This window comes from Mycobacterium sp. NPDC050041, from assembly GCF_049541695.1.
Classification (GTDB): Bacteria; Actinomycetota; Actinomycetes; order Mycobacteriales; family Mycobacteriaceae; genus Mycobacterium.
Window position 1 is genome coordinate 1 of record NZ_JBMVDG010000007.1, and the last position, 55286, is coordinate 55286.

Annotated in this window: 56 protein-coding genes and 1 pseudogene (1 of these 57 running past the window's edge); 25 read left to right on the forward strand and 32 right to left on the reverse strand. The window is 68.0% G+C overall.

Annotation, left to right across the window (positions count from 1 at the left end; translation table 11 throughout):
• Nucleotides 1–184: 184 nt before the first annotated feature.
• Both ACPCHZ_RS20455 and glpX read right to left on the reverse strand, forming a co-directional pair.
• The gene (locus ACPCHZ_RS20455) at nt 185–1591 is read right to left on the reverse strand and encodes a class II fumarate hydratase (RefSeq protein WP_364974540.1); all 1407 of its coding nucleotides are present in this window, start codon (nt 1589–1591) and stop codon (nt 185–187) included.
• Between the two features lie 32 nt (nt 1592–1623).
• Nucleotides 1624–2652 (reverse strand): class II fructose-bisphosphatase, encoded by a 1029-nt coding sequence (gene glpX, locus ACPCHZ_RS20460; protein WP_364974537.1) that lies wholly within the window; start codon nt 2650–2652, stop codon nt 1624–1626.
• A 54-nt stretch (nt 2653–2706) separates the two neighbouring features.
• On the opposite strand from glpX, the gene ACPCHZ_RS20465 reads away from it, so the two are divergent.
• Nucleotides 2707–3339: a DUF4245 domain-containing protein gene (locus ACPCHZ_RS20465; RefSeq protein ID WP_423486418.1), complete on the forward strand. Its 633-nt coding sequence runs from the start codon at nt 2707–2709 to the stop codon at nt 3337–3339.
• Nucleotides 3340–3352: 13 nt separating this feature from the next.
• Entirely contained in the window at nt 3353–4186 is an 834-nt protein-coding gene (locus tag ACPCHZ_RS20470) for a dienelactone hydrolase family protein (protein ID WP_423486419.1), read from the forward strand.
• Here ACPCHZ_RS20470 and ACPCHZ_RS20475 read toward each other — a convergent pair.
• Complete coding sequence (locus ACPCHZ_RS20475; protein ID WP_423486420.1) at nt 4161–5387, reverse strand: AI-2E family transporter; 1227 nt, start codon at nt 5385–5387, stop codon at nt 4161–4163. The two genes, ACPCHZ_RS20470 and ACPCHZ_RS20475, sit on opposite strands and share 26 nt — an antisense overlap.
• A complete protein-coding gene (locus tag ACPCHZ_RS20480; RefSeq protein WP_423486421.1) occupies nt 5387–6154 on the reverse strand; it encodes an SDR family NAD(P)-dependent oxidoreductase in 768 nt (255 codons plus the stop codon). The genes ACPCHZ_RS20475 and ACPCHZ_RS20480 overlap by 1 nt, the downstream gene beginning before the upstream one ends.
• Before the next feature lie 386 nt (nt 6155–6540).
• On the opposite strand from ACPCHZ_RS20480, the gene ACPCHZ_RS20485 reads away from it, so the two are divergent.
• A complete protein-coding gene (locus ACPCHZ_RS20485) occupies nt 6541–6801 on the forward strand; it encodes a hypothetical protein (protein ID WP_423486422.1) in 261 nt (86 codons plus the stop codon).
• Nucleotides 6802–6803: 2 nt separating this feature from the next.
• Here ACPCHZ_RS20485 and ACPCHZ_RS20490 read toward each other — a convergent pair whose 3' ends face one another.
• The 8 genes from ACPCHZ_RS20490 to ACPCHZ_RS20525 form a co-directional block, all read right to left on the reverse strand.
• Complete coding sequence (locus ACPCHZ_RS20490; RefSeq protein ID WP_423486423.1) at nt 6804–7682, reverse strand: formylglycine-generating enzyme family protein; 879 nt, start codon at nt 7680–7682, stop codon at nt 6804–6806.
• Nucleotides 7675–8619 (reverse strand): HAD family hydrolase, encoded by a 945-nt coding sequence (locus tag ACPCHZ_RS20495; protein WP_423486424.1) that lies wholly within the window; start codon nt 8617–8619, stop codon nt 7675–7677. The genes ACPCHZ_RS20490 and ACPCHZ_RS20495 overlap by 8 nt, the downstream gene beginning before the upstream one ends.
• Complete coding sequence (locus tag ACPCHZ_RS20500; protein ID WP_423486425.1) at nt 8619–10163, reverse strand: arylsulfatase; 1545 nt, start codon at nt 10161–10163, stop codon at nt 8619–8621. Before ACPCHZ_RS20500 ends, ACPCHZ_RS20495 begins: the two co-directional genes overlap by 1 nt.
• Nucleotides 10164–10167: 4 nt before the next feature.
• On the reverse strand, nt 10168–11718 hold the full coding sequence (locus ACPCHZ_RS20505; RefSeq protein WP_423486426.1) for an arylsulfatase: 1551 nt from the start codon (nt 11716–11718) through the stop codon (nt 10168–10170).
• 201 nt (nt 11719–11919) lie between these two features.
• A complete protein-coding gene (locus ACPCHZ_RS20510) occupies nt 11920–13005 on the reverse strand; it encodes a 3-beta-hydroxysteroid dehydrogenase (protein WP_423486427.1) in 1086 nt (361 codons plus the stop codon).
• 61 nt (nt 13006–13066) lie between these two features.
• Nucleotides 13067–13279: an exodeoxyribonuclease VII small subunit gene (locus ACPCHZ_RS20515; protein ID WP_264012761.1), complete on the reverse strand. Its 213-nt coding sequence runs from the start codon at nt 13277–13279 to the stop codon at nt 13067–13069.
• A 2-nt stretch (nt 13280–13281) separates the two neighbouring features.
• A complete protein-coding gene (xseA, locus tag ACPCHZ_RS20520; RefSeq protein WP_423486428.1) occupies nt 13282–14502 on the reverse strand; it encodes an exodeoxyribonuclease VII large subunit in 1221 nt (406 codons plus the stop codon).
• Nucleotides 14499–15056, reverse strand: a complete 558-nt coding sequence (locus tag ACPCHZ_RS20525; protein WP_423486429.1) for a lipid droplet-associated protein — start codon at nt 15054–15056, stop codon at nt 14499–14501. The genes xseA and ACPCHZ_RS20525 overlap by 4 nt, the downstream gene beginning before the upstream one ends.
• Nucleotides 15057–15121: 65 nt before the next feature.
• Between ACPCHZ_RS20525 and ACPCHZ_RS20530 the strand changes: the two genes are divergently transcribed.
• Complete coding sequence (locus ACPCHZ_RS20530) at nt 15122–16123, forward strand: 4-hydroxy-3-methylbut-2-enyl diphosphate reductase (RefSeq protein WP_364974499.1); 1002 nt, start codon at nt 15122–15124, stop codon at nt 16121–16123.
• A gap of 2 nt (nt 16124–16125) precedes the next feature.
• On the opposite strand, the gene ACPCHZ_RS20535 is transcribed toward ACPCHZ_RS20530, so the two are convergent.
• A complete protein-coding gene (locus tag ACPCHZ_RS20535; protein ID WP_423486430.1) occupies nt 16126–17229 on the reverse strand; it encodes a DUF6542 domain-containing protein in 1104 nt (367 codons plus the stop codon).
• Nucleotides 17230–17313: 84 nt separating this feature from the next.
• Between ACPCHZ_RS20535 and ychF the strand changes: the two genes are divergently transcribed.
• A complete protein-coding gene (gene ychF / locus ACPCHZ_RS20540) occupies nt 17314–18387 on the forward strand; it encodes a redox-regulated ATPase YchF (protein WP_423486431.1) in 1074 nt (357 codons plus the stop codon).
• Between the two features lie 38 nt (nt 18388–18425).
• On the opposite strand, the gene ACPCHZ_RS20545 is transcribed toward ychF, so the two are convergent.
• Together ACPCHZ_RS20545 and ACPCHZ_RS20550 are read right to left on the reverse strand one after the other, a co-directional pair.
• A complete protein-coding gene (locus ACPCHZ_RS20545; RefSeq protein WP_423486669.1) occupies nt 18426–18953 on the reverse strand; it encodes a tandem-95 repeat protein in 528 nt (175 codons plus the stop codon).
• Between the two features lie 12 nt (nt 18954–18965).
• Nucleotides 18966–22679 carry an Ig-like domain-containing protein gene (locus tag ACPCHZ_RS20550; protein ID WP_423486432.1) on the reverse strand — a complete coding sequence of 1238 codons (3714 nt, stop codon included), beginning with the start codon at nt 22677–22679 and terminating at the stop codon, nt 18966–18968.
• Between the two features lie 215 nt (nt 22680–22894).
• On the opposite strand from ACPCHZ_RS20550, the pseudogene ACPCHZ_RS20555 reads away from it, so the two are divergent.
• Nucleotides 22895–23266: pseudogene (locus tag ACPCHZ_RS20555) on the forward strand (DUF933 domain-containing protein); the annotation flags it as partial.
• Here ACPCHZ_RS20555 and ACPCHZ_RS20560 read toward each other — a convergent pair.
• From ACPCHZ_RS20560 to ACPCHZ_RS20570, 3 genes are read right to left on the reverse strand one after another with little or no spacing between them, the layout of a single operon-like run.
• A complete protein-coding gene (locus ACPCHZ_RS20560; protein ID WP_423486433.1) occupies nt 23260–23577 on the reverse strand; it encodes a nitrile hydratase accessory protein in 318 nt (105 codons plus the stop codon). The pseudogene ACPCHZ_RS20555 and the gene ACPCHZ_RS20560 sit on opposite strands and share 7 nt — an antisense overlap.
• Nucleotides 23564–24160, reverse strand: a complete 597-nt coding sequence (gene nthA, locus ACPCHZ_RS20565; protein ID WP_423486434.1) for a nitrile hydratase subunit alpha — start codon at nt 24158–24160, stop codon at nt 23564–23566. The genes ACPCHZ_RS20560 and nthA overlap by 14 nt, the downstream gene beginning before the upstream one ends.
• Complete coding sequence (locus ACPCHZ_RS20570; RefSeq protein WP_423486435.1) at nt 24157–24828, reverse strand: SH3-like domain-containing protein; 672 nt, start codon at nt 24826–24828, stop codon at nt 24157–24159. The genes nthA and ACPCHZ_RS20570 overlap by 4 nt, the downstream gene beginning before the upstream one ends.
• A gap of 207 nt (nt 24829–25035) precedes the next feature.
• Between ACPCHZ_RS20570 and ACPCHZ_RS20575 the strand changes: the two genes are divergently transcribed.
• Both ACPCHZ_RS20575 and ACPCHZ_RS20580 read left to right on the forward strand, forming a co-directional pair.
• On the forward strand, nt 25036–25797 hold the full coding sequence (locus tag ACPCHZ_RS20575) for a hypothetical protein (protein WP_423486436.1): 762 nt from the start codon (nt 25036–25038) through the stop codon (nt 25795–25797).
• 212 nt (nt 25798–26009) lie between these two features.
• The gene (locus tag ACPCHZ_RS20580) at nt 26010–26522 is read left to right on the forward strand and encodes an ester cyclase (RefSeq protein ID WP_423486437.1); all 513 of its coding nucleotides are present in this window, start codon (nt 26010–26012) and stop codon (nt 26520–26522) included.
• Between the two features lie 22 nt (nt 26523–26544).
• Here ACPCHZ_RS20580 and ACPCHZ_RS20585 read toward each other — a convergent pair whose 3' ends face one another.
• From ACPCHZ_RS20585 to ACPCHZ_RS20595, 3 genes are all read right to left on the reverse strand, one after another.
• Complete coding sequence (locus ACPCHZ_RS20585) at nt 26545–27003, reverse strand: SRPBCC family protein (RefSeq protein WP_423486438.1); 459 nt, start codon at nt 27001–27003, stop codon at nt 26545–26547.
• A gap of 56 nt (nt 27004–27059) precedes the next feature.
• Nucleotides 27060–27881 (reverse strand): hypothetical protein, encoded by an 822-nt coding sequence (locus tag ACPCHZ_RS20590; RefSeq protein ID WP_423486439.1) that lies wholly within the window; start codon nt 27879–27881, stop codon nt 27060–27062.
• A gap of 280 nt (nt 27882–28161) precedes the next feature.
• Entirely contained in the window at nt 28162–28545 is a 384-nt protein-coding gene (locus tag ACPCHZ_RS20595) for an HNH endonuclease (RefSeq protein WP_423486440.1), read from the reverse strand.
• 138 nt (nt 28546–28683) lie between these two features.
• On the opposite strand from ACPCHZ_RS20595, the gene ACPCHZ_RS20600 reads away from it, so the two are divergent.
• Both ACPCHZ_RS20600 and ACPCHZ_RS20605 read left to right on the forward strand, forming a co-directional pair.
• The gene (locus ACPCHZ_RS20600) at nt 28684–29937 is read left to right on the forward strand and encodes a serine hydrolase domain-containing protein (RefSeq protein ID WP_423486441.1); all 1254 of its coding nucleotides are present in this window, start codon (nt 28684–28686) and stop codon (nt 29935–29937) included.
• Between the two features lie 57 nt (nt 29938–29994).
• Nucleotides 29995–31047: a DUF2993 domain-containing protein gene (locus ACPCHZ_RS20605; RefSeq protein WP_423486442.1), complete on the forward strand. Its 1053-nt coding sequence runs from the start codon at nt 29995–29997 to the stop codon at nt 31045–31047.
• A 7-nt stretch (nt 31048–31054) separates the two neighbouring features.
• Here ACPCHZ_RS20605 and ACPCHZ_RS20610 read toward each other — a convergent pair whose 3' ends face one another.
• Nucleotides 31055–31777 carry a cutinase family protein gene (locus ACPCHZ_RS20610; RefSeq protein ID WP_423486670.1) on the reverse strand — a complete coding sequence of 241 codons (723 nt, stop codon included), beginning with the start codon at nt 31775–31777 and terminating at the stop codon, nt 31055–31057.
• A 206-nt stretch (nt 31778–31983) separates the two neighbouring features.
• On the opposite strand from ACPCHZ_RS20610, the gene ACPCHZ_RS20615 reads away from it, so the two are divergent.
• Entirely contained in the window at nt 31984–32157 is a 174-nt protein-coding gene (locus tag ACPCHZ_RS20615) for a CsbD family protein (protein WP_264011331.1), read from the forward strand.
• Between the two features lie 96 nt (nt 32158–32253).
• Here the strand turns inward: ACPCHZ_RS20615 and ACPCHZ_RS20620 are convergent, their stop codons facing one another.
• Nucleotides 32254–32937 carry a guanylate cyclase gene (locus ACPCHZ_RS20620; RefSeq protein ID WP_423486671.1) on the reverse strand — a complete coding sequence of 228 codons (684 nt, stop codon included), beginning with the start codon at nt 32935–32937 and terminating at the stop codon, nt 32254–32256.
• A gap of 42 nt (nt 32938–32979) precedes the next feature.
• Here ACPCHZ_RS20620 and ACPCHZ_RS20625 point away from each other — a divergent pair, with 42 nt between their 5' ends.
• Nucleotides 32980–33138, forward strand: a complete 159-nt coding sequence (locus ACPCHZ_RS20625) for a hypothetical protein (protein WP_269892401.1) — start codon at nt 32980–32982, stop codon at nt 33136–33138.
• On the opposite strand, the gene ACPCHZ_RS20630 is transcribed toward ACPCHZ_RS20625, so the two are convergent.
• Genes ACPCHZ_RS20630 through ACPCHZ_RS20640 form a run of 3 tightly spaced genes read right to left on the reverse strand, consistent with a single transcriptional unit; the run spans nt 33135 to nt 34783 of the window.
• On the reverse strand, nt 33135–33926 hold the full coding sequence (locus ACPCHZ_RS20630) for an adenylate/guanylate cyclase domain-containing protein (RefSeq protein ID WP_423486443.1): 792 nt from the start codon (nt 33924–33926) through the stop codon (nt 33135–33137). The two genes, ACPCHZ_RS20625 and ACPCHZ_RS20630, sit on opposite strands and share 4 nt — an antisense overlap.
• 10 nt (nt 33927–33936) lie before the next feature.
• The gene (locus ACPCHZ_RS20635; RefSeq protein ID WP_423486444.1) at nt 33937–34311 is read right to left on the reverse strand and encodes a limonene-1,2-epoxide hydrolase family protein; all 375 of its coding nucleotides are present in this window, start codon (nt 34309–34311) and stop codon (nt 33937–33939) included.
• A gap of 40 nt (nt 34312–34351) precedes the next feature.
• Nucleotides 34352–34783, reverse strand: coding sequence for a hypothetical protein (locus ACPCHZ_RS20640; RefSeq protein WP_423486445.1), 432 nt, complete (start codon nt 34781–34783; stop codon nt 34352–34354).
• A 119-nt stretch (nt 34784–34902) separates the two neighbouring features.
• Here ACPCHZ_RS20640 and ACPCHZ_RS20645 point away from each other — a divergent pair, with 119 nt between their 5' ends.
• Nucleotides 34903–36438 (forward strand): DUF222 domain-containing protein, encoded by a 1536-nt coding sequence (locus ACPCHZ_RS20645; RefSeq protein ID WP_423486446.1) that lies wholly within the window; start codon nt 34903–34905, stop codon nt 36436–36438.
• Nucleotides 36439–36447: 9 nt separating this feature from the next.
• On the opposite strand, the gene ACPCHZ_RS20650 is transcribed toward ACPCHZ_RS20645, so the two are convergent.
• Both ACPCHZ_RS20650 and ACPCHZ_RS20655 read right to left on the reverse strand, forming a co-directional pair.
• Nucleotides 36448–39390: an aminotransferase gene (locus ACPCHZ_RS20650; protein WP_423486447.1), complete on the reverse strand. Its 2943-nt coding sequence runs from the start codon at nt 39388–39390 to the stop codon at nt 36448–36450.
• Nucleotides 39387–40256, reverse strand: coding sequence for an alpha/beta fold hydrolase (locus ACPCHZ_RS20655; RefSeq protein WP_423486448.1), 870 nt, complete (start codon nt 40254–40256; stop codon nt 39387–39389). Before ACPCHZ_RS20655 ends, ACPCHZ_RS20650 begins: the two co-directional genes overlap by 4 nt.
• Before the next feature lie 85 nt (nt 40257–40341).
• Between ACPCHZ_RS20655 and ACPCHZ_RS20660 the strand changes: the two genes are divergently transcribed.
• The 5 genes from ACPCHZ_RS20660 to ACPCHZ_RS20680 all read left to right on the forward strand — a co-directional run bounded on the left by ACPCHZ_RS20660 (nt 40342) and on the right by ACPCHZ_RS20680 (nt 44358).
• Entirely contained in the window at nt 40342–40815 is a 474-nt protein-coding gene (locus tag ACPCHZ_RS20660; RefSeq protein ID WP_423486449.1) for a VOC family protein, read from the forward strand.
• Nucleotides 40816–40897: 82 nt separating this feature from the next.
• Nucleotides 40898–41524: an Mce protein gene (locus ACPCHZ_RS20665; RefSeq protein ID WP_423486450.1), complete on the forward strand. Its 627-nt coding sequence runs from the start codon at nt 40898–40900 to the stop codon at nt 41522–41524.
• A complete protein-coding gene (locus ACPCHZ_RS20670; protein ID WP_423486451.1) occupies nt 41521–42192 on the forward strand; it encodes a hypothetical protein in 672 nt (223 codons plus the stop codon). Before ACPCHZ_RS20665 ends, ACPCHZ_RS20670 begins: the two co-directional genes overlap by 4 nt.
• A 4-nt stretch (nt 42193–42196) precedes the next feature.
• Nucleotides 42197–43102 carry an alpha/beta fold hydrolase gene (locus ACPCHZ_RS20675; RefSeq protein WP_423486452.1) on the forward strand — a complete coding sequence of 302 codons (906 nt, stop codon included), beginning with the start codon at nt 42197–42199 and terminating at the stop codon, nt 43100–43102.
• 2 nt (nt 43103–43104) lie between these two features.
• Nucleotides 43105–44358: a WS/DGAT domain-containing protein gene (locus tag ACPCHZ_RS20680; RefSeq protein WP_423486453.1), complete on the forward strand. Its 1254-nt coding sequence runs from the start codon at nt 43105–43107 to the stop codon at nt 44356–44358.
• Here ACPCHZ_RS20680 and ACPCHZ_RS20685 read toward each other — a convergent pair.
• Nucleotides 44325–44954, reverse strand: a complete 630-nt coding sequence (locus ACPCHZ_RS20685) for a TetR/AcrR family transcriptional regulator (RefSeq protein WP_423486454.1) — start codon at nt 44952–44954, stop codon at nt 44325–44327. The genes ACPCHZ_RS20680 and ACPCHZ_RS20685 overlap by 34 nt on opposite strands.
• 24 nt (nt 44955–44978) lie before the next feature.
• On the opposite strand from ACPCHZ_RS20685, the gene ACPCHZ_RS20690 reads away from it, so the two are divergent.
• From ACPCHZ_RS20690 to ACPCHZ_RS20700, 3 genes are all read left to right on the forward strand, one after another.
• Nucleotides 44979–45743: an SDR family NAD(P)-dependent oxidoreductase gene (locus tag ACPCHZ_RS20690; protein WP_423486455.1), complete on the forward strand. Its 765-nt coding sequence runs from the start codon at nt 44979–44981 to the stop codon at nt 45741–45743.
• A gap of 22 nt (nt 45744–45765) precedes the next feature.
• Nucleotides 45766–46287, forward strand: coding sequence for a DoxX family protein (locus ACPCHZ_RS20695; protein ID WP_423486456.1), 522 nt, complete (start codon nt 45766–45768; stop codon nt 46285–46287).
• A gap of 69 nt (nt 46288–46356) precedes the next feature.
• The gene (locus ACPCHZ_RS20700) at nt 46357–48099 is read left to right on the forward strand and encodes a DUF3556 domain-containing protein (RefSeq protein ID WP_423486457.1); all 1743 of its coding nucleotides are present in this window, start codon (nt 46357–46359) and stop codon (nt 48097–48099) included.
• Nucleotides 48100–48110: 11 nt separating this feature from the next.
• On the opposite strand, the gene ACPCHZ_RS20705 is transcribed toward ACPCHZ_RS20700, so the two are convergent.
• Complete coding sequence (locus ACPCHZ_RS20705) at nt 48111–48902, reverse strand: FadR/GntR family transcriptional regulator (protein ID WP_423486458.1); 792 nt, start codon at nt 48900–48902, stop codon at nt 48111–48113.
• A gap of 200 nt (nt 48903–49102) precedes the next feature.
• Between ACPCHZ_RS20705 and ACPCHZ_RS20710 the strand changes: the two genes are divergently transcribed.
• Genes ACPCHZ_RS20710 through ACPCHZ_RS20720 form a run of 3 tightly spaced genes read left to right on the forward strand, consistent with a single transcriptional unit; the run spans nt 49103 to nt 52204 of the window.
• Complete coding sequence (locus ACPCHZ_RS20710; RefSeq protein ID WP_423486459.1) at nt 49103–50248, forward strand: thiolase family protein; 1146 nt, start codon at nt 49103–49105, stop codon at nt 50246–50248.
• On the forward strand, nt 50245–51051 hold the full coding sequence (locus ACPCHZ_RS20715) for a crotonase/enoyl-CoA hydratase family protein (RefSeq protein WP_423486460.1): 807 nt from the start codon (nt 50245–50247) through the stop codon (nt 51049–51051). The genes ACPCHZ_RS20710 and ACPCHZ_RS20715 overlap by 4 nt, the downstream gene beginning before the upstream one ends.
• Nucleotides 51052–51061: 10 nt before the next feature.
• Nucleotides 51062–52204, forward strand: coding sequence for an acyl-CoA dehydrogenase family protein (locus ACPCHZ_RS20720; protein ID WP_423486461.1), 1143 nt, complete (start codon nt 51062–51064; stop codon nt 52202–52204).
• 68 nt (nt 52205–52272) lie between these two features.
• Here the strand turns inward: ACPCHZ_RS20720 and ACPCHZ_RS20725 are convergent, their stop codons facing one another.
• Nucleotides 52273–52998 carry a fasciclin domain-containing protein gene (locus ACPCHZ_RS20725; protein WP_423486462.1) on the reverse strand — a complete coding sequence of 242 codons (726 nt, stop codon included), beginning with the start codon at nt 52996–52998 and terminating at the stop codon, nt 52273–52275.
• Between the two features lie 175 nt (nt 52999–53173).
• A complete protein-coding gene (locus tag ACPCHZ_RS20730) occupies nt 53174–54484 on the reverse strand; it encodes an MFS transporter (protein WP_423486672.1) in 1311 nt (436 codons plus the stop codon).
• Nucleotides 54485–54523: 39 nt separating this feature from the next.
• Here ACPCHZ_RS20730 and ACPCHZ_RS20735 point away from each other — a divergent pair, with 39 nt between their 5' ends.
• Nucleotides 54524–55286, forward strand: the 5' portion of a protein-coding gene (locus ACPCHZ_RS20735) for a GlxA family transcriptional regulator (protein WP_423486463.1). 200 nt of this gene lie beyond the right edge of the window; 763 of the gene's 963 nt are visible here — the first part of the coding sequence; it begins with the start codon at nt 54524–54526; the stop codon falls past the right edge of the window.

Here is a 55286-nt window from a genome sequence, read left to right on the forward strand (position 1 = left end):
CACTCCCCGCCTTCAAACACCAAACGCACCAAACCGAAACCAACACACCGGTATACGAAGGGGCGGCCGCAACGACGGTTGCGGCCGCCGCTTCATCCTGCCCACTTGACAAACTGATCCCCATATCAGCGATTTCGGCGCGGAAACGTTCGCTCGGCGAACGTGAGCGCGCCGAAATCACACGTCAGTCGCCGTCCTTGACCTTCGCCATCGCGAGCACGTCGAGGCGCTTGTCGAGCTCCTCGATCGACAGCTTGTCGCCGATCAGGCCGCGGTCGATGACCGTCTGGCGGATCGTCTTCTTCTCCTTGAGCGCTTCCTTGGCGACCTTGGCCGCCTCCTCGTAGCCGATCGCAGAGTTCAGCGGCGTCACGATCGACGGCGACGACTCGGCCTGCTCGCGGATGTGGTCCTCGTTGGCGACCAGGCCGTCGACGCACCGCTCAGCGAACAGCCGCGACACGTTGGTCAGCAGCTTGAAAGACTCCAGCAGGTTGCGGGCCATCATCGGGATGTAGACGTTGAGCTCGAACGCGCCGGACAGCCCGCCGACGGCGATGGCCGCGTCATTGCCGATGACCTGCGCGGCGACCTGCGTGACCGCCTCCGGCAGAACAGGATTGACCTTGCCGGGCATGATCGAGCTGCCCGGCTGCAGGTCGGGCAGCTGGATCTCGCCGAGCCCGGTCAGCGGCCCTGAGCCCATCCAGCGGATGTCGTTGGCGATCTTGGTCAGTGACACCGCGATGGTCTTCAACGCGCCGGACGCCTCGACCAGCCCGTCGCGTGCCGCCTGCGCCTCGAAAGAGTCCTTGGCCGTGGTCAGTTCGGCCACGCCGGTCTGGTTCACCAGCACCTCGACGACCTTGGCGCCGAACCCGTCGGGGGCGTTGAGTCCGGTGCCGACGGCGGTGCCGCCGATCGCCAGCTCGCCCAGCCGGGGCAGCGTCGCCTTCACACGTTCGATGCCGGCCTCGATCTGGCGGGCATAGCCGCCGAACTCCTGGCCGAGCGTCACCGGCACCGCGTCCATCAGGTGCGTGCGGCCCGACTTGACCGCGGTGCGCCACTGCCGCGCCTTGCCGGCCAGCGACTCGTGCAGCACCTCCAGCGCCGGAATCAGGTGCCGCACAGCAGCTTCCGTCGCCGCGATGTGTGTGGCGGTCGGGAAGGTGTCGTTCGACGACTGTGACATGTTGACGTGGTCGTTCGGGTGCACCGTGACGCCGTTCTGCGCGGCGATGCTGGCGATCACCTCGTTGGTGTTCATGTTGGAGCTGGTGCCCGACCCGGTCTGGAAGACGTCGATCGGGAACTGGTCGTCGTGGCGGCCGTCGGCGATCTCACCGGCCGCGGCGATGATCGCGTCGGCCTTCTCCGGGTCGAGCAGCCCGAGATCCTTGTTCACCTGAGCGCAGGCGCCTTTGAGCAGTCCCAGTGCCCGGATCTGGGTGCGCTCCAGGCCGCGGCCCGAGATCGGGAAGTTCTCCACCGCGCGCTGGGTCTGCGCACGCCAGAGCGCGTCGATCGGCACCCGGACCTCGCCCATGGTGTCGTGCTCGATGCGGTACTCGACGTCTTTGTCGGCCATTGTGTGATGTGTCCCTTGGGTTGTCGGAGTTCTTACGGCAGGGGATAGGCGGCGTTGCTGTCACCGGTGAAGTCGACAGCGGAGTACTCGTTGAGCTTGGACAGCCGGTGATACGCATCGATCATGCGGACGGTGCCGGACTTGCTGCGCATCACGATCGACTGGGTGGTGCAGCCGCCGCCGGAGTACCGCACACCCTGCAGCAGGTCGCCGTCGGTGACGCCGGTGGCGCAGAAGAAGACGTTCTCCCCGGACACCAGATCCTCGGTCTTCAGGACGCGGTCGACGTCGTGTCCGGCGTCGATGGCCTTCTGGCGCTCCGCGTCGTCCGTCGGCGCCAACTGGGCGTGGATGGCGCCGCCCATACAGCGGATCGCCGCCGCGGTGATGATGCCCTCGGGCGTGCCGCCGATGCCGGCCAGCATGTCGGTGCCGGAGCCGGGCCGGCACGCCGAGATCGCGCCCGCGACGTCGCCGTCGGAGATCAGCCGGATGCGGGCGCCCGCGGCGCGGACGTCGGCGATGAGCTGTTCGTGGCGCGGCCGGTCCAGGATGCACACCGTGACGTCGCGCACCGACAGCCCCTTGACCTTGGCCACCGAGCGGACGTTCTCGCCGATCGGCGCGGTGATGTCGATGGCGTCGACGGCGTCGGGGCCGACGGCGATCTTGTTCATGTAGAAGACGGCGGAGGGGTCGAACATCGCGCCTCGCTCGGCCACCGCGAGCACCGAGATCGCGTTCGGCATGCCCTTGCTCATCAGGGTGGTGCCGTCCACCGGGTCGACGGCGAAGTCGCAGTCCGGGCCGTCGCCGTTGCCGACCTCTTCGCCGTTGTAGAGCATCGGCGCGTTGTCCTTCTCACCCTCGCCGATGACGACGACACCGCGCATGGACACCGAGTTGACCAGCTCACGCATCGCGTCGACGGCCGCGCCGTCGCCGCCCTCCTTGTCGCCGCGGCCCACCCAGCGGCCCGCCGCCATGGCGCCGGCCTCGGTGACGCGGACGAGTTCGAGGGCGAGGTTGCGGTCGGGGGCCTCACGGCGGCGATCGGGCATGCGGTGATTGTCCCAGAAGCGGATGGGCCGGTGGGAGCTGGGATACTGGCAACTATGACGCAGCCGCAGCCCGCTCCCAGAGAGCCGAAGTCACGGCTGCTCCACGACGGCCGGGACATGTTCTGGTCGATCGGGCCGCTGGTGCTGGCGTGCGTCGTGCTGGCCGGTGTGCTGGGCATGTGCTCGTTCGCACCGGCCGGTCCCGGGGAGGGCCGGGTGCCGAACTTCGACGCTCCCGCCGCGCTGCGCGCCGACGCCGACGCACTGCGCATCCCGGTGCGGGTGCCGGCGCTGCCGGAGGGCTGGCGGGCCAATTCCGGTGGACGCGAGGGCATCGACGGCGGCCGCACCGATCCCGCGACCGGCCAGGCGGTGCGCGCGGTGGCGACGCGGGTCGGCTATCTGGCGCCCAACGGGATGTACCTGAGCCTGACGCAGAGCAATGCCGACGAGGACGCGCTGGTCGGCTCGATCAATCCGGACGCCTACCCGACGGGCAGCCAGGACGTCGCGGGCCGGGCGTGGGTGGTTTACGAGGGAGGCGAGGACGCGGAGCCGGTGTGGACCACGAGGCTCGACGGCGCGGGCGGCCCGGCTCAGATCGCGATCACCGGCGCCGGTGGTACAGACGAGTACCGTACGCTGGCGCAGGCCACCCAGAGTCAGCGGCCGCTGACCGTCCCCTAGCCTAGGAGCTGCGATGACCTCGCCGGAGTCGAATGTCCCCGCCGGAGCGGCTCCGGAAGCCGATCTGACCGGATGGACCCGCGAGCCGTTCACCGCAGCCGGCTACACCCACGACGTGTACCGCAGGGGTGAGGGGCCCGGTGTGGTGCTCATCCCCGAGATGCCCGGCCTGCACCCCGGCGTGCTCGCGCTCGGTAACCACCTCGTCGACAACGGCTTCACCGTCGCCGCACCGTCACTCTTCGGCACGCCGGGGCAGCCCGCCCTCGGACCGGGCGCGGTGCCGGTGCTGCTCAAGGGCTGTGTGTCCAAGGAGTTCGCGGCGTTCGCGACCAACGCCGACCGGCCGGTGGCCCACTACCTGCGCGCGCTGGCCCGCGACCTCAACGGCCGCACGCCCGGCCCCGGTGTCGGCGTGATCGGGCAGTGCTTCACCGGCGGCTTCGCGCTCGCCGCCGCCGTCGACGACAGCGTGCTGGCGCCGGTGCTCAGCCAGCCCTCGGTGCCGATACCCCTGACCGGCAAGCACAAGCGCGATCCGGGGCTCTCGGAGCGCGAACTGCGGATCGTCAAACAGCGCGCCGACGAGGACGGGCTGTGCGCGCTGGCGTTGCGGTTCAGCAAGGACCCGCTGGCTCCGGGTGAGCGGTTCCGCACTCTCAAGGACCGGCTGGGCGACGCGTTCGAGGTGATCGAGATCGACGCCGGGAAGGGCAACGAGCACGGCTTCGGCGTGATGTCGCACTCGGTGCTGACCCGCGAGGTCCGCGAGGTCGATGGGCATCCGGCCTACGAGGCGCGCAAGCGGGTGGTCGAGTTCCTCACCCGGCGTCTGGTTTCGCAGTAGCCGGTTCCGCGGCCTCGTCCGGGTCGTCGTGCTCCGGCTCGGCGGCGGGCGCCTGCCTGCGCGCGCGGGTGAGGAGCCGGCGCAACCGACCCGGTTTCTTGTCCTCGCCCTCCTCGTCGAACTGGTCCAGCGGCACGCCCTTGTAGACCGCGAGATAGACGGTGACGGTGGTGACGACGACGATCATCACCACCGGGCCGATCACGATGCCCCAGAAGCCCCACATCGCGATGCCGGCGAACACCGCCAGCAGCATCAGCGCCGAGTCCAGCCGGGCCTGCCGCGGGACGAGGATCGGCCGCAGCACGTTGTCGATGTTCGTCACCACCAGCAGGTGGAACGCGATGACGAAGATGCCGCCGAAGACGTTGCCGAACAACATCATGCCGATACCGACCGGGATGCTGAGGATGCCACCGCCCAGTGGGATCACCGACAGCGCGGTCAGCAGGATCGCGAAGATGAAGAAGCCCTCGTGGAATCCGGCGATGTAGATCGACGCGGCGCCGGCGAAGCCCTGGGCCACTGCGATCACGAACTGGCCGAAGACGGTGCCGCGCACCATCGCACCCATCTTCTCCAGGTAGAGGTCGGTGATCTCCTCGCCGAGCGGGTTCAGCTTGCGGATCACCATGACGACCTCGTCGCGGTTGGTCAGCAACGAGATGAACACGTAGAGGAAGAGCACGGCCGCGGTGACGCCGCCGACCAGACCGCCGACGGCGCCCTGCAGGATGCCCAGCAGGTACTCGCCGGCGTGCTGCGCGACTGTGGCGGTGCGTTCCTGCAACATGTCGGGCGTCACCCGGAAGTCGTCGAGGAACGGGACCTTCGCCAGCGTCTCGTTGACCACATTGAGCGCCCTGGTGCCCAGAGCTCCGAGGTCTGTCTTGCCCATCCATGCCGACACGCTGGTGACCATGCTGGTGATCTGGACGACGGCGAAGAACACCAGCCCGCTCACCGGGATGATGATCGCGCCGATCACCGCCAGCAGCGTCAGGGTCGCCGACAGGCCCGTGCCGAACCGTCGCCTGCACCGCTCGTAGAGCGGGTTGAACAGGTAGGCGACGACGGCCGCGACCACCACGAGGATGAAGAAGGTGCGCAGGAAGTAGGCGGCGAACGCCAGCGCGATCACTGTCGCGACGGCCAGCGCACGCTTCTGCGAGTCGGTGAACTCGGGACCCGGGGTCGCCATCAGTGCGCCTCGGCGAGTCGCATGACATGGCCGAGCACGTCGGGGTAGCGCTTGAGATGTGCGCCGCCGTTGAGGTCGAGGACCTCGCCGGTCAGCCAGGACGCTTGCGGCGAGCACAGGAAGACCACGGCTGCCGCGATGTCCTCGGGCGTGCCCGCCCGGCCCAGTGCGGTGTTCTCGATGTACTCCTCGACCACGCCCGGGATCGACGCGGCGGGCTCGGTCAGCGGGGTGTGCACGAAGCCGGGCGCGACGGCGTTGACGCGGATGCCGCGTGGACCCAGTTCGAGGGCGGCGACCTGGGTGAGCATCGACAGGCCCGCCTTGGCCGCGCAGTACGCACTCATCGCGGCGGCCGGCTGACGGCCGTTCAGCGACGAGATCGACACCAGCGCGCCACCTTCGGTCAACCGCCTGCCGGCGTGCTTGGCGACGATGAAGGCACCGGTGAGGCAGACGTCGATCACCGACCTCCACTGGTCGACCGGCATGTCGACGATCAGCCCGACATTGCTGAATCCGGCGCAGTTCACCACGACGTCGACCGTGCCGAGATCGTCGAACAGCCGCTGCACCGACTCCTCGTCGGTGACGTCGACGGTCGCCGCGACATGCGGGTCGCCGAGCTCACCGGCCCGGTCGCGTGCGCCGTCGGCGTTCAGGTCGGCGACCACGACCCGGCAGCCGTCGGCGGCCAGTGCCCGTGCGGTGGCCCATCCGATCCCGGAGGCGCCGCCGATGACGACGGCAGTGCGGTGCTCACTCACGAGGTGCTCCTGTCCGGGCCTGCATCGCCCCTTTGACCAGCGCTGCGTCCGGGATCGCCTGCCCGCAGAACTGGAACGTGTTGCAACAGTAGCGAACGCGGCGACGGCCGGGGAGTGCTGCGCCCCATGCAGACGCCGGCGGACGGTTGTTAGCCAGTGACCTGCGCGGCCCCGCCCCGGTCGGGTATCTCCGGTGGCAGGGACGCCGCGGGCGGCGGACGCGGGGTTTGCTCGAATTGTCCGCAAGTAATTGGTTCGTTATTGGTCGGCGGACGGTGAAAGGAAATCACCGTCTTGGAATTTGCGTGAAATCAATACCACTTGCGTAGCCCGTCAATTTCTGTGATGTACTTCGAGTGCTGTCGGGGCACTTATGGGAGGTTGTGATGACTGCGGAGATCGATGAGGCGGCCAGCGGCAACGGGTCTTCCGACATTGCCGTCGATACGCGTGTTGTGGTGCATCCGGGAACTGATCATGAAATGCGCGGCGTAGTCGTCGAAGATTTTGCTGAGCTCGCCGGAATGGCGGTCGACGTCGCGGAGAACAGGATCGTCGAGGCGGCGCGCAGGTGGGCGGTGAGCACCGACGACGGCGGTCTCGTGTTCGTCGACAGCGACAGTCTGGTCGCAGAGACCTACGAATAGGGTCAGCGCCTGACGCACCGGAAGCCGATGTGGCTCATGCCGGTGTCCACCGGCTGTGGCCGTCGCGCCGCAGGCCGGTATCGGCTGCAGTAACTGTCTGCACACAGGAACGAGCCACCCTTGACCACCCTGCGGGGCACGGCGAACTGCGGCTGCGCAGGGTCGTAGGAGTCCTCCGCGCAGCACGGTGTCGCGGTCCGGTCGCTGCCGAACCAGTCGGCGGTCCACTCCCACACGTTGCCTGCCATGTCGAAGAGGCCGTACCCGTTCGGTGGGAAGCTGCCCACCGGCTTGGTTGTGCCGTAACCGGTTTCGGGTAGGTACGGGAACTCGCCGTGCCAGTAGTTGGCCAGCTGCCGGTCGCGGCCCTCCGGCTCGTCACCCCAGGTGTAGGCGGCCCCGGCGAGTCCGCCGCGCGCCGCGGTCTCCCACTCGGGTTCGGTCGGCAGCGCCCTGCCCGCCCATTGCGCGTAGGCCTGGGCGTCTTCGTAGGCGACGTGCACCACCGGATGCTGCTCGCGGCCCTTCAGCGACGACCTCGGCCCGCGGGGGTGCTTCCAGCAGGCCCCGGGAGTCCATGTCCACCACTGGTTGAGGTGCCGCAGGTCCACCGGGCCCGCCGTCCTGGTGAACACCATCGACCCCGGTTGCAGGTTCTGCGGCGGCGCACCGGGGAAGTCGGCGGGGTCGAGCGGCCGCTCGGCGACGGTGACGTAGCCTGTCGCGTCGACGAATTCGGCGAACCGGGCGTTGGTGACCTGGTGGGCCTCGATCCAGAAGCCGTCGACGTCGACCTCGCGCGCCGGCGCTTCCTCGGGGTAGTGGTCGTCGGAGCCGAGCACCACTCGCTGCGCCGGGATCCGGATCAGGTCGTCAGTCACAGGCCTCTGTGACGACGCCGCTGCCTGCGCCGGTACCGAACACGCCGGACCAGTCGTCGCGCATGCTGATCACCGTCCAGCCGTAGGCCGCGGCATGCTCGAGTGCGCGCTCCGCGCCTGCGGTGTACGCGAATTCGCGTTCACCGTCGTCGTGGTTGACCAGCAGCCGCAGCCCACGGGTGTACTGCAGCATCTCGTCGTCGCCGTTGGAGTTCCCCGCGGCCAGGATCGGCCGCCGTCCGATGCGGCTCCAGATCCGGACCGGCTTCTCCGGCCCGTCGTCGAAGATGTCGAGCACCGGTTCGATCAGCAGGTCGCCCTCGCCGTCGGCGCCGTCGAAGCGCAGGCCCTGCGCGCTGCCCACCACCCGTTCCGGCGGGATGCCGTAGATCGCCGACGTGACCGGTCGCATGAAGTCGCGGCCGCCGCCGGAGACGATGTAGCAGGTGAACCCGTTCGATTCGAGGTAGCGCAACAACTCGACCATTGGCGCATAGGTGCACTCGACGTAGGGCCGGTCGAGGGTGGGATGTCTGGCGTCGGCGAAGAACGCCGAGACCAGGGCGGCGTGGTCCTGCACCGTCATCGTGGCGTGCAGCGCCATCACCGCGCCGGCAAGGGTTTTCAGGTCGGCGTCGTCACCCTGGTAGTGCTTGGTGATCGCTCCGCCGAACCATGCCAGGTCACCCGACAGGGCCGCCTGATACGGCTGCTGGTCGGCCAGCGAGGAGTCGGCCGAGGCCTTCTCCGCGAGCCTGCGCACGATGAAGTCGAGCTGGATGTACATCGGCTTCTCGCACCACAGGGTGCCGTCGTTGTCGAAGACGGCGATGCGCTCCTCCGGCTCCGTGTAGTCCGGGGTGCCCTTGGTCGCGACGGCGTCGACGAAGGCGATGATCGCCGACTTGGTCGGACCGTCGTTCCAGTGGTTGAGCATCAGCCCCCTCGGGTCGCGAGGAACTTCTCGAGTTCTTCGACCGCGTGGTTGATGGTGAACGACGACGGTTCCTGCCGCGGCGGGAACTCCCTGAACGTCTGCAAGAATTGGGTGGCGATGGCGGAGCCGTAGAGGACCAGATAGATGCGGTCGATCATCCAGTCCCAGTAGGTGTTCGACGTGATGTCCGCGCGCTCGTACGGGTCGGTGCGGAGGTTGAACAGCTTCGGGGCCCGCAACTTGGTGAACGGTTCGAACCAGATCTGCAGGGTGCCCTCGCACCGTTGCTCCTGGAATACCACCTTCCAGTTCTCGGCGCGGATGCCCAGCACGTCGCAGTCGTCGGAGAAGTAGATCATCCCTCGCCGCGGGCTCTTCTCGACCACCCCGGTCAGGTACGGCAGCAGGTCGTAGCCGTCGATGTGCACCTTGTAGGTCATGTCGCCGATGGTGTGGCCGGACTTGAGTTTGTCGATGATGCCCGGATCGCCCGCCGCCGACAGGAACGTGGGCAGCCAGTCGTGGTGCTGAACGATCTCGTTGGACACCGTCTGCGGCTTGATCCTCCCAGGCCAGCGGATCATCTCCGGCACGCGGAAGGCGCCCTCCCAGTTGCTCGCCTTCTCGCTGCGGAAGGGGGTGGTCGCGCCGTCGGGCCAGCTGTTGGCGTGCGGCCCGTTGTCCGTCGAGTAGATGACGATGGTGTCCTCGGCGATGCCGAGTTCGTCGAGGAGGTCGAGCAGCTGACCGACGTTGCGGTCGTGGTCGATCATCGTGTCGTGGTACGGCGACTGCCAGCGGCCGGCCTGCCCGAGGCTCTCTGGCTTGGTGTGCGTCCGGAAGTGCATGTGCGTCATGTTCATCCAGACGAAGAACGGCGTCTCGGCCTCGTGCTGGCGCTTGATGAAATCGGCACAGGCGCCGGTCGTTTCGTCGTCGATGGTCTCCATGCGCAGTTTGGTCAGCGGCCCGGTGTCCTCGATGCGCTGCTTACCGACGGGACCGTATCGTTCGTCGACTTCGTCGTTTTCCTCGTCGGTGGCCCAGGAGTGGATGACTCCGCGCGGCAACAGGCGCGCACGCATCAGAGGTGCCTCCTCCGCGGTGGGGTAGTCGGCGTTCTCCGGCTCCTCCTCGGCGTTGAGGTGATAGAGGTTGCCGAAGAACTCGTCGAAGCCGTGGGCGGTGGGCAGGTACTTGTTGAGATCCCCGAGGTGGTTCTTGCCGAATTGTCCTGTGGCGTAACCCAGCGGCTTGAGGAGTTCGGCGATCGTCGGGTCCTCCTTCTGGAGCCCGATGTCGACGCCCGGCATGCCGACCTTGCTCATCCCGGTGCGGTACACGCTCTGGCCGGTGATGAACGACGACCGGCCGGCCGTGCAGCTCTGCTCGCCGTAGGAGTCGGTGAAGAGCATCCCCTCGTTGGCGATGCGGTCGATGTTGGGAGTGAAGTAGCCCATCATGCCGCGGCTGTAGCAGCTCAGATTCGAGATGCCGATGTCGTCGCCCCAGATGACCAGGATGTTCGGCTTGCTGTCGGGCACGGTGTCAGTCCTTTGCTAGGAAGTCTTCGAGCTTCTTGACGATCTGGTCGATGCTGAAACTGGCCGGTGGGTGCCGCGGCGGGAACTCCTTGAACGTGTCGAGGAACGCCGAGCACATGGCCGTCGCATAGAAGACGAAGAAGTCTCGATGCATGAACCAGTCGTAGTAGGTGTTGGAGGTGATGTCGGCGTACTCGAACGGATCGGTGCGCAGGTTGAACAGTTTGGGTACTCGCAACTCCGTGAACGGCTCCGCCCAGATGCGCAGCGTGCCCTGGCAGCGCTGTTCGGCGAAGACAATCTTCCAGTTCTCGAACCGCATCGCCACCAGTTCGGCGTCGTCGTTGAAGTAGAAGAAGCCGCGCCGCGGGCTGTGTTCCGCCTCGCCGGTCAGATAGGGCAGCAGATTGAAGCCGTCGATGTGCACCTTGTACTCGGTGTCGCCGTCGGCCCCGGCCCTGTGACCATTTTTCAGCTTGTCGCTGATATCGGGGTCGCCCGCGGCGGCGAGCAGCGTCGGCAGCCAGTCATGATGCTGGACGATGTCGTTGGACACGCTGCCCGCTTTGATCTTTCCTGGCCAGCGGATCAGTTCCGGCACCCGGTAGGCGCCCTCCCAGTTGGTGTTCTTCTCACTGCGGAAAGGCGTGGTGCCCGCATCCGGCCAGCTGTTGCGGTGCGGCCCGTTGTCGGTGGAGTAGATGACGACGGTGTCGTCGGCGATGCCGAGTTCGTCCAGCACGTCGAGGACGGTGCCCACGTTGCGGTCGTGGTCGATCATGGTGTCGTGGTACTCGGACTGCCACAGTCCGGCCTGCCCACGGCTCTCCGGCTTGGTGTGGGTGAATGCATGCATGTGGGTGAAGTTGCACCAGACGAAGAACGGCTTGCTCGCGTCGTGCTGGCGCTTGATGTACTGGACGGTGGCGTCGGCGATGTCGTCGTCGATCGTCTCCATCCGTTTGGCGGTCAGCGGGCCGGTGTCCTCGATCGTCTGTTTGCCGACCGGACCGAACTTCGGATCGTCGGGTTCGGTCGACACCTCTTCGGTGGCCTTGCACTTGAGCACACCGCGCGGTAGGGCGAACTCATGCAGGCGCGGGAACTGGTCCTTATGGGGGTAGTCGAACTGCTCGGGTTCCTCTTCGGCGTTGAGGTGGTAGAGATTGCCGAAGAACTCGTCGAACCCGTGCACCGTCGGCAGATGCTTGTTCTTGTCGCCGAAGTGGTTCTTGCCGAATTGGCCGGTGGAGTAACCGAGCGGTTTGAGCAACTCGGCGATGGTGGGATCCTCGGCGGCCCAGCCGATGTCGGCGCCAGGGATGCCGACCTTGCTCATCCCGGTGCGGTACACGCTCTGTCCACTGATGAACGCCGCGCGTCCGGCGGTGCAACTCTGCTCGCCGTAGCTGTCGGTGAACCGCATGCCTTCGGCGGCGATGCGGTCGATGTTGGGGGTGCGGTAGCCCATCATGCCGTCGCTGTAGCAACTCAGGTTCGAGATCCCGATGTCGTCGCCCCAGATGACCAGGATGTTCGGCTTACCGTTCGGCACGGCGACTCCTCCTAATCGACGGTCGCCTCGACTCTAGGGCGATCCGCGCTGGAAAAGGTCGACTTGCCGCTTAAGAAATGTGAATTCTCGGCCGACCGCACGGAAGGCGCTCGACCGGTCGCCGTCTGCTGCCGCCTCCCCGGTGGGCGGGAACAATCGTTGCGGGGAGGCGTATTTGGAGTCTGTGCGCCGCCCAGATGATCAGGCCCGTGCGGGCACCGGCTGCGCGGCCTTGAGTTCGTTGTACAGGTCGACGTAGTAGGGCAGGCATTCCTGCAGCGCCTGCTCGGTGGTGAACAGCGGCCGGTATCCGAGGTCGCGCTCGGCCTTGGCGATCGAGAAGTAGTTGTCGAGGTAGAGCCGTTCCACGCCGAGCGGTTCCAGCGGTGGCTTGGCGATGCCGAGGCGGAAGTGCAGCCACTGCCAGATCGTCATCACCAGCCACACCAGCTTGCCGGGCACCCGCACCTTGGGCCACTTCTCGCCGCAGGCCTGCACCACCGGGCGGGCGAACTCGAACATGTTGATCGGCTCGCCGTCGTTGATGAAGTAGGCCTGGCCGGGCGCGGTGCCGCCGGGCACCAAGTGTTGGCCGGCCAAAATGAAACCGTGAATCAGGTTGTGCACGTAGGAGTTGTCGAGCTTGACCTGCTCGCTGCCGATCAGCACCTTGACGTGGCCGGCCAGCACCCCCTCGAAGACCTTGCGGAACATCGTCTTGTCGCCGCGACCCCAGATGCCGCTCGGCCGGATCGAGCAGGTGAGCATCCCGTCGACCCCGTTCTGGGACAGCACGAACCGCTCGGCGGCCACCTTGGTCTCGGTGTAGAGGTCGTTGAACCGCGCGGTGTAGGGCAGGGTCTCTTCGCCGTTGGCGATCGGCCGGCCGCCCATCACCACGCTGTTGGACGCCGTGTACACGAACCGCTTGACACCGGCCGCGCGCGCGGCGCGCACCAGTTTCTCGGTGCCGCCGACGTTGACGGCGAAGCTGCGCTCCCGGTACTCCTCGGTGACCGACGCCCCGCCCATCAGGTCGATGATCGCGGCGGTGTGGATGACCGTGTCGATCCCGGCGACGGCGGCCGCGACGGTGTCCTCGTCGCAGATGTCGCCCTCGACCGTCTCCAGCCCGGGACGGCCGGCCAGCGCCGACGGCACCCGGTCGAAGGAGCGGACCTGGTGGCCCCTGTCGAGCAGCTCGGTCACCAGGTTGCAGCCCACGAACCCGGAGCCGCCGGTCACCAGCACTCGGCCCAGTTCAGTCGTCAACGATGCATCGCCCATGCGGCGACTATAACTGAAACGTGTTCTAGTTTGAAGCGCGTCGACAGAAATTCCGCCGGGATCAGGCGTCCTCGGCGTCCCGGGCGGCCAGGGCGTCGGCCACCCGCTTACGCGCGCCAGCCAGGTGCTCCTCGCAGCATTTGGCCAGCTCTTCGCCTCTTTCCCAAAGCTTGAGCGAGGCGTCGAGATCCAGTCCGCCCTGCTCGAGACGTTGCACGACGTCGATCAGCTCGTCGCGGGCCTCTTCGTACCCCATCTGACTAATGGGCTTCATATTCAGGCTCCTTCGGGTCCTTCGCTGACCGCCGTCACCGCGCCGTCGGCCACCCGCACCCGGATCCGCGTGCCTGCGGGCGCGTCGGCGACCGAGTGCAGTACCCGGCCGCCCGTCTGCACCACCGCGTAGCCGCGGGCCAGCGTGGCCGCCGGCCCGAGGGTCTTGAGCCGAGCCGAGAGATGCCCGGTGCGGTCGCTCTCGGCCGTGATGAGCCGTCCGATGTCGCGCCGCGCGGCCGCCAGCGCCCGGTGGATCTCGTCGGAGCGGGCGTCGAGCGCCTGCAGCGGCTGCGCCAGCACCGGACGGCTGCGCAACTGCGCGAGCAGGTGTTGTTCACGGTTCACCCAGTTGCGCAGTGCTCCCGCGCTGCGCTGCCGCAGCTCCGCGACCAGGGCTTGTTCGGCCGCCGCGTCGGGGACGATGCGCTTGGCCGCATCGGTCGGCGTGGCGGCCCGCAGGTCGGCGACGAGATCGCACAGCGGATTGTCCGGTTCGTGGCCGATTGCGCTGACGACGGGCGTCGTGCACGCCGCGATCTCACGGCACAGCGTCTCGTCGTAGAACGGCAGCAGGTCCTCCACGCTGCCACCGCCGCGCGCGATGACGATCACGTCGACGTCGGGATCTTTGTCCAGTTCGCGCAGCGCCTCGACCACCTGCGGCACGGTGTTCGGCCCCTGCACGGCGGTGTTGCGGATCGCGAAGCGCACCGCGGGCCAGCGCTCGGTGGCGACGGCGACCACGTCGCGCTCGGCGTGACTGGCCCGCCCGGTGATGAGGCCGACGGTGCCGGGCAGGAACGGGATCGGCCGTTTCAGCCGCGCATCGAAAAGGCCCTCGGCCGCGAGCAGTTCGCGCAGCCGGGCGATGCGGGCCAGCAGTTCGCCGAGGCCGACGGCGCGGATCTCGGTGATGCGCAGGCTGAACGAGCCGTTGCGGGTGTAGAACTGCGGCTTGCCGAGCACGATCACCTGCGTGCCCTCCGCCAATGGCACCGGGGCGTTGGCCACCAGGTCGCGCGGGCAGCTCACCGACAGCGACATGTCCGCCGCGGGGTCACGCAGCACCATCCACGCCGTCGACTGGCGCAGCTTCAACTCGGTGAGCTGACCCTCGATCCAGACCATGCCGAGCCGGTCGATGTACTTGGCCACCCGGGTGGCGACCGCACGGACCGGCCATGGGTTCTCCGCCGATTGGCCCGGCTCGGACGTGGTCACTTCGCGCTGGCGCGGGTGATCCTGTTGGCCAGCAGCGTCTGGAACGGGGCGCGCGCCTTGGTGTCGCCCTCGTAGTCGAGTAGCGCTTCGAGGTCGGCGATCCGCAGCGAGGGCAGCCGCGCGCGCAACTGGGCAAGCGTCAGCGACTCGTAATCCAGCTCGGTGACGATCTCGGGCGTGTCCGGCTTGGTCTTCTGGGCGGCTGGCTTCTCAGGGGCCGGCGACTCGGGCTCACCGGTGCTGTAGAGCGCGAACCGACCCTCGGTCCGACGCTCGCCGTCGTCACCGGAATCAGCGGACCCGTCGTCGGCGTCCTCGTCGAACGTCGCCCATTCCGGCTGCTCATCCTTGGGCGGGAAGATCGATTCGAGGGTCTCGTCGCCCTTGATCACCAAGGCCGCGACGTCCTGCTGCGCCTTCATCACCAGGTGCGCCACCTGGCTGACGATCGTCATCGGATACATCAGGATGGTCTGCGGCAGCTTTCGGGTCTCCTCGATGGCGGTCACGGCTGCGCCGACCAGCAGACGGACCCCATAGGGTGCGGTAGCCATGGGGACCAGCCTACGGCGGGCTCGCCAACTGGTCTGATACCCCTGCGGGTAAGTACCCTGGAGTCATGCCGTCGACAATCAACATGGGGATTCCGGGTGCTTCCAGCTCGGTCACTGGCGGCGTTGCCGGCAAGCGGGTGCTGCTGGCCGAGCCTCGGGGCTACTGCGCCGGGGTGGACCGGGCCGTCGAGACCGTCGAGCGTGCGCTCGAGAAGCACGGCGCCCCCGTCTACGTGCGGCACGAGATCGTGCACAACCGCTACGTGGTGGACACGCTGGCCAAGGCCGGCGCCGTATTCGTCGAGCAGACCGACGAGGTGCCCGAGGGCGCCATCGTCGTGTTCTCCGCCCACGGCGTCGCGCCGACGGTGCACGTGGAGGCGGCGGCCCGCAATCTCAAGACCATCGACGCCACCTGCCCGCTGGTCACCAAGGTGCACAACGAGGCCAAGCGCTTCGCGCGTGACGACTACGACATCCTGCTCGTCGGCCACGAGGGTCACGAGGAGGTCGTCGGCACCGCGGGTGAGGCACCGGACCATGTCCAGGTCGTCGACAACCCCGACGCGGTCGACAAGGTCACCGTGCGTGACCCGAACAAGGTCATCTGGCTGTCCCAGACCACGCTGAGCGTCGACGAGACGATGGAGACGGTGCGCCGGCTGCGGGAGAAGTTCCCGACGCTGCAGGACCCGCCCAGCGACGACATCTGCTACGCCACCCAGAACCGGCAGGTCGCGGTGAAGGCGATGGCGCCCGAGTGCGACCTCGTCATCGTCGTCGGTTCCACGAACTCGTCGAACTCGGTGCGGCTGGTCGAGGTTGCGCTGCTCGCCGGCGCGAGGGCCTCGCACCTCGTCGACTTCGCCGACGACATCGATCCCGCCTGGCTGGAGGGTGTCACCACCGTCGGCGTGACGTCGGGCGCGTCGGTGCCCGAGATCCTGGTGCGCGGCGTGCTGGACCGGCTCGCCGAGCACGGGTTCGACACCGTGCAGCCCGTCACCACCGCCAACGAGACACTCGTGTTCGCGCTTCCGCGCGAGATCCGCCCGTCGCGCAGCTGAGCTCAGCGCTCGGAGTCGTATTCTTCCCAGCTGTGCCGCCGCGGGCGGGTGCGGTATTCCGTACGGCGGTCGCTGTCGTCGGCGCCCCGGTAGCGCACCCGTGACACCGGGTGATGCGTCGAACTGCCGTTGGAGCCGTTGGTCCGGTGCGGTTCGAGCGGCTCGTAGTCGTCGTAGTCGCTGTAGCGGCGGCGCCGTTCCGGCCGCTCGTAGGCGTCGTAGGAGGACCGTCGCTCGGCGGGTGGTTCCTTGCGCGGCTCGCGGGGCGACTGGCTTCGCGGCCGTCGGCGGGGTTCGGCGGACGGCGGCTCGGCCGACCTGGCGCTCCTGGTCCGGCGCGGACGGTCCTCGACCGGCTCGACGATCTCGGTCTCCGGCGGGCGCGTGTGCCGCGACCGCGACGGTGTGGCCTTTCTCACCGGCTTGCGTGCGCCGCGGGCCTCGCGGGCTTCCAGCGCGGCCTCACCGGCGGCCGTGCGGGCGGACCGGCGAGGCCGTTCGGCAGCGGCGCGCTTGCGCGGCGGTTCTTCTTCGTCGTCGTCCTCGACGGCGGCTCCGGTGAGAGCCGACACCTTGGCGGTGACGCTCGACAGCAGGCCGGCGCCCGAGGCGCTGCGCTTGGGCTTGGCGTCTTTCGTGTCGCTGGTCTCGGCGGCGGGTGCGCCCCGCCGTGCCGACGTGCCGAGATACCACCGGCCCATCCCGATGAGCAGGACTGCCGCGGCGGTGAAGAACATCAGCGGGAACCGCTCGATCAGCGGATAGCCGCAGTTGATGGCCAGATCCTTGAGCCCGCTGAGCTGCCCGCCGTGGAAGAGGAAGTAGGCGCCGGGAACGCTCGCGAACAGGATCAGCGGCGGCTGGATGACAGCGGTGAAGATCGAGTTCTGCCGGACCGCGAGCACCGCGAGGAGGCAACCGAGCACGTAGCAGGCGGAGAACACGGCGCTGAGCTGACGATCGCCCGATCCGGCGTCGAACGCGAAACCGATGGCGGTGAACGTGCCCGCCAGCAGCACGGCACCCCACCACGGCACACCCGGGAAATTGGGATGCACAGAGCGATGGTCGGCCGACACCGCCGGCCGGGCGCGCTGTCCTGACACAGGTAGACCGTACCGGCTCCGCGGCGTGCTGCGCTGCCAGCGCGCGCGGGTGCGCGCGCCGCCCTCTGGCAGACTGTGATCCCTGTGGGACTCAACCTCGGAATCGTCGGACTCCCGAACGTCGGAAAGTCGACCCTGTTCAATGCGCTGACGCGCAACAACGTGCTGGCGGCGAACTACCCGTTCGCGACCATCGAACCCAACGAGGGCGTGGTCGCGCTCCCGGATCCTCGGCTCGACGAGCTGGCGAAAATGTTCCACTCCGACAAGATTGTGCACGCGCCGGTGACGTTCGTCGACATCGCCGGCATCGTCAAGGGCGCGTCGGAGGGGGCCGGCCTCGGCAACAAGTTCCTGGCCAACATCCGCGAATGCGACGCGATCTGTCAGGTGGTGCGGGTGTTCACCGACGACGACGTCACCCACGTCGACGGCCGGATCGATCCGCGGTCCGACATCGAGGTGATCGAGACCGAACTCATGCTCGCCGACATGCAGACCCTCGAGCGGGCGCTGCCGCGGCTGGAGAAAGAGGCCCGCACGCACAAGGACCGCAGACCCGTGCACGAGGCCGCACTCGCCGCGCAGGAGGTGCTCAACGACGGCCGGACGCTGTTCGGCGCGAGCTTCGACGCGACACTGCTGCGCGAGCTGAACCTGTTGACCACCAAGCCCTTCCTGTACGTGTTCAACGCCGACGAGGGCGTGCTGACCGACGACGCGCGGGTGGCCGAACTGCGCGAGCTGGTGGCGCCCGCGGACGCGGTGTTCCTCGACGCGAAGATCGAAGCCGAATTGCAGGAACTCGACGAGGAGTCGGCGGCCGAACTGCTGGAGTCGATCGGGCAGACCGAACGCGGCCTGGATGCGCTGGCTCGTGCGGGGTTCCACACGCTGAAGCTGCAGACCTTCCTGACGGCGGGGCCGAAGGAGGCGCGAGCGTGGACGATCCACCAGGGCGACACCGCGCCGAAGGCCGCGGGGGTCATCCACACCGACTTCGAGAAGGGCTTCATCAAGGCCGAGATCGTGTCCTACGACGATTTGGTGGAGGCCGGCTCGATGGCGGCGGCCAAGTCGGCGGGCAAGGTGCGCATGGAGGGCAAGGACTACGTGATGGCCGACGGCGACGTGGTGGAGTTCCGCTTCAACGTGTAGGGGGCTGAGACCGATCTACCCTGCCGCCCTCGCGCGACCTAGCTGATGACGAGGGTGACAGTGAGGCTCACGGTGGCCACCGAACTCGTGGCTGTGCCGTCCGACGCGCGGTAGGTGAAGCTGTCGGGCCCGATGTAGTTGGCGGCGGGGGTGTAGGTGAACGACCCGTTCGAGTTGAGGGTCAACGTTCCGTGCGATGGGTCCGTCACCAGCACCGCCATCAACGAATTTGTCTCGGGGTCACTGGCATTGGACAACACGCCCGGGGAGGCCACCGTCAGCGCGGTGTCCGCATTCGTCGAATAGGTCTCGTTGACTGCCACCGGCGAATCGTTGACCGGGGCGATCATGACGGTGACGGTGGCTTCGTTGCTGGTAGTACCGGCGTTGTCGTTGACGCGGTAGGCGAAACTATCGGTGGCAACTTCCGCGCCGTTGGAGGTGTAGGTGACGGCGCCATTAGCGCCGACGGTGACGCTTCCGGCGGCAGGATGCCGAGTGATGACGACCGTGGACGTATCGACCGTGCCGTCGGCGTCGGTGTCGTTGGCGGTGACCGTGACAATGGCGACGCCGCCTTAGGCGACGGTGATGCTGTCGTTGTTAGCGACCGGCGGTGCGCTGAGAGGGACACGTGTGGCCAACGAGATCACCGTCACGGTGTTGCCGGTGTAGTTGGTGATGTGCGCGCTGGTGCCGTCGCTGCTGAGCGCGATGTCGTACGGGGCGCCGCCGACGAAGATGGTGGCGGCGACGGTGTTGGTGCTGGTGTCGATCACCGACATGGTGCCGTCGCGAAAGTTGGTGACGTAGGCGCCGGTGCCGTCGGGGCTCAGCGCGACATTCACCGGGGTGTTGCCGACGGGGATGGTGGCAATGACGGTGTTGGTGGCGGTGTCGATCACCGACACGGTATTGCTGGCGGAGTTGGCAGTGTAGGCCCGGGTGCCGTCGGGACTCAGCGCGATCCCGTACGGGCCTCCTCTGCCGACGGGGATGGTGTTGGTGACGATGTTGGTGGTGGTGTCGATCACCGACACGCCGCGGCTCTGTGTGTTGGCAACGTAGGCGTGCGTGCCGTCGGGGCTGAGCGCAATACCTTCTGGCCTGAGACTTACGGGGATCGTTGCGATGACGGTGTTGGTGGTGGTGTCGATCACCGACACGGTGTGGTCGCGATTGTTGGTGATGTAGGCGCGGGTGCCGTCGGGACTGAAAGCGGTCTCCCGCGGGCCCCCGCCGACGGAAATGGTGGCGGTGACGGTGTTGGTGGCGGTGTCGATCACCGACACTGTGTAACCAATGAAATTGGTGACGTAGGCGTGGGTGCCGTCGGGGCTGAGCGCGACACCGTTCGGAGAGTCGCCAACGGGGATGGTGGCGGTGACGGTATTGGTGCTGGTGTCGATCACCGACACGGTGTCGTCGCCGTTGTTGACGATGTAGGCGCGGTTGCCGTCGGGGCTGAAGGCCACCCCACTAGCGGCGCTGCCAACGGTGATGGTGGCGGTGACAACTGCATTTACTGGATCGATCGGCACGTTGGTGACCGTGACCGTGATCGGCGGGTAGGTGCCGTCGGTGACCGTGACGGTGAAGCTGTCGACGTCGTCGCCGGCGGAATCGTAGGCGTCCAGGCGGGCCTGCGGCTTCGGTGTATAGGTGAAGGCGCCGTCGGTGTTGATCACCACTGTGCCCTGAGCCGGCGGGGTGGTGACGGTGTAGGTCAGGGTGTCGTTGTCGGCGACGTTGAGATCGCCTGTGACAACTCCGAATTGGGGATCGGCCGAGTTGACGGTCGGCGGCGCGGTGACCACCGGGGCACGGTTGGCGAACGAGATCACCGACACGGTGGCGCCGGAGTAGTCGGTGGTGTACGCGCGGGAGCCGTCGGGACTGACCGCAATCCCCATGGGGTAGTCGCCGACGGGGACGGTGGCGATCACGGTGTTGGTGGTGGTATCGATCACCGACACGGTGTCGCCCGCAGCGTTGGTGGTGTAGGCGCGGGTGCCGTCGGGACTGACCGCGATCCCCAACAAGTAACCGCCGACGGGGATGGTGGCGGTGACGGTGTTGGTGGTGGTGTCGATCACCGACACCGTGCCGCCCGTGCCGTTATTGGTGTAGGCGCGGGTGCCGTCTGGGCTGAATGCCACTCCAAGCGACCCCGTGCCCACGGGGATGGTGGCGGTAACGGTGTTGGTGGTGGTGTCGATCACCGACACGGTGTTGTCAATCTGGTTGGTGACGTAGGCGCGGGTGCCGTCGGGACTGACCGCGATCCCCAGCGGGTATCTTCCGACGGGGATGGTGGCGGTGACGGTGTTGGTGGTGGTGTCGATCACCGACACGGTGCCGGCGCCATTGTTGGTGATGTAGGCGCGGGTGCCGTCGGTACTGATCGCGATTCCCTGTGGGTATCTTCCGACGGGGATGGTGGCGATGGCGGTGTTGGTGGTGGTGTCGATCACCGACACGGTGTGACCGTTGTAGTTGGCGGTGTAGGCGCGAGTGCCGTCCGGGCTGAGCGCAATCGCGTATGGGTTGCCGGTGACCTCAACCGTGGCGGTGACGGTGTTGGTGGTGGTGTCGATCACCGACACGGTGTTAGAGCTGAAATCGGAGGTATAGGCGCGGGTGCCGTCGGGGCTGAAGACGACCGCGTTCGGATTGAGGCCGACGGCGATAGTGGCGGTGACGGCGGCTTCGGCTGGGTCGATGGGCACGTTGCTGACGGTGACCATGATGGGCGGGTGGGTCCCGTCGGTGACCACGACGGTGAAACTGTCGACGTCCTCGCCGGCGGATTCGTAGGCGTTCAGGCGTTCTCGCGGCTTCGGTGTATACGTGACTGTGCCGTCCTCGTTGACGACCACAGAGCCGTGGGTCGGCGCGGTGGGGACGGTGTAGACGAGGGGGTCGCCGTCGGGATCGGCGACGTTCAGCGTGACGTTCACGGCGCCGGTTCGGGGGTCGGGGGCGCCGTTGATGGTGAAAGCCGGGTCGCCGACAACGGGGGCGCCGTCGACGGGGGTGATGGTGATGGTGGCGGTGGTGGTGGAGGTGTGTTGGCCGCCGTAGAGCAGGCCCTCGGTGCCGTGGATGTGCCAGGGGCTGGCTTCGTCGGAGATGGTGTAGGTGAACGAATCGGTGCCGGTGTAGTTGGCGGTCGGGGTGTAGGTGAACGCGCCGGTGGTGGGGTTGAGCACCACGGTGCCGTGGGTGGGTTGGGTGTAGTCGGTGACGGTGAGCACGTCGCCGCCGGGCAGGCCGGCGACCGGGGCGCTCAGGTCGGGGTCGGTGTCGTTGGCCAGCACCGCGATGTCCACGGCGGTGTCTTCAGAGGTGGTGACCGCGTCGACCACCGCGGTCGGGGATTGGTTGAAGAGGCTGCGTTGCAGTTCGCGTTGCACCCACCCGAGCACGATGAACAGCATCATCGGCGGGGCGGGGGTGGTCGGGCCGGGGGAGAAAATGGAGTTCAGCAGGGTGGTGATGGCGGTATTGAAAATATTGCCCAGCACTTCTGAGGCTCCCAGCAGCGCTTCTGACAGGTTGGCCGGCTGAGTGGTCAGTGGCGCTGGGGCGGGGGTGCCGGGCGCGGCTGCTGCGGCGATGAACATCTGCGGTGTTGCGGCGGGGTCATCGAGGGTCAACGTGCCCATCGTGCGTGCGCTGGGTTGCCCGTCGCTGAACTGTCCGGCGTCGGCGTCGCTGTCCTGGTCGGTGAGGAGGTTGAGGTCTTCGATCAGGACCGGGGTTTGGGTGTCAGCGGGTGCGAGGTAGCCGGTCGGCGGCTCGGTGAGCACCGGCGGATCGGGTATCACGACCGTGGTGTCGGTGACTGCGGCCGGTGTGGGAGTTTCGGTCAGCGGCGTGGCGGTCTCTGGCGTGTGCACCACCGGGGTCGGGGTGCTGACATCCTGCTCGGCGCTCTCCTCGTCGAGATCGGAGTCTTCGTCGAGATCGGAGTCTTCGTCGAGATCTGACTCCTCGTCGAGATCGGAGTCTTCGTCCGCACCGGATAGGTGCGTGCCGCCGATGTTGGCGCCGGCATCTGACTTCGGCGTATCGGTATCGGCCTCGTCGTCGGACGGATCGTCGGACGGCTTGTCGGACGGTTTGTCGGAGTCGTCGGAGTTGTCAGAGTTGTCGCCGGTGGACTGCGCACCCTCCTCGGCCCATGCCACCGCCGGGTTGCCGATGCCGTATCCGGTGGCCGCCGCCGCCCCGACACCTAGCGCCACCGCCAACGCACCGACCCGGCCGATGTGAATCGCATAACCCATGTCTGCATCCCCGATGACCCAGACGTCGCCGCGAAACCGGGGTCGGTGAAGTTTCGGTCGGTGCCAGCCCGATCACGCCGCTCAAAGAGTGACAGCAAATTGACTGCGCCGTCAAACCCTAGCGGAAACCAGCATGGCATGTGTCTTTTTTGCCGACCGATTCCCGGTGCCGCCGCAACCGCGCCGTTTTCGCGACACATCCGCGACCTTGCCGCATCGAAGCGGAACTACAGGAACTCGACGAGGAGTCGGCGGCCGAGCTGCTGGAGTCCATCGGGTAGACCGAACGCGGCCTCGACGCGCTGGCCCGTGCCGGTTTCACACGCTGATGCTGCAGACCTTCCTGACGGCGGGGCCATGGAGTCGCGGGCGTGGACGATCCACCAGGGCGACACGGCGCCGAAGGCCGCGGGGTCATTCACACCGACTTCGAGAAGGGCGTCATCAAGGCCGAGATCGTGTCCTAGGACGACCTGGTACAGGCCGGCTCGATGGCGGCGGGCAAAGTGCGGATAGAAGTCAAGGACTATGCGATGGCCGACGGCGACGTGGTGGAGTTCCGCTTCTTCAAATCGAACGGTCAGTGATCGTGGCCGTGCGGGCGCGCCAAGAACGCCTGATGTCGCGCTTCGACGACACCTGGATCGAGCGCGCAGGTGTCCGCGAGAGCGTCCTCGAGCGCCGCCGCCCAGCTGCGCCAGTAGGGCCGGGTCGGCGCCTCGCCCACCCGGACCATGAGCCGTTCCCGGAAGTCCGCATAACTGAACACGCGTTGGCAGAGCGCCATCGTCACGCCGAACAGGCGACGCTCCCACGGTGCATCGAACGCCAGTTCCCCGTTGGCTCGCGGAGGTGCTGCCGGGCCTTCGGCGTCGAGAAGCATCTCAGCGTCCGGCATCGGCTGCCTCGGAAGCCAGCGCGACACCGATCATCGAGTCGCGTGTGACCAGTGGAACCAGTTGTTCCGCCGTCCACCCTTCTGTGTCCGACGGTCGCTGGGGCAGCACGAGGTAGCGCGCTTCGGCCGAACTGTCCCAGACGCGGATACGAACGTCGTCGGAGACGACCAGCCCCATTTCGGCAAGGACCTTGCGTGGCTCGACGACCATGCGCGACCGATACTCCGGCGACTTGTACCAGCTCGGTGGCAGCCCGAGGACAGGCCACGGGTAGCACGAGCAGAGGGTGCAGACCACCACGTTGTGCACATCGCCGGTGTTCTCGACAACGCGCATGTCCGCGCCTTCTACACCGCCGAACCCGAGTTCGGCGATGGCTTTGGTGCCGTGGTCGATGAGCCGTTTCCGGAAGGCGTCATCGGTCCAGGCTCGCGCAATCACCTTGGCGCCGTTGAGAGGACCGACATCCTTCTCATAGTGCTCGATGACCGCATCGACGGCGGCCGGGTCGATCAGCCCGCGCTCCAGGAGCAACGACTCCAACGCTTCAACGCGGACGGCGATGGGGTCAGGCTCACTCATGCCGGCTCCAGATAAGGCTCGAACAACTCGATGCGCACCTCGGTGTTGGGCTCGGCCTCGTCGCCCCACAGTTCGGCTCCGTCGAACATGACCGTATACAGGTGCTCAGGGGTAGTTGAGCCGGTGGCGAAACGTCGGTCCGGGAGGATCGCGGCGCCGCGGTGGTCGGTCACTCGCCCGAGCCGGCCGCTGACGTAATCGGGCTGCTGACTGTGCCCCTCCGCGGGCGCCGGGCGGACCCGCACCGCATCACCGATCGCGAAGCGTGCGGGCCGCTTCGTCTTCTTGTGCGTCCCAATGATCTTCGGTGCCACCCGGGCATTCATGAGGCGGGGCAAGGTTGGACGCAACGCCACCCGCTGCAGAAAAAGGGCCGTGCCCACCAACTTGAGCTTCGGAACCGAGCGTTCACCTGAGAGGTGCTTGGCAAACATCTGCTCGATGGCAGGGACCCACCGGCGGTAATACGGGCCGAAGTACTCCTCCGGCGGCAGGAGTGCCAAGTACCCACGAAACGTGTCGAGGTCAGGGCCGAGCATCGTTTGTAGGAAGTAGTTGATGCCGAAGATTCGGCGCTCCCAGACCGCGTGGAACACGGGCGCGCTCGGCGTGTGGGCGATCGAGCCGAAGTGCTCGGTCTTGCCGCCCAGATCGTGGCTGTTGGGCACGTAGCGAGCGTAGACCCGATTCCCCCTTGGGCGCTGCCGATCTCGAGCCTGATTTCCGCTTGAACCTTGGGCCTGAACTGCATTTTTGCTCCTATACGAGCTCAAGTTCGACGATCATCGTCATAAGCCGAACGCCAGGCAGTACGTTGAACGCGGCCGACCGCAGGCGCTCTTCGACGCGTTCTCGCGGTGGAAAGCGAGGGGCTGATGAAAGACGTTCTGATCGGCGTCGTCGTCTTCGCGATCATCTTCGGCGGCGCAATGTTGGGAATGTTTCTCGGAAAGGTCCTTCCCGATCCGCATTTGAGCACCGAGTCGCGCGACGCCATCAGGACCATAATGGCCATGCTCGGGACGCTGTCGGCTGTGGTGCTCGGCCTTCTCACCGGCTCCTCCATCGGCTCGCTCGCCGAGAAGGAGAGTGAATTGCGGAGTGCCGGAGTCCAATTCCTCATGCTTGATCAGACCTTGGCGGAGTACGGGCCGGAGACCGCGCCGATCCGAGCATTGGCCAAGGATGTGCTTGCGCAACGAATACATCAGATCTGGCCGGAGGAAGGCGGTGCGGTGTCGCTCACGGCGCTCAGCAGTGGGGCCGGCATCCTCTTGGTTCAGAGGGACGTCTTCGATCTGTCGCCGCGGACGGAGCGACAGCAGTGGCTGCGGTCCAACGCGCTCGAGAGCACCAACACGATCGCCCTGTCGCGGTGGACCACCGTCGAGCAGATCGGAAGCCGATTCCCATGGGCCTTTTTCGTCGTTGTCGTGGCTTGGCTGGCGGTGATCTTCGCCAGTTTCGGGCTGTTCGCACCGCGGAATGCGAGCGTGATCGCGGCATTGGTGGTCGCCGCGGTGGCACTTGCCGGCCCGATCTTCATGATGCTCGAGATGGATCAGCCGTACGGCGGGCTGGTCAAGATCCCCAGCACTTCTCTGCGGGTCGCCTTGGACCAGATGGGTCGATCGTGAACGCGCGAATGCTGACGGGCGCATAGGCTTGCGCCATCAGTCGGTTGGGGGTCCGATGTCCGGAGAATCGGTGGGTTCGTCGTCCAGATGGTGGTGGCGGCTGTGGCCGCCCAGGAACTGGCTGCTGGTCGCAAACACGCACTTCATGTCTCGGCGTTCACGCCGCCGATGGTCGGCCGGGGGAGCCGGAGGCGGTGGGAACTTCGGCGGAGATGGCGGTGGAGGCGGCTGCGGTGGCGGAGGTGGCTGCGGCGGCGGCGGAGGGGGCTGACCGAGATGGTGAGGTTCTGCTGCGACGTCGGCTCGACCGAGAGATCGGCCCGATGAGCGAAAGCGATCTCTTGGCCGTCTACCGTGCCTATCTGCAGTGCCTCAACGAACGACAGTGGCCGCGGCTCGGAGAGTTCGTCGCCGATGAGCTGACCTACAACGGACAACGCATGACGCTGCGCGACTACAGGACGATGCTGGAGGGCGACGTCGACGCGATTCCGGATCTGCAATACCAGCCGGAGGTCCTCATTGCCGCCGACGACGTCGTGGCGTGCAGACTGTTCTTCGAATGCACTCCGCGGCAGACGTTTCTGGGTCTCGAACCGACAGGCGGGCAGGTCTCGTTCCCGGAGCACGTCTTCTACAGATTCGATGACGACCGCCGGATCGCCGAGGTGTGGTCGGTGATCGACCTGCAGGCGATCCGCGAGCAGGTGGTGCGCGGGTCATAGCGGCAAGCGCGGCCCGCAACCGTCAGCGCCTGTTGACCGCCCAGCCATCGACATGCGCCGGCAGTCGGGCGAGATGTCGTGCCAGCACACGCTGATAGGCCGTGGACATTGCGGCGTCGAGGAGTCGACCGACGGGTCCGCCGAACGCCGGTTCACCCGTGGCCTGGCAGGTGTAGCGGGTCCCCCCGGGAACCTCTTCCAAGGTGTCGATGGTCACGAACGGAAACCTGGACTTCGTCGACCGGAATTCCATCACCCTGGGTGGCTCGAAGCGGGTGAAGACGCCGGTCCACTCGTAGGTGATGCCGAACATCCGGGCAGTGCCGTGCCAGACATCGCCGGGAACGTACGGTGGTCGCTTTTCGGCGCGAACGGCCACGATTCCCGGCAACACGTTCGAGGTGTAGTCCGGATCGACGATGTAGTCCCAGACGACCTGCGCGGGATGGGCGATGACGACTGATGCGGTTCCATGAGCCATGACTCACGGTAAATCGACATGGACGCCTTCGGCGACAGTTGAGACAGGTCCTCGAGTCAGCGTGGCGGTGCAGGAGCGGGTGGCAGCGGAACCGAGAACGGGGCGCAGGGCCCGAACAGGTCGGGACGGAAGAGCTTCGTCACGACGCATTCACCGTTCACGGCAGGGTATTTCGCGGTAACGGTGCTGACGACCAGGGTGCGCACCTGCCTGTACAGGTCGGTGCTCGCCGTGGTGGCCAGACTCTTCGCCAACGAGTACATGTTCATACCGGTCCCGGGAACCGGTTGTTTCCCGCGCGCCGTGTCTGGGCCGTCCTTGTTCAGCGCCGAGTGGCACTCCTGGAAGCCGGGCGGTGGCCCCCCGGGGGGACAACCGTCGAACGGAAACTGATTGAAGAACAACAGATTGAAGTAACCGGTGTGAAGACCGGCCGGAAAGGCGCCCGGATTGCAGGACGGGAACAGCGGGGGAGCCAACCGGTTCGGCTGCCCCGCCGCGATGTTCTCCTCGACCCAGTTCGAGTGTGCGTAGAAATCCTGCTGGGCGTGCAGTAAGCCGCCGAATGCGGCGCGCGCGGCGGGTCCGTTCACCAATACCGTCGCACCCGGGCCGGCAGGCAGCGACCCGCTGAGGAGGACCGGTGAGAAGGTGTTCCACGCCCGCTGCGCCTTGGCGCAGACCTCCGCGGGGCTTCTCGCATTGTCGATGTGTCGCCAATCGTCGAGCGCGAAGGCGTCACTGCCCATGGCGCCGCCGCCGGGCGGCGGCCCGTTGAGGATCTGCGCGAGGCCGAGTTGATTGACCTGATCCGGTGGGAGCGCGGCCCGCGTGATGCTCTCGTGGTTCTGAATCGCGAACGCCGCAGCGGTGGGCATGGCCCAACAGCACAACGCTCCGATCAGGCCGGCCACGACGGCTACCGATGACGCGACCCGCCCTCGTCGTTGGAATGCGGTCATTCGATCTCCTCCCGGCGACGAAATCGCAACGTGATGGGACGGCACGAAACGTCGCTGCGCTGGCAGCTCAGTACCCAACGGAGATCAAGAGCAAACTGGGCGACGATCGACAGATCGTCGGGTGATTGCCCTGCGCACCCCGTCAACACTTGTTGACGGGCGCGTGTGCGGCACATGCCGTGGACACGCATGCCGGCTACTCAGGGCCAGGCGCAACGACGGTGCCATCGGCCGCGGCATCGACCAGTTCGCGAGCGATCTCGGCCTGCCGGACCAGGAACGCACCTTCGTCCAGCTTCTTGCGGCGCATCCAGCCGGTCACCTCGAAGTTGCACTTGCTCGCGTTGCACGAGCGGCAGCTGGGCACCACATTCGCCAACGCGTAACGGCCGCCCCGCGAGATCGGCAGCATGCAGTCCTTCTGCAGTGGTGTGCCATTCGCACCGCAGTAGGCGCACCCGCCCCACGCCAGCTTGAGCGCGGCCCACTGGGCTGCTGTCAGATCGTGTTCCTGCTCGGCCATCCGCCGGCTGCGTCGGCGCGCGTATCTCGCCGAGCGGGTCCGGCTTCGGGGCGGCATGGGCTGAGGCTAGCGCCGGTCGCGGCCACCGCCGGTGCGGTGACCTCCCGCGTGTCGCCGATGAGGCCGATCGCCGAACGCGACGTCACTACCGGCGTAGGGTCCGGCTACCAGCGATCCCGACGGGGGTGGCCGCTCATGACCGGAACTCGCACCCGAACGACGCGCCTGTGGTGCCTCGCCGGCACGCTGCTGCTCACGGTGGCGGGGTGCTCGTCGTCCACCGACGGGCCGACGGCGCTGAAAACGATTGACGGCGAGGCGTTCCAACGGGTGGTCGATGCCGCGGCGAAGGACCTCCGGGTGCCCGGCGCCATGGTGCTGCTGCAGACCCCGCAGGGAAGGTTCGTCGCGCCCTTCGGGACCACTGAGATCGGGACCATGACGCCGCCCACCCCGCAAACCCACTTCCGGATCGCGTCGAACACCAAGACGATGACCGCCGCGTTGATCGTGCTGCTCGCCCAGGACGGCAAGCTCCGGCTCGACGATCCCGTGTCGTCCTTCGTGGCCGACGTGCCGGGCGGTGACGACATCACCATCGCGCAGCTGCTGAAGATGCGCACCGGGCTGTACGGCTACACCGGCGACCCGGACCTGTCGGCCATGATGGACGCCGATCCGGGCCGGGCGTGGACACCGGGGGAGGTGTTGGCCATCGCCTTCCGTCACCCGCCGAACTTCGCGCCGGACGCCGAATACGAATACAGCAACACGAATTACGCACTGCTCGGCCTGGTCGCCGAGAAGGCGGGCGGCCGACCGCTGGCCCAACAGTTCAAGGAGAGGCTGTTCGTGCCGGCCGGCATGACGCAGACCTCACTACCCGCCGCCGACGACACCTCGATGCCCGCACCGTTCTCGCACGGCTACATGTACGGCGGCAGTTTCTACGCCCTCGGCGACGATCCCTACCCCGCCGACATCCAAGCCGCCGCGCGGGACGGATCGCTGAAACCGGTCGACTACACCCATCAGAACTCGTCGTATGCCACCGCCGCCGGGGGTGCCGTCTCGACGGCCGACGACCTGGCCACCTGGATGCGCGCACTCGTCTCCGGCCGGATCCTCGACGCAGATCACCACCGCCGATGGCAGGACTCGCTGCAGGCGGAGGATCCGGACGCACCCGACGGCCAGAAATACGGTTATGGAATCTCGTACCAGCGTTTCGGTCCCGAGGCCGCGATGTACTACCACGGGGGCGAACTGCCGGGCTTCAACTCGTTCATGGGCTTCGACCCGGACAACGACGTCACCCTCGTCATCTGGACGAATCTGACGCTGTCGCCGGACGGCAGGACCACAGCGCAAGCGATGCTCCCGACAATGCTCGACGAGATCTACGCCGGGCTGTCGCTGAGCTCGCCGCCGCCGACGACCACGAGGTAACCGGCGGACCGGCCGCGTCCACGACCTGGCCCGGGTAGATGAGGCAGAATCGCGACGATGACGACGCCCCCGCCGCCACGCCCAGGGCAGCCCGGATGGCGTGGTCGCGGCCAGCCGCCGCAGGATCCGGCGACGCACCGCATCCCGCGTGGCCGTCCGGAACCGCCGACCGAGAGATTCCGCCCGCCGCCGCGACGCCCCGACGTCCCACGACCTCCCGATGCGGGACGTCCATCCGACGCCGGGCGCACCGAGAAGCTGCGGCGCCCGCCGTCACCCGCGGACATCTCCCCGACGCAGGAGATATACCGCACGCCTCCGCCTGCCCCGCCGCTCCCGCCGGCAGCGCCGCCACCACCTGACGCCCCCAAGCCGAGCAAGCGACGCTCTCTGTTGGGCAACCGCCAGTCCGTCATCCTGATCGCGGTGATCGCCGTCGCGGCGATCATCGGTGGCCTCGCGGGCGCCGAACTGTATGCCCGCAGCCGAGCCGACAGCATCCTGGTCGAGGTCGCCGAATGCGTGGTCGACGACGGCGCCACCATCTCCTTCGGAGTGAACCCGCCGTTCCTGTGGCAGCACATCACCGGCCACTACACGAACATCTCCGTGGTCACCGCCGGTGACCGCGTGCAGAGCGCCAACGGGATGACCGCGGACGTCACGCTCGAGGACATCCGGCTGCAGGAGACCGCGGACTCCAAGGGCACCATCGGCTCGCTGAACGCGACGTTGACGTGGAAGTCGGCCGGCATCAAGGACACCGTGGCGGACAACCTGCCCGGCGTCGGAAGCCTGGTCACCGGCGTACGGACGGACCCGGCGGCGGGCACGATCATCCTGGACGCCGGCGACTACAGCGTCACGGCCAAGCCTGTCGTGGCCGACGGCAACCTCGACCTGCAGGTTCTCGACGTCAACGGACCGCTGCCGAAGGACACCGTGCAGTCGGCGTTGAACGACCTCACCAAGAAGCTGAACGACAACTACCCGCTCGGCATCCACGCCGACAGCGTCGAGGTCACCGACACCGGCGTCGTGGGCACTTTCTCCAGCGAGAACGCGTCGATCCCGAAGGAGGACGCCGATCCCTGCTTCGCCCGGCTCTGACCGCCGTCTACATCGGCGGTGGCGGCAGAGGTAGTGGCGGTGGGGCCAACCGGCCCGCGGCGAAGGCGGCGCCCTGCTGTGTCAGGCCGTTCGCGACGTACAGGCCATGCAGATGGCCGTCAGTGCCGGGGCTGCAGATCGGGTCGCCCGGCACGCACAGGTTCAGCGACTTCGCCGCAAGCGGCTCGCTGAGCGGGACGGCGGTGGCGCCGTACTTGCGCAGCACCTGATCCGTCGGCTTCCCGAAATAGACCACGGCGGCGATGTGCTCACCGACCTCCGGTAGCAGCGGCGCGGGCACCGCCTCGGGCGGCAGGCCCTGAGGCGCGGTTCCGGAGGCCACGAAGTCCGCCACGACCGCGCCCTGGGAGTACCCGCCGAGCACGATGCGGGTGGCCGGGCAGGCCGCCGCGGTGTTCTGGACGTGCACGGCCGCGTCCCGGGCGCCGTCCACGACGGTCCGCTGGAAATCCGGGCTGGCGAAGTCGCCGGAGGCCGCGTAGTTCACCGGATACACCGCCAGGGTCCGCATGCCGAGGTGCCACCGCAGTGCGTCGACGAAGGACTGGCCCGGCGCGCCGACGCCGAACGGCTCATTGGTGCCGCGGGCGAACACCACCTCGACGTCGGTGCACGGCGGCGGCTGCGCGGACGCCGGTGCCGGCCCGACAAGCAGCGCGGATACGGAGGTCAGGGCCGAAGCCACCACCATCGCACCGCGTCGGATCATCACTGCCCACGGGCTCACCCGTGCCTGTGTAGTCAAAAGCGCCACCGAAAAGTTCCCACCCCGTCGCAGAATCCCGGACCCGACGTGAATGTTAGCTGCGTCTCGCCGGATGCGTGTGCGGGTTTCGGTGGAGGGCTGTGGTGGGTACTTCTGAGGTTCGGCCCCGGGCTTTCCAGGGCCGCATTGCCAACGAAGGAGTGGGCACCGTGAGCGGCACCGATAAAGCGAAGAACAAGATCGAAGACCTCGGCGGCAAGGCCAAGGAAACCCTCGGACGGGCGACGGGCGACCGGACGACCGAGAACGAGGGCCGCGGCGATCAGTCGAAGGCGAGCCTCAAGGACGCCGGCGAGAAGGTCAAGGACGCGTTCAAGAAGTAATCGCATCACCCCCGGCGGTTGGCCGGGTATGGAAGTGCGCCCATGACGGACCTGGTCCGTTGTGGGCGCACTCATGTGTTGGTCGGGTAGCCGGGGTCAACCGTCCAGCGTCACCGGGATCTCGTCGCTCAACCGGTAGCCCTCGGCGAGCGGCAGGTCGTCGCCGCTCCAGAACTTGCCCGGGTCGAACCAGCTGTAGTGCTTCTCGGTGGTGAGCAACCCCATGTGCTCATAGGTGATCGCGACGGTCTCGGCGCAGTAGGCGGTCTGCAGCCCGACGTTGAGCTTCTCGGCCTTCCTGCGTTGCGCGGCTGTGCGAACCTTGCGGTCCACGAACGGTATTCCGCGCACCCAGTCACTCGCCGTGGGAACGCGGCCACGAAACCATCGGCCCGTCAGGCGGGCAGTGGACGGAAACGGTGTGCCGTCCATCCGGGCGATCACCTTCAGCGCCAGATCCTCCTGCTCGCGCGTCGCGTACGGACTGAGCTGACGAAGCCAGCACCGCTGCCCGTAGTTCTGCATCCACCGCTCGGCGGCCTCGCGGGCGTCGTTGAGTTGGACGCCGCGGTGATGGTCGCCGGTCCACAGGTCGAGCAGCTTGTCGCCGAGTTCCGCGTGCCAGATCAGCGGTGGCAGGTCGTCGAAGGCCACCGTCATGCCGACATGGTTGACCGGCGCATTCGTCATGGTCTGAATTGCCCGGTCCGGCCCGGAAGCGCCGCGGAACAGCCAGATGTCACCTGTGCGGGTCTCATTCAGCGCCTGCGTCAGCGACACCGTGTTCGCAATCACCAGCGCAGCTTAGGCACACTGTCGATCATGCGGAGCATCTGGAAGTGGGTTGGGCTGGCCGGTGTCGCCGGCGTGGTGGCCGGTGGTGCGCTGGTGGCGCGCGATCAGCGTCGGCGCAACGCGTACACGGCCGACGACATTCGCGCCCGGCTGCACAAGCGCCTCGAAGAGGCGGATCGCGCCTAGCCGGAGACCGCGTAGAGCCGATACGAGCCCTTGAACCCCTTGAGCTCGGCGTCGCGGCCCTCGTCGAACGAGACGCCGTCGCAGTCGTCGCCCTCACAGGCGTCGCGCACCGAATCGCTGACCAGGATCTCGCCGCCTTCGGCCTGCGCAGCCACCCGGGCGGCCAGGGCCACGTTGCGGCCGAACAAGTCCTCGCCGCGTCGGACCGACTTGCCGGAGTGAATGCCGATCCGCACGCGAATACCATTCGGCCGCTTGGCCAGTGCGCGTTGCAGTTCGACGGCACAGAGCACCGCCTGATTCGGTTGGGCGAACGCCACCATGAAGCCGTCGCCCTGGCTCTTGACGACGTGACCGCCGTGGTTCTTGACGTGCCGCTGCACCAGGCGGGCGTGGCCGCTGATCAACCGGGTCCAGGCGCGGTCGCCGATCCGGTTGTTGAGAGTGGTGGAGTCCTCGATGTCGGAGAACATGATCGCCACCCGGCCGTCGGGCGCAAGCCGGGCGAGATCGGGCCGCTCCACCTCGAACCAGTCGGCGAGGTCCTCGATCGACGTCCGGATGGCGCCGCCGAACCCTTTCTCGCGAACCAGGGTGGCGGTCTGCCACATCGTCTTGACCGCTTCACGACCGCCGCTCAGCAGCATGTTGCGGGTGTCGTATCGGCGGTGCAACTCCTCGGCCTCACGACGGCTGCGCGTCAGGAGCACCGACAGCACCGCGATGGCCACCGCCTCCGCGGCCGCGACGACGGCCAGCGCGTAAGCCGCGATCTGCACTCCGCTCACCGTTGTCCGGCTAACTGAACGCGTTGGTGATCGTGGCCATGTCGAAGTAGTCGCGCCATGCCGCGATTCTGCCGTCTGCGATCTCGAACACTCCCATCACGGGCAGTTCGATGTCGGTGCCGCCGGGGCGGCGCATGACGTCGGTGCGCTCGTTCATCACCAGGTCGCCCATGCTGACCTGTCGGTGCACCCGGAACTCGAGGCCCTCGAAGTTGCCGAGGAAGTCGCGAATGTACTCCTCGATGGCCGCCCGGCCCTGCACCGCGGGGAGCGGAATGTTGTGATAGACAGCGTCTTCGGTGAAGAAGCCGGCCAACTCGTGGGGATCGGGTGAGGTCCACCGGCCGCAGAAGTCGGTGACGATTTCGTCCGCGGATCGCGTCATGCGTCGACTAAACGCGAGCGTCCGCCTGGAAAGCAAGTCTTCAGACGCCGGTCGACGACCCCGGTCGCACGATCATCAGGATGGTCACCGCCACCCACAGCAGGTTGAACATGCCGGTGGTCATGGCGAGTCGCGGCACCGTGGCACCATCGAGAACCGCGCGTTGATCGGGCAGGATGCTCGCGACGAGGACGGCGGCGGCGATCGCGGTGAGCGCGATCGACACCAGCACCCAGGCCTGCGTCAGCACACCCATCGACAGCGCTGTGCCGATACCGAGGAGCGGCACCGCCACTCCGACAATCGCGTATGTGCGGCAGATCCTGTGCAGGGCAATGGTCACCGGCCCGGCTGCGGCGTCCGGGCCTGCGGCGGCACGCGCGTAGCGCGGGAAGATGCTCGCCGCGACGGCGATCGGGCCGATGGCGAGGATGGCCAGTACCACGTGGAGGCTGAGGAAGACGGCGGACATCGGCGTCGACGTTAAGCGACGGCGGGCCGAACGAACGCCGCCTGGACGGACACGATCCGCTGGAATCCGGACATGGTCTCGGGGCCTCCGTGTCAGACCCCCCTGCGATAATCGAATGTATGTTCGATCCGGCGCAGGCAAGTTTCGACCAGGTGCTGGCCGTGACGCGCCCGGAGTCGGTCGAAGCGCGCGAACTGATCTCCGCCGTGATGGCGGCGGCCCGTCGGGAGAACCAGCAGGCCGCCGCGCGGTTGACCGCGATCGGCGAGTTGTATGCGGTGCGGTTCGCCGAGCGCGACGAGCTCAGCGACCAGTGGGCCGTGGACACCGAAAGCGCGGTGGCCGTCGAGATCGGCGCGGCACTGAACATCGCCTACGAACGGGCCAAGGACCAGGTCGGCCTCGCCCGCGGCCTGCGCGAACGCCTACCGTTGGTCGCGGCGATGTTCCGCGCCGGTGAGCTCACCCTCGACATCGTCGACACCCTGCTGCACCGCACCACCCTGATCACCGACCCCGCTGTCTTGACCCACGTCGACGCCACCCTGGCCGGCGCGGCGGCCCGGTTGATGAGGCTGAGCTACGGCCAGGTCTGCGGGTACATCGACCGTGTCATCGCCACCCACGATCGGGATGCGGTGCGGCGCCGCCAGAAAGCCGCCGACGAACGTGAGGTGTGGGTCATCGACGGCCTGGACGGGATGAGCAGTTTCGGTGGCACCATGCCCACCGCCGGGGCCCGGGTGTTCGACAACCGCCTCGACGCGCTCGCCGACACCGTCTGCCCCGATGATCCGCGCACCAAGAAGCAGCGCCGCGTCGACGCCATCGAGGCCATCTCCAGTGGCGCCGACCACCTGGGCTGCCGATGCGGCAACCCCGACTGCCCGAACAAGAACGCGATCGCCGCCCCGTTCGTCATCCATGTCGTTGAGGGACCCGACGAGCACGCCGCGGCCGCCGACACCGACGCCACTGCCGATCCGGGTACCGCTGACTCGGTGGCGAGCCTGGTGCACAACGACGGCCTCCTGCCACCCGAACAGCTCACCGGCCTCGCCGAGCACGCCACCATCCGGCCACTCATCCACCCCGGCGACGCCGCCCCCGAACCGCGCTACACCCCGTCGCGGAATCTGGCGGAGTTCGTGCGGTGCCGCGACATGGGCTGCCGATTCCCCGGCTGCGACGTGGCGGCCTTCAGCACCGACATCGACCACACCATCCCCTACAGCCAAGGCGGACCGACCCAGGCATCAAACCTCAAATGCCTATGCCGCCTACACCACCTGATCAAAACCTTCTGGGGCTGGCACGACCAACAACACCGCGACGGCACCGTCATCTGGACCAGCCCCGCCGGCCAGACCTACACCACCAGACCGGGAGCGGCGCTGCTGTTCCCGTACCTGTGCACCCCGACCGCCGCGGCGGTCATCACACCACGGACAGGGAACCACTGCGGTGAACGCACCGCGATGATGCCCAAACGGCAACGCACCCGAGCCCAGAACAAAGCCGCCCGCATCGCCGCCGAACGCCAAGCCAACCGTGAACACCGCGAAGCCCGCCGCCAAGCCCGCCGACAAGCACTCGACAAACTCTTCGCCCCCAAGCCACCACCGCAGCCCGGCGACGAACCACCACCCTTCTAGCGGGCGCGGTCACCACCCCTCGGTGAGCACGCGATCGAGCGTGTCCACGTAGAAGTCGGCGGATTCGACGTCGATGCACAACGGCGGCTTCGTCTTCAGGATGTTCGAATGGTCGCCCGTCGGCTGGATGATCACCCCGAGTTCCAGCATGCGCTCGCAGATCGCGGCGGTCTCCTCCGTGGCCGGCGCCAAAGTGTCCGGATCGCGGATCATCTCGACGCCGAGGTACAGCCCGATGCCGTGCACCGTGCCGATGATCGGGTGCCGGGTCTGCAGCTCCTGCAGCCGGGCCTTCAGGTGGGCGCCGACGTCCGCCGCGTTCTGCTGCAGGGCCTCGTCGCGCAACACATCGAGCACGGTGATGCCGATCGCGCACGACACTGGACTGCCGCCCGTCGAGGAGAAGAAGTAGCCCTGCGACCTGAACGCCTCGGCGACGGCCCTGCTGGTGACCACCGCACCGAGCGGCGAGCCGTTCCCCGTCGACTTCGCCATCGACACGATGTCGGGCACCACATTCTGCTGCTGAAAACCCCAGAACCAGTGGCCCAGTCGGCCGTAACCCACCTGCACCTCGTCGGCCACCGCCAGCCCGCCCGCCGCACGCAGCGCGGCGTAGATCCGCTCGAGATAATGATCCGGCAGCGCCATCCCGCCGGCGTTTCCGTACACCGCCTCACAGATGAACGCCGCCGGAGGCCTGCCGTCGGCGACGAGCTGCTCGATCTTCGCCACGGCATCGTCGGTGTACCGGCCCACGTCGGCGCCCCGGTACGTACCGCGGAAGCTGTTCGGCGAGTCGACGACGTGCACCCAGTCCGGCCGAGTGGCAACGGCATTGGGGTTGTCTGCCGTCGACGTCGACACCGCGTCTGTCGCATACGTCCAGCCGTGATAGGCCTCGCGTACCGCGATCACGTCGCGTCGGCCCGTCGCCGCCAGTGCCAGCCGCATCGCCAGATCGCTGGCCTCCGAACCCGAATTCACCAGGAACACCGTGTCGAGCGGATCGGGCAGCGACGCGGCGAGCCGCTCACTGAACTCGACCACCGCCTCATAGTTGAACCGCGAGTTGGTGTTCAGCTTGCGCAGCTGTCGCGCTGCGGCATCGGCCACCCGCGGGTGCGCATGCCCGAGCACCGTCACGTTGTTGACCATGTCCAGGTAGCAGCGCCCCGACGTCGACATCAGGTAGTGCCGCCAGCCCCGCTCGATCCGCGGCGGCCGACGGTAGTAGTGCTCCTGCACAGGCGCGAAACTCCTGTCGCGCCGGGCCATCAGATCGTCGTCGAGCGCATCGGCATCGACCGCGGAAAGTCCGAGCAGAGGCCGGGGATCCCGCGCCAGCGCCAGCCAGCCCCGTGCCAGCTCCGGCCGCGCCAGCGCAGGCGCCCGCGGCGCTCCGGCCGGCTGAACGGTGACCTCACACCACTGTCCCGCGACCGCCTCGCCCAGCGGCGCGCCCGCGGCGACCGGACCGGCCGGCGCACCGGCCACGCCCGTCAGCGTCAACGTGAAGTCACCACCTCGAACCACCGCGGCACCGTCGACGTGCTCGACCTCGCCATCCCACGGCGCCACCAGGCCGACGGTATCCGCCGGCCACATCCCGATCCCCGTGGCGACCACGTCGGCGCTGCTATGGCTCAGCCTCGGAGCACGACTCAGCCGCGGCTCACCGAACGTCGTGACCACCAGGGCCGCCCCGCCGCCGATGGCCGCGCGTGCGGCCGCATCCTCGACGTCCTCCCGCAGCCATCCGCCCGGTGCGAAGGCGTCGTCGTACACATCCGACGTCACCGAAAGATCCAACGCGACAATGGCTTCGGGATCGACTCCGGTGACCAGCATCCCGGCAGGTTGCGCGGCCGGCGCCGCAAACCCGAGTTCCGCCCGCAGCAGCGCCGTCATCAGCTCCTGCGGCACTGACACCGCCTGTTCGAACATCCGCCATTCGCCATCGGCGTGCTCGGTGACGTAGTCGTTGTCCGGATCGATCGCCGCCTGCTGCGCGCCGCTCACGATCAGCACCGCGGTCCGCAGCACCAGCATCGGCCAGAGCGCGTCGACCTCTTCCGAACTCAGCGATCGCACCGCGTGGAATGCGCGCACCGCAGGCAGTATCGACGTCGGCTCGGCCCCGGGGTGCCCGAGCACCGACGACGCTGTGATCGCCAACTCCGAGACCGCCCAACTCGTGGTGAGGTCGCCGAAGTCGATCACCCCGTCCGGCCGCACCGAGCCGTCCGCCGCGCGCGACACCACCACGTTGGCATCGGTGAGGTCCAGATGAACTGCCTGACTGGGCAACTCATCCGTCAGCACTTCGATCCGCGTCCAGGCCTCCCGCGCGGCCTGCTCGACCAGCGCACGACGGGCCGGATCCGCGACGTGACTGCCGAGCGCCGCCACCACGTCCGCGCCGTAGCGCAGATCCCACTGCAGGATCCGGTCCAGACCCGGGTGCTCGAACCCGGCCAGCGCGCGGCTGACCCGCCCGGCGATGTCGCCCAGCCCGCTGATCGCGGCAGGCGACAGGTAACCGGCGTCCAACAGCGTCCCGCCGGGCAGGAACCGCAGCAAGCGCACGTACGCCGTGCGGTCCAGTAGCCCGTCGATCGCGGTGCAGGAGTCACCGGTCCGGTTGGGCAGGGGCACCGCGATCCGCAGTGCCGGTTCGGCTGCGGCGATGAGCGCGGTGGCCTCGTCCTGCGCGGCCAGTTCGGTTTCCGTGAACGCGGGATTGGCGATCTTCAGCACGCCGACGATATCGCCGTCGTCGCCGCGCACGAGGAAGTTCTTGTCCTGCTGGCTGCCGAGTGACTCGGCGTGCCCGCTCACGCCGTAGTGCGCGGCGAGCAGCTCGTCGGCCTGCGCCTTGGTCACCTGCGGTGCGGGCAGTTCCGGCTCGGCGAGGAAGTTGAAGCCGACGGTCCGGCGGTCGTTGCTCACCGGCTGACGAAGGACACCACGACTTCGGTGAAGGCGTCGTTGTCGTCGCCCGCCGCGGTGTGGCCGGCTTCGGCCAGTTCGACGAACTCCGCCGCAGGCACCTTCGCGAGGAAGTCCTTGACCCCATCGGCGCTCACCACGTCGGAGAGCTTTCCACGGATCAGCAGGATCGGGATGGTCAACTCGATCGCCGATTGTTCGAGCTGATCCTCCCGGACGAACGGGTCGTCGTTAGGCGCGGTGAGGAACGCCGGATCCCAATGCCAGTACCACCGGCCGTCGCGCTGCCGGAGGTTCTTCTTCAGGCCCTCCGGGCTGCGGGGCTTGGCGCGGTGCGGCAGGTATTCGGCGACCGCCTCGGCGGCGTCCTCGAGCGAATCGAACCCGTGCACATGGCTGAACATGAAGTCGCGGATGCGCGCGCTGCCGTCCTTCTCGTAGCGCGGCACGACGTCGACGAGGACCAGTTGCGTGACCTTCTGGGGCCCGGCCCGGTGGGCGACCGTGATGCCGGTCAACCCGCCCATGCTCGCGCCGATCAGTGCGACGGGCCTGCCGATCTGGTCGATCACCGCGAGGGTGTCGGTGCACAGCGCCTCGACTGTGTAGTTGGCCTCGGGGGAGCGGTCGCTGTCACCATGGCCCCGGCTGTCCAGCGCGACCACGTGCAGCCCCTGATCGGCCAGTATCTGGCCGGTCTTCTTCCATGAGAAGCGGTTCTGGCCGCCGCCGTGCAGCATGAGAACGGTAGGCCTACCGGCCGAGTCCGCGCCGCGGTTCCACTCGTCGGCGACCAGCGACAGTCCCTCCGCGCCGCGGAAGGTGACGGTCTGCGGCTGGATCTGATCGGACTTCGCGGTGCTCACAGCCTCACGCTATCGCGGCGGCGATGAGGTTCCCGGCTGGGTCGAGTCTCACTTCATACGAGGTCTCCAGCAGAAAGGATTCGCCATGCCCGCCATCACGCCGTCGCTCTGGTTCGACGACAACGTGGAGGAAGCCGCCGCGTTCTACACATCGGTGTTTCCCAACTCCCACGTCGAGCAGATGTACCGCTACACCGAAGCCGGGCCCGGCACGCCCGGGGAGGTGGCATACGGCACGTTCGTCCTGGACGGCACCCGCTTCCTCGGCATCAACGGCGGCCCCGCGTTCCAGTTCTCCGAAGCGGTGTCCTTCGAGGTGCTCTGCGCCGACCAGGACGAGGTCGACCACTACTGGAACGGCCTGGTCGACGGCGGCGAGGAGTCGCAGTGCGGCTGGCTCAAGGACCGCTTCGGGCTGAGCTGGCAGATCGTGCCGAAGCGGCTCTACGAGTTGCTGAACGATGCTGACCCGGCCCGTGCGGAGGCCGCGACGAAAGCCATGCTCGGCATGCGAAAGATCGTCGTCGCCGAATTGGAGGACGCCGTCGCCGCAGTCTGAGCCGCCCATCCTCCGGGGAGTCGCCGAGGCCGCGGATCGCCGTCCCGTACTTTGAAGGCGGAGTGCCGCGAAGGAGCGACCAATGCCAAAGCACGCCGCCCCGGCGGACTGGGGTGTCGACGGCGACGTCGACGAGCCGGATGCTGCCGTCGAGTCCGAATCCGAGGACGCAGGCAGCGACACCGAAGCCGACGTCCCACAGAAGCAGCGCAGAGCGCCCTGGTCACTGGTCCGGCTGGCCACCGTGGCCGGACTGGTCGTGGTGCTCGCGCTGGCCGGACTGACGGGCTGGCTCGGCTACCAGGGCTGGCAGGCGCGCCAGGCCGAACAGCAGCGCGAACGCTTCGTCGAAACGGGACGCCAGGGCGTGCTCAACCTGACCTCGGTCGACTGGCAACAGGCGGACGTCGACGTGCAACGCATTCTCGACGCGTCGACCGGCGGGTTCTACGACCAGTTCCAGAAGCGAGCCGCGCCGTACACCGAGGTGGTCAAGCAGGCGAAGTCGAAGTCCGTCGGCACCATCCAGCAGGCCGGCCTCGAGTCGGTGTCCGACACCGGCGACTCGGCCAAGGTGTTGGTGGCCGTGTCGATCGCGGCGTCGAACGCAGGCGCACCCGACCAACCGCTCCGGTACTGGCGGATGCGGGTGACCGTGGATGAGATCGACGGCCAGATGAAGGTGTCGGACGTGGAGTTCGTGCAATGACCACCGAGAACGATCCCGTCGACCCCGACGCGCCCGCTCCCGACAGCGCCGAGCCGGTGACCACGGAGCCCGAGGCGACCGAGCCGGAGGCCGCGGAGGTCACGGAGCCCGAGGCTGAGGAGCCCGAGGACGCCGCAATCGCCGAGGACGAGGCCGAAGAGACCGAGCCCGAGGCCGCATCCGGGATCCAATGGTCGAGGGTGTTCGCCTTCGGGGTGCTGCCCGCGCTGGCGCTGGTGCTCGCCGTCGCCGCGGGCGTGCTCAAGTGGCACGACAGTGAGGTCCGCCAGACCGACGCGGCCCGCGCCGAGAGCCTGCAGGCCGCGCGCAACACGGTGACCGTCATGCTGACCTACGACCCCGCGAAGATCGACGAGCAACTCGCGAACGCCCGCGATCTGCTCACCGGCCCGTTCCGCGAGACCTACACCCGGATGACCAACGAGATCGTCATCCCCGGCGCGAAGGCACAGGGGATCACGGCCGTCGCCGCCGTCCCCGGCGCCGCGATCGAATCGGTCGACAAGAACCACGCGGTGACCATGCTCTACGTCAACCAGAAGGTCAGCGTCGGCGGGCAGATGCCCACCGACAACCTGTCGACCGTCAAGGTGACCCTCGACAAGGTCGGCGACCGGTGGCTCGTCTCGCAGTTCGAGCCGGTGTGAGCGGATGAGCGAACCGCGCTGGCTGGACGTGAGTGTGCCCGCCGGGCGACTTCGGGCACTGGTGTGGGGCCCTGATGACGGCCCGGTTGCGTTGTGCCTGCACGGATTCCCGGACACCGCGTACGGCTGGCGCAAATTGGCGCCCGCGCTCGTCGACGCAGGCTGGCGGGTGGTGGCACCGTTCATGCGCGGCTACGTGCCGTCGTCACTGCCGTCCGACGGGAGCTACCACGTCGGAGCCCTGATGGACGACGCCCTTCGGGTGCTGCAGGCCGCAGGCCCGACCGGACGCGACGTCGTCATCGGCCACGACTGGGGCGCGATCGCGACGGCGGGGCTGGCAGCGATGCCCGACAGTCCGTTCGCGAAGACCGTGATCATGTCCGTTCCGCCGCCGGCGAGTTTCCAGCCGTTCGGCAAGCTGCCCGACCGCGGCAGGCTGGCGGCCCAGCTGCCCCGCCAACTGCTGCGCAGCTGGTACATCACCTACTTCCAGCTTCCGTTCCTGCCTGACCGGTCCGCGTCGTGGGTGGTGCCCAGGCTGTGGCGGCAGTGGTCGCCGGGCTATCCCGCCGGCGAGGACCTCCGCCACGTCGACGCCGCGATCGGCGCGCCGGAGCGCTGGCGGGCAGCACTGGGCTACTACCGCGCGACCGTGCGCAACACCCGCCCGCCTGCGCAGTACGCCGAACTGCACAAGCACTGGCTGGCCGCGCCCCGGCTGCCGACCCTGTACCTGCACGGTGCCGACGACGGCTGCGCCGCACCGGATTACGCGGACTGGGTGCGGCCCGTGCTGCCCGCGGGCAGCGACATGGCGATCGTGGCGCGGGCCGGGCACTTCCTGCAGCTCGAGCAGCCCGACGAGGTGGGCCGCCACATCGTCGGATTCGTCGGCTCCGCACGGTAGCCGTGCGCCGGCTCGCCGCGGCCGATGCCCAGACCCACTGGCTGTCGGCCAAGATGCCCAGCGACCAGTTCCTGGTCTACGGCTTCGCGGGCGGCCCCGCCGACCCGCGGGAGGCCCTCGCCCCGGTGCGTGAGCGTGCGCGCGGCTACGGCGAGTTGCGGTTGCGGGTGCGGGAACACAGCGCACTGACCTACCCCGTGTGGACACCGGCCGGCATCGACGACCGCCAGTTCTGTGTGCAGGACCTCGACGACCGTAGCTGGCCCGGCTGCCTGGCCGCGGTACGCCGGCTCGCCGAGCGGCAGCTGGACGCGAGCGAGATGACCTGGCGGCTGCATCTTTTCGCGGCCGTCGACGGCATTCCCGGCGCCGGCCGCCCGGGCACCGTCGTGGTACTGCAGGTCGCGCACGCCCTGGCCGACGGCGTCCGCGGTTCGGCACTGGCCGCGCTGCTGCTGGGCAGGCCCGGCGGCGTCGAGCCGGTGCCGGTGCCGCGCTTTCCGGCAGCCCGACTGCCGGTGCGGGCGGTCACCGCTGCGCGTGCTCATCGCCGGTTGCTGCGCGATGTGGCCGCCGGAATTGTTCCGCCGCAAGCGGATACCCGGCCACCGCTGCGCACCAACGCCAGGCCGGCAGGTGTGCGGCACGTCCGGACGATCGTCCGTCACCGGCGTGCGCTGCCCGGCCCGACCGTCACGACGGGTGTGCTGGCCGCCGTGTCGGGTGCGCTGGCCGCACAGCTGCGCGAACTCGGCGACGATCCCGCCACCCTCGGCGCCGAAGTGCCGATGGCCGCGGCCGGACAACGTCTGGCGCACAACCACTTCGGCAATGTCGGCGTTGGGCTCTACCCGGAGCTCGACGTCGCCGACCGGGTCCATCGGATCGCGCAGGACCTCGCGGACCGCAGACGCCGCGCCGCGCATCCGGGCATGCAGGCGGCCGGCAGGGCATTCGCGGCCACCCCCGCCCCGCTGCTGCGCTGGGGCGTCGCGCAGTTCGACCCCGACGTGCGGGCGCCGCTGGTCATTGGCAACACCGTCGTGTCCAGCGTCAACCGGGGCGCGGCCGACCTGAGCTTCGGCGGCGCGCCAGTGGTGGTCACCACCGGGTTCCCCGAGCTCTCGCCGATGGTGGGGCTGGCGCACGGCGTGCACGGTATCGGCGACACCGTCGCGATCAGCGTGCACGCCGCCGAGTCGGCGATCGGGGACGTCGACGCCTACACGGCGCGACTGGCCGCGGCGCTCGGCTGAGTGGCGCGCAGCGATGCGATCCCCACGTCCAGCGCGGCCTCCAGGTAACTCAGGTCGCCTGTGCTGAGCAGCACCGACACCCCGCCCTGAATGCCGGCCAGCAGCGCCGCGGCAGCACGCTGCGGATCCACCGACGCGGCGATCTTGTTCTGCGCCTGCATCGCCCGCACGCCCGCCTCGATCTCCATTCGCCATTGATCGATGAGCGTCGTCGTCACCGCCTGCGCGCCGGGCGTGCGGCCGATCTCGGACATCACCGTGGACAGCGGACACATCCGGCCCTGCCTGCGGTACCGCTCGACCACCACGTCGCGCCAGCGCTGCCAGGCCGCCCACGACGTCAGCCGGCTCAGATGCGGCTGCTGGTCGGACAGCACCCGGTCGGCCTCCTGCGCCGCGACGGCGAGCAGCAGTTCGTCCTTGCCGCCGGGGAAGTAATGGAACAGCTGACCCTTGGAGGTCGCGGTGCGGGCCAGCACGTCGTCGAGCGTGGTGGCGACCGCACCGCTGAGGCGGACCTCGGCTGCGGCGCCGTCGATGATCCGCTGCCGGGTGGCGCGTCCCTTCGCGGTGAATTTCTGGACTTGCGGGTCCATTTTTATCGGCGCACTGTCGGACTCATGAGCAAAAACGATACGCGGCTCGCGGGCCGCACCGCACTGGTCACCGGCTCCACCGCAGGCCTTGGAGCGGCCATCGCCCAGGCGCTCGCCGCCGCCGGGGCCTTCGTCGTCGTGTCCGGCCGGAACAAGCAACGCGGCGATGCGGTTGTCGCCGAGATCCGCACCGCAGGAGGCGAAGCGGCCTTCGTCACGGCTGATCTGGGCGGGGGAGCAGAGGCCGCCCGGGCACTGGCCGAGCAGGCCGTGGCTGCGGCGGGCGGCCGGCTCGACATCCTCGTCAACAACGCCGCGACCCTGTTGATGCCGAAGCCGACCGCCGACGTCACCGAGCAGGAACTGCGGGAGGTGTTCGGCGTCAACGTGTTCGCACCGCTACTCCTGACCGGGATGATCGCGCCCGCGATGGCCGAGCGCGGTGAGGGCGCGATCGTCAACATCGGATCCAACACCGGGCTGCGCGGCAGCGCCGGTTCAGCCGTGTATTCCGGCAACAAGGCGATCATCCACTCCTTCACCAAGTCGTGGGCCGACGAGTACGGGCCGTCGGGGGTTCGGGTCAACGCCGTGGCGCCGGGGCCGATCGCGACCGAACGCGCGGTGGAGTTCGCCGAGCACATCGGGCCGATGCTGGCGCGCATCCCTTCGCGGCGCATGAGCACCCCCGAAGAGGTCGCCGCCGCGGTGGTGTTCCTCGCTGCCGAGGACGCGGCGAACATCCAGGGCGCCGTGCTGTCCATCGACGGGGGGTGGGCAGCCGTGTGACAGATGCCCTAGATTCTGTTACGTGGATGCCTACGATTTCGCTCTTCTGGTGCTGCGCGTCGTGCTCGGCCTGACCATGGCCGCGCACGGCTATAACAAGTTCTTCGGCGGCGGGCGCATCCCCGGTACCGCGGGCTGGTTCGAGAGCATCGGTATGAAGCCGGGAACCTTCCACGCCCGGGTGGCCGCCACCACGGAGATGGCCGCGGGCATCGGCCTGGCCGTCGGGCTGCTCACCCCGGTGCCCGCCGCAGGCTTCGTGGCGCTGATGCTGGTGGCCGCGTGGACGGTGCACCGGCACAACGGCTTCTTCATCGTCAAGGAGGGCTGGGAGTACAACCTGATCCTCGCCGTGACGGCCATCGCGATCGCCGGGGTCGGCGCGGGCAAGCTGAGCCTCGACTACGCGCTGTTCCACGGCACCGCGCTGTGGGACTACGTGCAGGGCTGGGGCGGGCTGGCGGTGGCAGTGGTGCTCGGCCTGGCCGGCGGCATCGGTCAGCTGGCGATCTTCTATCGGCCGCCCGCCAAGACCGCGAGCTGACCCGCCACGGTATGCGGTCATCGGGCCAAGTGGGACCACAGGACTAGAACACGTTCTAATCTGTCCGGCATGGGTTTTCTCAAACAGGACGCGCCCGTCGTCGACTACGCCGAATGGAGCAAGGGCACCCGCGCCGAGAGGATCGTGCCGATGGCCCGGCACTGGGCCGAGGTCGGCTTCGGCACGCCGGGTGTGCTTCACCTGTTCTACGTCGTCAAGATCCTGCTGTATGTGCTGGTCGCGTGGCTGATCGTGCTGAGCACCGACGGCATCGACGGGTTCACCGCCGTGGCCACCTGGTACGCCGAGCCCATCGTCTTCCAGAAGGTCGTGCTCTACACGATGCTGTTCGAGGTGGTCGGCCTCGGCTGCGGCTTCGGACCGCTCAACAACCGGTTCTTCCCGCCGATGGGGTCCGTCCTGTACTGGCTGCGGCCGAAGACCATTCGTCTGCCGCCCTGGCCCGGTCGCATCCCGCTGACCAAGGGCGACAGCCGCACCCCGTTCGACGTCGCGGTCTACGGCGCGCTGCTGGTGATGCTGGTGATCGCGCTGTTCTCCGACGGCACCGGTCCCATCCCGGAACTCGGCACCGAGGTCGGCGTGCTGCCGATCTGGCAGACAGTGGCGGTGCTGGGCCTGCTCGCCGTCGCCGGCCTGCGCGACAAGGTGATCTTCCTGGCCGCCCGCGGCGAGGTGTACGCCTCGCTCGCGGTGTGCTTCCTGTTCAGCGGCGCCGACATCATCCTCGCCGCCAAGCTGGTGTGCCTGGTCATCTGGCTGGGTGCGGCGACGTCGAAACTCAACAAGCACTTCCCGTTCGTCATCTCGACGATGATGAGCAACAACCCGGTGTTCCGCCCGCGCTGGATCAAGCGCAAGTTCTTCGAACACTTCCCCGACGACCTGCGACCGGGCCGGGCCTCGCGCTGGCTGGCCCACTTCAGCACCGCCGTCGAGGGACTGGTGCCGCTGGTGCTGTTCTTCAGCCACGGCGGCGTGGCCGGCGCGATCGCGGCGTTCATCATGCTGGTGTTCCACTTCGGCATCCTGTCGTCGATCCCGATGGGGGTGCCGCTGGAGTGGAACGTCTTCATGATGTTCAGCGTGCTGGCGTTGTTCGTCGGCCATCCTGGCATCGGCCTGGGCGACCTGCAGAGCCCGTGGCCGATCGTGCTGTTCGCCGTCGTCGCAGGCACCGTCGTGCTGGGGAACCTGTTCCCGCGCAAGGTGTCCTTCCTGCCCGGCATGCGCTACTACGCAGGCAACTGGGACACCACGCTGTGGTGTGTGAAACCGTCGGCGGCCGAGAAGATCACCGCAGGCCTCGTCGCGATCGCCGCCATGCCCGCCGCGCAGATGGAGAAGTATTACGGCAGCAAGGAGACCGCGGAGATGTACCTCTACATGGGGTACGCGTTCCGGTCCTTCAACAGCCACGGCCGGGCCATGTTCGCGCTGGCGCACCGCGCCATGGCAGGACTGAACGAGGACGATTACGTGCTGACCGACGGCGAGCGCATCTGCAGCACCGCGATCGGGTGGAACTTCGGCGACGGCCACATGCACAACGAGCAGTTGATCGCAGCGATGCAGAAGCGGTGCCACTTCGAACCCGGCGAGATCAGGGTGGTGCTGATCGACGGCCAGCCCATCCACCGCCAGCGCCAGGAGTACCGCCTGGTCGACGCGGCCACCGGCGAGTTCGAACGCGGCTACGTCAACGTGGCCGACCTGGTCACCCGCCAGCCGTGGGACGACACCGCGCCGGTGCACGTGACGTGGCAGAAGGACGGCGCCGACGCTACGTGAGCGTCAGCTCGTCAGCCCATCACGTCGCGGACCTTGACCGTCTCCAGTCCCTGCAGCAGCAACCCCCGCGCCGTGTCGAGATGCTTGCGCCAGTGCGCCTCGGCCGCCGCGCCGTCACCCGAACGCATCAGCTGCAACAGCCGGCGGTAGGACCGCATCAGTTTCTCGTAGTCGGCCTTCGACGGCGGATTGCTCTCGCTCATCGCGAACGCGGTATGGCGCACCGTGATCTCGTGCAGCATGCCCGCCATGATGTTCAGCGTCGCGTTGCCTGACAGCTCGACCATCCGGCGGTGGAACTCGCCCGTGGTCTCGGCCAGCTGACCGGTGTCCCAGCCGACCGGCACGTCCTCGGCCAGCGTTCGTTCCAGCTCGTCGTAGGCGGCGGTGTCGCCGGACTCGGTGAGCAGGCGCACGGCCATCGGCTCGATGCCCGACCGCGCCGTCATCACGTCGGCGATCGTGGCGCCGCTCAGTTCCAGCAGCAGCCCCGCGGGCCGGGCGACGATCTCCGCGCCGGGGACGCGCACCCTGGCTCCGGTGCGCGAACCGCGCCGCACCTCGACCAGGCGCTCGGATTCCAGCACGCGGACGGCCTCGCGCAGCGTCGGACGGCTGACGCCGAAGTGGCTCATCAGCTCGGCCTCGTTGGGCAGGAAGTCGCCGTCCTTGAGCTGACCGTCGACCACCATGCGGCGCAGCGTGCCCGCCACCAGTTCGGCGGTCTTGGGGGAGCGCACGGTGTTCCCCGACGTCACGGCACTCGCCCCCATCATCGGGGCCAGCGGTGTGGTTCGAGGCACGCGTTCTTCTCCGGTGGGGTGTTTGACCTGGCATGCAAGCCAGCTGTACAACTCAGTAAACCATGTGGCGTCGCGCGACGGCGTCGAGTCCGACTCTACCAACCAGTAGGTTGACCTAGTAAACCTACTCGTCTACCTTCGGTGGCGATGCTCATACGGGCCCCATCGGGCTCCCAGGTCGCGTTCAAAGGAGAACTTCCATGGCTGAAGCCGTCATCGTCGAGGCCGTGCGGTCGCCTGTCGGCAAGCGCAACGGCGGACTGTCGGGCGTGCACCCCGCCGAACTCTCCGCGCAGGTGCTCAACGGCCTCGTGGAGCGCGCCGGTGTGGACCCGGCGCTGGTCGACGACGTCATCTGGGGCTGCGTCATGCAGGCAGGCGAGCAGGCGCTCGACATCGCCCGCACCGCCCTGCTGACGGCCGGCTGGCCGGAGTCCGTGCCCGGCGTGACCGTGGACCGCCAGTGCGGGTCGAGCCAGCAGTCCGTGCACTTCGCCGCCGCAGGCGTGGTCGCCGGCCACTACGACGTCGTCGTCGCCGGCGGTGTCGAGGCCATGTCGCGCACCCCGATGGGCGCGTCGCTGGCCAGTGGCGGCAACCCCTACCCGCAGGGCTTCAAGGACCGCTACCAGCAGACCCCGAACCAGGGCATCGGCGCCGAGATGATCGCCGAGCAGTGGGGCCTCGACCGCGCCACGCTCGACCAGTTCTCCCTCGACTCGCACGAGAAGGCCGCTGCTGCGCAGGATTCCGGTGCATTCGAGGATCAGATCGTGGCGATCAGGGACCAGGACGGAAACCCGGTGCTCAAGGACGAGGGCATTCGTCGCGGCACCACCCTGGAGAAGATGGGTCAGCTCAAGCCGGCCTTCAAGGAAGACGGCGTGATCCACGCCGGCAACTCCTCGCAGATCTCCGACGGTTCGGCGGCGCTGCTGTTCATGTCCGCCGAGAAGGCCAAGGAACTCGGCCTCAAGCCGTTGGCCAAGGTGCACACCGCGGTGCTGGCCGGCGCCGACCCGGTGATCATGCTGACCGCCCCGATCCCGGCCACCCAGAAGGCGCTCAAGCGATCCGGGCTGACCATCGACCAGATCGGTGCGTTCGAGGTCAACGAGGCGTTCGCGCCCGTGCCGCTGGCCTGGCTCAAGGACATCGGCGCCGACGAGAAGAACCTCAACCCGAACGGCGGCGCGATCGCGCTGGGCCACCCGCTCGGCGGTTCGGGTGCGCGGATCATGACCACCCTGCTCTACCACATGCGCGACAAGGGAATTCAGTACGGCCTGCAGACCATGTGCGAGGGCGGCGGCCAAGCCAACGCCACCATCCTCGAGCTGCTGTGACAGGAGCCGACACCACGACGGCCCCCGGCGCTCTCGTCGAGCGCCGGGGCAACGTCATGGTCATCACGATCAATCGGCCGGAAGCGCGCAACGCCATCAACTCCGCCGTGTCGATCGCCCTGGGCGACGCACTCGAAGAAGCGCAGCAGGACCCGGATGTCCGGGTGGTCGTGGTCACCGGGGCGGGCGACAAGTCCTTCTGTGCGGGAGCCGATCTCAAGGCCCTGTCGCGCGGCGAGAACATCGGTCACCCCGACCGGCCCGCGTGGGGCTTCGCAGGATACGTCCGTCACTTCATCGACAAGCCGACGATCGCGGCGGTCAACGGCACTGCACTCGGCGGTGGCACCGAACTCGCGCTCGCGAGCGATCTCGTCGTCGCCGGTTCGAGTGCGAAGTTCGGTCTGCCGGAGGTCAAGCGGGGACTGATAGCGGCCGCGGGCGGGGTGTTCCGTCTCGTCGATCAGATCCCGCGCAAGGTCGCGCTGCAGATGATGTTCACCGGAGAACCGATCACCTCGGCCGAGGCACTGAAGTGGGGCCTGATCAACGAGGTGGTGCCCGACGGCGAGGAGCTCGACGCGGCGCTCGCACTGGCCGAACGCATCACCGTCAACGCGCCGCTGGCCGTGCAGGCCAGCAAGAGAGTCGCCATCGGTGCCGACGACCGGGTCGTGGCCGACGACGAAGCCGGCTGGACACGCACGAGGCGCGAAGTCGCCGTCGTCTTCAGCTCCGAGGACGCCAAAGAAGGACCGCTGGCCTTCGCGCAGAAGCGCGAGCCAGTATGGAAAGCCAAGTGAGGAAACGACAATGAAGAGAACGATCTACGACGCCGAGCACGAGGCCTTCCGCGACACCGTGCGGGGCTACATCGACAGTGAGCTCGTCCCGAACGCCGAGAAGTGGGAGGCCGACCGCCTCGTCGACCGGTCGGCCTACGTGGCCGCGGGCAAGCACGGGCTGATCGGTTTCAACATGCCCGAGGAGTTCGGCGGCGGCGGCAGCGACGACTTCCGGTTCAACGCGATCATCGACGAGGAGATCGCCAAGTCCGGTGTGCCCGCGCCCGCGCTGAGCCTGCACAACGACGTCGTCGGCCCGTACTTCAAGGACCTGACCAACGACGAGCAGAAGCAGCGCTGGCTGCCCGGCATCACCAGTGGCGAGACCATCATCGCGGTCGCGATGACCGAGCCGGGCGCGGGCAGCGACCTGGCGGGCATCCGCACCTCGGCGGTCCGCGACGGCGACGACTGGATCGTCAACGGCTCCAAGACCTTCATCTCGTCGGGCATCAACTGCGATCTGGTGGTCGTGGTCGCCCGCACCGATCCCGACGCCGGCCACAAGGGCTTCTCGCTGCTGGTCGTCGAGCGCGACATGCCCGGCTTCACCCGCGGCCGCAAGCTCGACAAGATGGGACTGCACGCCCAGGACACCTCCGAGCTGCATTTCGAGAACGTGCGGGTGCCGAGCGCCAACCTGCTCGGCAAGGAGGGCCGCGGCTTCTACCACCTGATGACGAACCTGCCGTCCGAGCGGCTCTCCATCGCGATCTCCGCGATCGCCGGCGCGCGCGAAACCTGGCGCCAGACACTGCAGTACGCCAAGGACCGCAAGGCGTTCGGCCAGCCCATCGGCAGCTTCCAGCACAACCGGTTCCTGCTGGCCGAGATGGACACCGAGCTCGACGTGACCGAGCAGTACATCGACCGTTGCCTGCAGGGCGTCGTCGACGGTGAACTGACCGCGGTCGAGGCGGCCAAGGCGAAGTGGTTCGCCACCGAGACGGCCAAGAAGATCGTCGACCAGTGTGTGCAGCTGCACGGCGGCTACGGCTACATGCTGGAGTACCGCGTCGCGCGCGACTACGTCGACGGACGCATCCAGACGATCTTCGGTGGCACCACCGAGATCATGAAGGAGATCATCGGCCGCGATCTCGGCCTGTAGACAACGAATTCGGCGCGCTCACGTTCGTCAGACGAACGTGAGCGCGCCGAAATCGCTCTAGGGAACAGCTAGCCGATCGGGGCGTCCGCGGCGGGCATCTCCGCCGGAGCCAGGGGCGGCGTCGTGGTGGTCGTGGTCGTGGTGCTGGTCGGCGACTTCGGCGTCGGGGTGAGCGCCTCCGGCGGGGCGGCCGGGTCGAGCACCGTGTCGATCACGTAGATCCGCGCGTTCTGGGCGGGGATTCCACCGCAGATCACCTTGGCGGTGTCGTTGACCTTGATGTCGCCGTTGGTGCCCTCGACCTTGATCTCGGCGCCCTGCTGGGTGGGCCGCTGACCCTTCACGTCGGCGGGGCCGAGCAGGCCGAGGAAGACGTGGTAGTAGTCCAGGTCCGTCAGCGCGTCGGCATTGGTCTTGAGGGACTCGAGCTGCTCGGGCGGCAGCTTCGCGAACGCCTCGTTGGTCGGCGCGAACACCACGTACGGGCCGTTGTCGAGCACCCCGGCGATGTTGACGGCGGGGTTCAGCTGACCCGAGACCGCGGAGTTGAACGTGCTGATGTCCGGGATCTGCGCCAGCACCTGGCTGACCGGCTGGCCGGCGTAGCTCTTCCAGTTGGGGTTCGCTTCCCGGAACGGGTCGCAGTCGCCCTCGAGGTTGGGCAGCGGGTTCTCCACCGGCTTCGACGGCGTCGGTTCGGGTTGCGCGTAGGCATTGACCGCCAACGGCAGCGACAGGGCGATGGCCGCGGTTCCCACGGCCGCGCCCAGTGCTCTACTGGTGCGAGTCTTCACGTCAGGCTCCTCAGCTCGTCAGAACGCCCTCCCCGATGGGCGGAGATGTCCGGCTACCGGTTCGGCGCCGTCTCGTAGGGTAAAGCCACGAATTGGTAACGGCCAAGTCGAGGTCGAGGGTTGGCGGCCTCCTTCGAGCGCCGAAACCCATCCTGAGCACGGGTTCGAGCGATCGTTACGTCGGATGTGTCACAGTCCGCCGGATACCCAGGCACAGCACCGCCGCCACCCCGCACAGCCCGGCCGCCAGGAAGAACGCGGTGTCGTAGCTTCCGTTGAGGTCGCGCAGCCAGCCGGCGCCTGCCGCCGCGACCGCTGCGCCCAGCTGATGGGAGGCGAACACCCAGCCGAACACCACGGGTGTGCGGGCCCCGAAGTACTCGCGGCACAGCACGATCGTCGGTGGCACGGTGGCCACCCAGTCCAGGCCGTAGAAGATGACGAACACCCAGGTGCCCGGCTCGGTGTGCGGCGCGAGCAGCGACGGCAGCAGCAGCAGCGACACCCCCCGCCCGGTGTAGTAGACGACCAGCAGCAGCCGCGGGTCGACCCGGTCGGTCAGCCAGCCGGAGAACACGGTGCCCGCGACGTCGAGCACGCCGATCGTGGCGAGCAGACCGGCCGCCACGGTGGTGGGCATGCCGTGGTCGTTGGCCGCCGGGATGAAGTGCGTGCCGATCAGGCCGTTGGTCGTCATGCCGCAGATCGCGAAGCTCGACGCCAGCAGCCAGAACGCCGGCACCCGCGCACCGATCGCCAGACCCTCGAACGCCGCTCGGAATCCGCTCGCCGGAACCGGCGCCTGCGGGGCCGCAGCCGTCGCGCCGTACGGCAGCAGCCCCTTGTCCTGCGGTCCGTTGCGCATGAACGCGACGACCAGCGGCACCACCGCGAGCGCGGCCCCGGCCACGATCAGCGACGCCCACCGCCAGCCGTGCGCGGTCGTCACCGCGGCGACGAGCGGTAGGAAGACGAGCTGGCCGGTCGCGCTCGCGGCGGTCAGCACGCCCGTGACGAGTCCGCGGCGGGCGTCGAACCAGCGGGTGGCGACGGTGGCGACGAAGCCCATCGAGATCGCGCCCGTCCCGACACCGACCAGCACGCCCCACAGCAGCACCAGCTGCCAGCTCGCCGTCATCGTCACCGACAACGCAGAGCCCGTCGCGATGAGCAGCAGCGCACCCGTCAGCACGGGGCGCACCCCGAGTCGGTCCATCAGCGCCGCCGCGAACGGTGCCGTCAGCCCGAACAGCGTCATGTTCACCGACATCGCCAGGCCGACGGTCCCGTGCGTCCAGCCGAACTCCTGGTGCAGCGGATTCATCATCACGCCCGGCACCGAGCGGAAGCCCGCGGCGCCCAGCAGGGCGACGAAGCTGACAGCCGCCACCACCCACGCCCAGTGCACGCGGCTGGCCGTGCCGGGTCGCGCTGTCAAAGTCACCTGGCCACTCTCACCCGGCCGGCGAGCGGCGGCCAGTGGCAAGAATGACACCATTCGTCAAAAACATGCCAAGATGGCCCGGTGCACCGGATCGCCGTCCTGCTGCTGCCGCCCGTGATCGGATTCGACGCCGCCATCGCGCCTACGCTGTTCGGCGCAGCCGCAGGCCCCGGCGGAGAACCCCTCTACGAGGTGATCACCTGCGGCCTCACCGCGGGTCCGGTGCCGTCGACCACCGGGTTCGCCGTCGTCCCGACCGCAGGCCCGGAGACGCTGGCCACCGCGGACACCGTGGTGATCCCGGGCACTCGCTACCCGGCGGTCCGGGTCGACGGCGTGCTGCCGCCCGAGGCGAAGCAGGCACTGGCGGCAATCCCGCCCGGAGCGCGCCTGGTCTCGATCTGCACCGGAGCGTTCGTCCTCGCGGCGGCGGGCCTGCTCGACGGCCGCCCCGCGACCACCCACTGGCAGCACGCCGACGAGTTGCGGCGGCTCTACCCGGCCGTAGACGTCGACGAGAACGTGCTCTACGTCGACGACGGCGACGTGCTCACCTCCGCCGGGCTGGCCGCCGGTATCGACCTGTGCCTGCACCTCATCCGCACCGACCACGGCGCCGCGGTCGCCAATGCGGTGGCCCGGCACTGCGTCGTCCCGCCGTGGCGCGAAGGTGGGCAGGCGCAGTTCATCGAGCGTCGCGACGACGACGTGGCCGGCGGGGGAGTGTCGACGGCGCCCACCCGGGAATGGGCGCTGCACCGGCTCGACGAGCCGCTGACCTTGCAACGCCTCGCCCGGCACGCGCACATGAGCCCGCGCACCTTCATCCGCCGGTTCCGCGAGG

Coding starts and splice junctions, on each gene's coding strand:
- ACPCHZ_RS20635 (WP_423486444.1), bottom strand. CDS start 34,311: ATGACGCGATCCGCGGACGAAATCGTCACCGACTTCTGCGGCCGGTGG.
- ACPCHZ_RS20515 (WP_264012761.1), bottom strand. CDS start 13,279: ATGAAGCCCATTAGTCAGATGGGGTACGAAGAGGCCCGCGACGAGCTG.
- ACPCHZ_RS20470 (WP_423486419.1), top strand. CDS start 3,353: ATGACCTCGCCGGAGTCGAATGTCCCCGCCGGAGCGGCTCCGGAAGCC.
- ACPCHZ_RS20580 (WP_423486437.1), top strand. CDS start 26,010: ATGGCGGTGGAGGCGGCTGCGGTGGCGGAGGTGGCTGCGGCGGCGGCG.
- nthA (WP_423486434.1), bottom strand. CDS start 24,160: ATGAGTGAGCCTGACCCCATCGCCGTCCGCGTTGAAGCGTTGGAGTCG.
- ACPCHZ_RS20465 (WP_423486418.1), top strand. CDS start 2,707: ATGACGCAGCCGCAGCCCGCTCCCAGAGAGCCGAAGTCACGGCTGCTC.
- ACPCHZ_RS20640 (WP_423486445.1), bottom strand. CDS start 34,783: ATGTCCGCCGTCTTCCTCAGCCTCCACGTGGTACTGGCCATCCTCGCC.
- ACPCHZ_RS20495 (WP_423486424.1), bottom strand. CDS start 8,619: ATGCTCAACCACTGGAACGACGGTCCGACCAAGTCGGCGATCATCGCC.
- ACPCHZ_RS20675 (WP_423486452.1), top strand. CDS start 42,197: ATGAGCGAACCGCGCTGGCTGGACGTGAGTGTGCCCGCCGGGCGACTT.
- ACPCHZ_RS20530 (WP_364974499.1), top strand. CDS start 15,122: ATGCCGTCGACAATCAACATGGGGATTCCGGGTGCTTCCAGCTCGGTC.
- ACPCHZ_RS20720 (WP_423486461.1), top strand. CDS start 51,062: ATGAAGAGAACGATCTACGACGCCGAGCACGAGGCCTTCCGCGACACC.
- ACPCHZ_RS20455 (WP_364974540.1), bottom strand. CDS start 1,591: ATGGCCGACAAAGACGTCGAGTACCGCATCGAGCACGACACCATGGGC.
- ACPCHZ_RS20595 (WP_423486440.1), bottom strand. CDS start 28,545: ATGCCGCCCCGAAGCCGGACCCGCTCGGCGAGATACGCGCGCCGACGC.
- ACPCHZ_RS20600 (WP_423486441.1), top strand. CDS start 28,684: ATGACCGGAACTCGCACCCGAACGACGCGCCTGTGGTGCCTCGCCGGC.
- ACPCHZ_RS20710 (WP_423486459.1), top strand. CDS start 49,103: ATGGCTGAAGCCGTCATCGTCGAGGCCGTGCGGTCGCCTGTCGGCAAG.
- glpX (WP_364974537.1), bottom strand. CDS start 2,652: ATGCCCGATCGCCGCCGTGAGGCCCCCGACCGCAACCTCGCCCTCGAA.
- ACPCHZ_RS20560 (WP_423486433.1), bottom strand. CDS start 23,577: ATGCCGGACGCTGAGATGCTTCTCGACGCCGAAGGCCCGGCAGCACCT.
- ACPCHZ_RS20605 (WP_423486442.1), top strand. CDS start 29,995: ATGACGACGCCCCCGCCGCCACGCCCAGGGCAGCCCGGATGGCGTGGT.
- ACPCHZ_RS20700 (WP_423486457.1), top strand. CDS start 46,357: ATGGGTTTTCTCAAACAGGACGCGCCCGTCGTCGACTACGCCGAATGG.
- ACPCHZ_RS20485 (WP_423486422.1), top strand. CDS start 6,541: ATGACTGCGGAGATCGATGAGGCGGCCAGCGGCAACGGGTCTTCCGAC.
- ACPCHZ_RS20665 (WP_423486450.1), top strand. CDS start 40,898: ATGCCAAAGCACGCCGCCCCGGCGGACTGGGGTGTCGACGGCGACGTC.
- ACPCHZ_RS20525 (WP_423486429.1), bottom strand. CDS start 15,056: ATGGCTACCGCACCCTATGGGGTCCGTCTGCTGGTCGGCGCAGCCGTG.
- ACPCHZ_RS20645 (WP_423486446.1), top strand. CDS start 34,903: ATGTTCGATCCGGCGCAGGCAAGTTTCGACCAGGTGCTGGCCGTGACG.
- ACPCHZ_RS20625 (WP_269892401.1), top strand. CDS start 32,980: ATGCGGAGCATCTGGAAGTGGGTTGGGCTGGCCGGTGTCGCCGGCGTG.
- ACPCHZ_RS20670 (WP_423486451.1), top strand. CDS start 41,521: ATGACCACCGAGAACGATCCCGTCGACCCCGACGCGCCCGCTCCCGAC.
- ACPCHZ_RS20690 (WP_423486455.1), top strand. CDS start 44,979: ATGAGCAAAAACGATACGCGGCTCGCGGGCCGCACCGCACTGGTCACC.
- ACPCHZ_RS20660 (WP_423486449.1), top strand. CDS start 40,342: ATGCCCGCCATCACGCCGTCGCTCTGGTTCGACGACAACGTGGAGGAA.
- ACPCHZ_RS20590 (WP_423486439.1), bottom strand. CDS start 27,881: ATGCCCACCGCTGCGGCGTTCGCGATTCAGAACCACGAGAGCATCACG.
- ACPCHZ_RS20550 (WP_423486432.1), bottom strand. CDS start 22,679: ATGGGTTATGCGATTCACATCGGCCGGGTCGGTGCGTTGGCGGTGGCG.
- ACPCHZ_RS20475 (WP_423486420.1), bottom strand. CDS start 5,387: ATGGCGACCCCGGGTCCCGAGTTCACCGACTCGCAGAAGCGTGCGCTG.
- ACPCHZ_RS20575 (WP_423486436.1), top strand. CDS start 25,036: ATGAAAGACGTTCTGATCGGCGTCGTCGTCTTCGCGATCATCTTCGGC.
- ACPCHZ_RS20610 (WP_423486670.1), bottom strand. CDS start 31,777: ATGATCCGACGCGGTGCGATGGTGGTGGCTTCGGCCCTGACCTCCGTA.
- ACPCHZ_RS20510 (WP_423486427.1), bottom strand. CDS start 13,005: ATGGGCGATGCATCGTTGACGACTGAACTGGGCCGAGTGCTGGTGACC.
- ACPCHZ_RS20685 (WP_423486454.1), bottom strand. CDS start 44,954: ATGGACCCGCAAGTCCAGAAATTCACCGCGAAGGGACGCGCCACCCGG.
- ACPCHZ_RS20585 (WP_423486438.1), bottom strand. CDS start 27,003: ATGGCTCATGGAACCGCATCAGTCGTCATCGCCCATCCCGCGCAGGTC.